The sequence below is a fragment of the Cupriavidus basilensis genome, assembly GCF_000876015.1.
Classification (GTDB): Bacteria; Pseudomonadota; Gammaproteobacteria; order Burkholderiales; family Burkholderiaceae; genus Cupriavidus; species Cupriavidus basilensis_B.
The window spans coordinates 1-53148 of record NZ_BBQM01000025.1 but is presented as its reverse complement, the minus strand read 5'-3'; the positions used below and the strand labels follow the sequence as shown (position 1 = coordinate 53148).

The 53148-nt window shown below is 60.2% G+C and carries 68 protein-coding genes and 1 pseudogene (1 of these 69 only partly in view); 40 read left to right on the top strand and 29 right to left on the bottom strand.

Going from position 1 to position 53148, the window contains the following annotated elements; all coding sequences use genetic code 11:
• From KF708C_RS27585 to KF708C_RS34980, 21 genes are all read left to right on the top strand, one after another.
• Positions 1 to 1613: the 3' portion of an error-prone DNA polymerase gene (locus tag KF708C_RS27585; RefSeq protein WP_059414304.1), read on the top strand. Its footprint begins 1543 nt before the window's first position; only the last 1613 of its 3156 coding nucleotides appear in the window; its start codon lies beyond the left edge, outside the window; its stop codon occupies positions 1611 to 1613.
• 186 nt (positions 1614 to 1799) lie between these two features.
• A complete protein-coding gene (locus tag KF708C_RS27580) occupies positions 1800 to 2498 on the top strand; it encodes a tyrosine-type recombinase/integrase (protein WP_059414302.1) in 699 nt (232 codons plus the stop codon).
• Between the two features lie 58 nt (positions 2499 to 2556).
• Positions 2557 to 2784 carry a transcriptional regulator gene (locus KF708C_RS35010; protein ID WP_082079983.1) on the top strand — a complete coding sequence of 76 codons (228 nt, stop codon included), beginning with the start codon at positions 2557 to 2559 and terminating at the stop codon, positions 2782 to 2784.
• 62 nt (positions 2785 to 2846) lie between these two features.
• Positions 2847 to 3455 (top strand): hypothetical protein, encoded by a 609-nt coding sequence (locus KF708C_RS36080; protein WP_156173991.1) that lies wholly within the window; start codon positions 2847 to 2849, stop codon positions 3453 to 3455.
• A 347-nt stretch (positions 3456 to 3802) separates the two neighbouring features.
• Positions 3803 to 4054 carry a hypothetical protein gene (locus tag KF708C_RS35005; protein WP_082079980.1) on the top strand — a complete coding sequence of 84 codons (252 nt, stop codon included), beginning with the start codon at positions 3803 to 3805 and terminating at the stop codon, positions 4052 to 4054.
• Positions 4055 to 4069: 15 nt separating this feature from the next.
• Complete coding sequence (locus KF708C_RS36075) at positions 4070 to 4360, top strand: hypothetical protein (RefSeq protein ID WP_156173990.1); 291 nt, start codon at positions 4070 to 4072, stop codon at positions 4358 to 4360.
• A 487-nt stretch (positions 4361 to 4847) separates the two neighbouring features.
• Entirely contained in the window at positions 4848 to 5033 is a 186-nt protein-coding gene (locus KF708C_RS27570) for a hypothetical protein (RefSeq protein WP_059414298.1), read from the top strand.
• Between the two features lie 14 nt (positions 5034 to 5047).
• Positions 5048 to 5317, top strand: coding sequence for a hypothetical protein (locus KF708C_RS36070; protein WP_156173989.1), 270 nt, complete (start codon positions 5048 to 5050; stop codon positions 5315 to 5317).
• A 204-nt stretch (positions 5318 to 5521) separates the two neighbouring features.
• Positions 5522 to 5806 (top strand): hypothetical protein, encoded by a 285-nt coding sequence (locus KF708C_RS27565; RefSeq protein ID WP_059414296.1) that lies wholly within the window; start codon positions 5522 to 5524, stop codon positions 5804 to 5806.
• Positions 5807 to 5815: 9 nt separating this feature from the next.
• Complete coding sequence (locus tag KF708C_RS34995) at positions 5816 to 6082, top strand: hypothetical protein (protein WP_082079974.1); 267 nt, start codon at positions 5816 to 5818, stop codon at positions 6080 to 6082.
• A gap of 7 nt (positions 6083 to 6089) precedes the next feature.
• The gene (locus KF708C_RS34990; protein WP_082079972.1) at positions 6090 to 6317 is read left to right on the top strand and encodes a hypothetical protein; all 228 of its coding nucleotides are present in this window, start codon (positions 6090 to 6092) and stop codon (positions 6315 to 6317) included.
• Positions 6318 to 6551: 234 nt separating this feature from the next.
• Positions 6552 to 6833 carry a hypothetical protein gene (locus KF708C_RS36065; protein WP_156173988.1) on the top strand — a complete coding sequence of 94 codons (282 nt, stop codon included), beginning with the start codon at positions 6552 to 6554 and terminating at the stop codon, positions 6831 to 6833.
• Positions 6834 to 6847: 14 nt separating this feature from the next.
• Positions 6848 to 7096, top strand: coding sequence for a hypothetical protein (locus KF708C_RS27560; RefSeq protein ID WP_059414294.1), 249 nt, complete (start codon positions 6848 to 6850; stop codon positions 7094 to 7096).
• 24 nt (positions 7097 to 7120) lie between these two features.
• On the top strand, positions 7121 to 7873 hold the full coding sequence (locus KF708C_RS27555; RefSeq protein ID WP_231586611.1) for an ATP-grasp domain-containing protein: 753 nt from the start codon (positions 7121 to 7123) through the stop codon (positions 7871 to 7873).
• Positions 7874 to 7894: 21 nt separating this feature from the next.
• On the top strand, positions 7895 to 8167 hold the full coding sequence (locus tag KF708C_RS27550; protein ID WP_059414292.1) for a hypothetical protein: 273 nt from the start codon (positions 7895 to 7897) through the stop codon (positions 8165 to 8167).
• Positions 8168 to 8189: 22 nt separating this feature from the next.
• Positions 8190 to 8366: a hypothetical protein gene (locus KF708C_RS36060; protein WP_156173987.1), complete on the top strand. Its 177-nt coding sequence runs from the start codon at positions 8190 to 8192 to the stop codon at positions 8364 to 8366.
• Positions 8367 to 8377: 11 nt separating this feature from the next.
• Positions 8378 to 8986, top strand: a complete 609-nt coding sequence (locus KF708C_RS36055) for a hypothetical protein (RefSeq protein ID WP_156173986.1) — start codon at positions 8378 to 8380, stop codon at positions 8984 to 8986.
• Positions 8955 to 9266 (top strand): hypothetical protein, encoded by a 312-nt coding sequence (locus KF708C_RS27540; protein ID WP_156173985.1) that lies wholly within the window; start codon positions 8955 to 8957, stop codon positions 9264 to 9266. Before KF708C_RS36055 ends, KF708C_RS27540 begins: the two co-directional genes overlap by 32 nt.
• Before the next feature lie 202 nt (positions 9267 to 9468).
• Positions 9469 to 9624 carry a hypothetical protein gene (locus tag KF708C_RS36050; RefSeq protein ID WP_156173984.1) on the top strand — a complete coding sequence of 52 codons (156 nt, stop codon included), beginning with the start codon at positions 9469 to 9471 and terminating at the stop codon, positions 9622 to 9624.
• A gap of 45 nt (positions 9625 to 9669) precedes the next feature.
• The gene (locus KF708C_RS34985; protein ID WP_082079970.1) at positions 9670 to 10140 is read left to right on the top strand and encodes a hypothetical protein; all 471 of its coding nucleotides are present in this window, start codon (positions 9670 to 9672) and stop codon (positions 10138 to 10140) included.
• Positions 10141 to 10156: 16 nt separating this feature from the next.
• The gene (locus KF708C_RS34980) at positions 10157 to 10444 is read left to right on the top strand and encodes a hypothetical protein (RefSeq protein ID WP_082079968.1); all 288 of its coding nucleotides are present in this window, start codon (positions 10157 to 10159) and stop codon (positions 10442 to 10444) included.
• A gap of 194 nt (positions 10445 to 10638) precedes the next feature.
• Here KF708C_RS34980 and KF708C_RS36045 read toward each other — a convergent pair whose 3' ends face one another.
• Entirely contained in the window at positions 10639 to 10848 is a 210-nt protein-coding gene (locus tag KF708C_RS36045) for a hypothetical protein (RefSeq protein WP_156173983.1), read from the bottom strand.
• A 111-nt stretch (positions 10849 to 10959) separates the two neighbouring features.
• Here KF708C_RS36045 and KF708C_RS36040 point away from each other — a divergent pair, with 111 nt between their 5' ends.
• From KF708C_RS36040 to KF708C_RS34975, 13 genes are all read left to right on the top strand, one after another.
• Complete coding sequence (locus KF708C_RS36040) at positions 10960 to 11466, top strand: hypothetical protein (protein WP_156173982.1); 507 nt, start codon at positions 10960 to 10962, stop codon at positions 11464 to 11466.
• Positions 11463 to 12020 (top strand): hypothetical protein, encoded by a 558-nt coding sequence (locus KF708C_RS27530; protein WP_231586610.1) that lies wholly within the window; start codon positions 11463 to 11465, stop codon positions 12018 to 12020. The genes KF708C_RS36040 and KF708C_RS27530 overlap by 4 nt, the downstream gene beginning before the upstream one ends.
• Before the next feature lie 227 nt (positions 12021 to 12247).
• A complete protein-coding gene (locus KF708C_RS36540; RefSeq protein WP_197090437.1) occupies positions 12248 to 12394 on the top strand; it encodes a hypothetical protein in 147 nt (48 codons plus the stop codon).
• Positions 12395 to 12406: 12 nt separating this feature from the next.
• The gene (locus KF708C_RS36035; protein ID WP_156173981.1) at positions 12407 to 12706 is read left to right on the top strand and encodes a hypothetical protein; all 300 of its coding nucleotides are present in this window, start codon (positions 12407 to 12409) and stop codon (positions 12704 to 12706) included.
• The gene (locus KF708C_RS36030; RefSeq protein ID WP_156173980.1) at positions 12693 to 12932 is read left to right on the top strand and encodes a hypothetical protein; all 240 of its coding nucleotides are present in this window, start codon (positions 12693 to 12695) and stop codon (positions 12930 to 12932) included. The genes KF708C_RS36035 and KF708C_RS36030 overlap by 14 nt, the downstream gene beginning before the upstream one ends.
• An 11-nt stretch (positions 12933 to 12943) precedes the next feature.
• Positions 12944 to 13330 carry a hypothetical protein gene (locus KF708C_RS27525; protein ID WP_059414282.1) on the top strand — a complete coding sequence of 129 codons (387 nt, stop codon included), beginning with the start codon at positions 12944 to 12946 and terminating at the stop codon, positions 13328 to 13330.
• Positions 13331 to 13345: 15 nt separating this feature from the next.
• On the top strand, positions 13346 to 13561 hold the full coding sequence (locus KF708C_RS27520) for a hypothetical protein (RefSeq protein ID WP_059414280.1): 216 nt from the start codon (positions 13346 to 13348) through the stop codon (positions 13559 to 13561).
• A 9-nt stretch (positions 13562 to 13570) separates the two neighbouring features.
• Positions 13571 to 13945, top strand: coding sequence for a hypothetical protein (locus KF708C_RS27515; protein ID WP_059414278.1), 375 nt, complete (start codon positions 13571 to 13573; stop codon positions 13943 to 13945).
• Positions 13946 to 13963: 18 nt separating this feature from the next.
• A complete protein-coding gene (locus KF708C_RS36025) occupies positions 13964 to 14140 on the top strand; it encodes a hypothetical protein (protein ID WP_156173979.1) in 177 nt (58 codons plus the stop codon).
• A gap of 9 nt (positions 14141 to 14149) precedes the next feature.
• Positions 14150 to 14812, top strand: a complete 663-nt coding sequence (locus KF708C_RS27510; protein WP_059414276.1) for a DUF4145 domain-containing protein — start codon at positions 14150 to 14152, stop codon at positions 14810 to 14812.
• 786 nt (positions 14813 to 15598) lie between these two features.
• Positions 15599 to 16039 carry a hypothetical protein gene (locus KF708C_RS27505; protein ID WP_059414274.1) on the top strand — a complete coding sequence of 147 codons (441 nt, stop codon included), beginning with the start codon at positions 15599 to 15601 and terminating at the stop codon, positions 16037 to 16039.
• Positions 16040 to 16085: 46 nt separating this feature from the next.
• On the top strand, positions 16086 to 16475 hold the full coding sequence (locus KF708C_RS36020; RefSeq protein WP_156173978.1) for a hypothetical protein: 390 nt from the start codon (positions 16086 to 16088) through the stop codon (positions 16473 to 16475).
• Between the two features lie 258 nt (positions 16476 to 16733).
• Positions 16734 to 17036 carry an H-NS histone family protein gene (locus KF708C_RS34975; RefSeq protein ID WP_082079966.1) on the top strand — a complete coding sequence of 101 codons (303 nt, stop codon included), beginning with the start codon at positions 16734 to 16736 and terminating at the stop codon, positions 17034 to 17036.
• A 9-nt stretch (positions 17037 to 17045) separates the two neighbouring features.
• On the opposite strand, the gene KF708C_RS27500 is transcribed toward KF708C_RS34975, so the two are convergent.
• The 21 genes from KF708C_RS27500 to phnF all read right to left on the bottom strand — a co-directional run bounded on the left by KF708C_RS27500 (position 17046) and on the right by phnF (position 36574).
• A complete protein-coding gene (locus KF708C_RS27500) occupies positions 17046 to 18014 on the bottom strand; it encodes an SOS response-associated peptidase family protein (protein ID WP_059414618.1) in 969 nt (322 codons plus the stop codon).
• 106 nt (positions 18015 to 18120) lie between these two features.
• Positions 18121 to 18399: a hypothetical protein gene (locus KF708C_RS27495; RefSeq protein WP_059414272.1), complete on the bottom strand. Its 279-nt coding sequence runs from the start codon at positions 18397 to 18399 to the stop codon at positions 18121 to 18123.
• A gap of 692 nt (positions 18400 to 19091) precedes the next feature.
• Positions 19092 to 19547: an RES family NAD+ phosphorylase gene (locus tag KF708C_RS27485; protein ID WP_059414268.1), complete on the bottom strand. Its 456-nt coding sequence runs from the start codon at positions 19545 to 19547 to the stop codon at positions 19092 to 19094.
• Complete coding sequence (locus KF708C_RS27480) at positions 19547 to 19972, bottom strand: antitoxin Xre/MbcA/ParS toxin-binding domain-containing protein (RefSeq protein WP_059414266.1); 426 nt, start codon at positions 19970 to 19972, stop codon at positions 19547 to 19549. Before KF708C_RS27480 ends, KF708C_RS27485 begins: the two co-directional genes overlap by 1 nt.
• 39 nt (positions 19973 to 20011) lie before the next feature.
• Positions 20012 to 20383: a hypothetical protein gene (locus KF708C_RS27475; RefSeq protein WP_059414264.1), complete on the bottom strand. Its 372-nt coding sequence runs from the start codon at positions 20381 to 20383 to the stop codon at positions 20012 to 20014.
• A gap of 75 nt (positions 20384 to 20458) precedes the next feature.
• Positions 20459 to 23446 carry a Tn3 family transposase gene (locus tag KF708C_RS27470; protein WP_034396199.1) on the bottom strand — a complete coding sequence of 996 codons (2988 nt, stop codon included), beginning with the start codon at positions 23444 to 23446 and terminating at the stop codon, positions 20459 to 20461.
• 56 nt (positions 23447 to 23502) lie between these two features.
• Positions 23503 to 24837 carry a site-specific integrase gene (locus KF708C_RS27465; protein WP_003118403.1) on the bottom strand — a complete coding sequence of 445 codons (1335 nt, stop codon included), beginning with the start codon at positions 24835 to 24837 and terminating at the stop codon, positions 23503 to 23505.
• A 79-nt stretch (positions 24838 to 24916) separates the two neighbouring features.
• Positions 24917 to 25765, bottom strand: a complete 849-nt coding sequence (locus tag KF708C_RS27460) for a DMT family transporter (protein ID WP_023121731.1) — start codon at positions 25763 to 25765, stop codon at positions 24917 to 24919.
• A complete protein-coding gene (gene phnP / locus KF708C_RS27455; RefSeq protein WP_003118405.1) occupies positions 25762 to 26529 on the bottom strand; it encodes a phosphonate metabolism protein PhnP in 768 nt (255 codons plus the stop codon). The genes KF708C_RS27460 and phnP overlap by 4 nt, the downstream gene beginning before the upstream one ends.
• Positions 26520 to 27089, bottom strand: a complete 570-nt coding sequence (gene phnN / locus KF708C_RS27450; protein ID WP_003118406.1) for a phosphonate metabolism protein/1,5-bisphosphokinase (PRPP-forming) PhnN — start codon at positions 27087 to 27089, stop codon at positions 26520 to 26522. The genes phnP and phnN overlap by 10 nt, the downstream gene beginning before the upstream one ends.
• A gap of 13 nt (positions 27090 to 27102) precedes the next feature.
• Positions 27103 to 28257 carry an alpha-D-ribose 1-methylphosphonate 5-triphosphate diphosphatase gene (locus KF708C_RS27445; protein ID WP_003118407.1) on the bottom strand — a complete coding sequence of 385 codons (1155 nt, stop codon included), beginning with the start codon at positions 28255 to 28257 and terminating at the stop codon, positions 27103 to 27105.
• Positions 28254 to 28979 carry a phosphonate C-P lyase system protein PhnL gene (gene phnL / locus KF708C_RS27440; RefSeq protein ID WP_003118408.1) on the bottom strand — a complete coding sequence of 242 codons (726 nt, stop codon included), beginning with the start codon at positions 28977 to 28979 and terminating at the stop codon, positions 28254 to 28256. The genes KF708C_RS27445 and phnL overlap by 4 nt, the downstream gene beginning before the upstream one ends.
• A 13-nt stretch (positions 28980 to 28992) precedes the next feature.
• Positions 28993 to 29823: an ATP-binding cassette domain-containing protein gene (locus KF708C_RS27435; RefSeq protein WP_034396209.1), complete on the bottom strand. Its 831-nt coding sequence runs from the start codon at positions 29821 to 29823 to the stop codon at positions 28993 to 28995.
• Positions 29820 to 30725 (bottom strand): alpha-D-ribose 1-methylphosphonate 5-phosphate C-P-lyase PhnJ, encoded by a 906-nt coding sequence (locus KF708C_RS27430; RefSeq protein WP_003118411.1) that lies wholly within the window; start codon positions 30723 to 30725, stop codon positions 29820 to 29822. Before KF708C_RS27430 ends, KF708C_RS27435 begins: the two co-directional genes overlap by 4 nt.
• Entirely contained in the window at positions 30722 to 31843 is a 1122-nt protein-coding gene (locus KF708C_RS27425; protein ID WP_034396212.1) for a carbon-phosphorus lyase complex subunit PhnI, read from the bottom strand. Before KF708C_RS27425 ends, KF708C_RS27430 begins: the two co-directional genes overlap by 4 nt.
• The gene (phnH, locus tag KF708C_RS27420; RefSeq protein WP_079263529.1) at positions 31843 to 32430 is read right to left on the bottom strand and encodes a phosphonate C-P lyase system protein PhnH; all 588 of its coding nucleotides are present in this window, start codon (positions 32428 to 32430) and stop codon (positions 31843 to 31845) included. Before phnH ends, KF708C_RS27425 begins: the two co-directional genes overlap by 1 nt.
• On the bottom strand, positions 32420 to 32899 hold the full coding sequence (gene phnG / locus KF708C_RS27415; protein WP_003118414.1) for a phosphonate C-P lyase system protein PhnG: 480 nt from the start codon (positions 32897 to 32899) through the stop codon (positions 32420 to 32422). Before phnG ends, phnH begins: the two co-directional genes overlap by 11 nt.
• A 26-nt stretch (positions 32900 to 32925) precedes the next feature.
• A complete protein-coding gene (phnE, locus tag KF708C_RS27410; RefSeq protein WP_080747452.1) occupies positions 32926 to 33957 on the bottom strand; it encodes a phosphonate ABC transporter, permease protein PhnE in 1032 nt (343 codons plus the stop codon).
• 11 nt (positions 33958 to 33968) lie between these two features.
• Complete coding sequence (phnC, locus tag KF708C_RS27405; protein ID WP_034396216.1) at positions 33969 to 34766, bottom strand: phosphonate ABC transporter ATP-binding protein; 798 nt, start codon at positions 34764 to 34766, stop codon at positions 33969 to 33971.
• An 87-nt stretch (positions 34767 to 34853) separates the two neighbouring features.
• Positions 34854 to 35768: a phosphate/phosphite/phosphonate ABC transporter substrate-binding protein gene (locus KF708C_RS27400; RefSeq protein ID WP_423200970.1), complete on the bottom strand. Its 915-nt coding sequence runs from the start codon at positions 35766 to 35768 to the stop codon at positions 34854 to 34856.
• Between the two features lie 77 nt (positions 35769 to 35845).
• Positions 35846 to 36574 (bottom strand): phosphonate metabolism transcriptional regulator PhnF, encoded by a 729-nt coding sequence (phnF, locus tag KF708C_RS27395; RefSeq protein ID WP_059414262.1) that lies wholly within the window; start codon positions 36572 to 36574, stop codon positions 35846 to 35848.
• 413 nt (positions 36575 to 36987) lie between these two features.
• Here phnF and KF708C_RS27390 point away from each other — a divergent pair, with 413 nt between their 5' ends.
• The 3 genes and pseudogenes from KF708C_RS27390 to KF708C_RS34960 form a co-directional block, all read left to right on the top strand.
• Positions 36988 to 38088, top strand: coding sequence for a DNA-binding protein (locus KF708C_RS27390; RefSeq protein WP_034396223.1), 1101 nt, complete (start codon positions 36988 to 36990; stop codon positions 38086 to 38088).
• A gap of 511 nt (positions 38089 to 38599) precedes the next feature.
• On the top strand, positions 38600 to 39040 hold the full coding sequence (locus KF708C_RS34965; RefSeq protein WP_231586609.1) for a hypothetical protein: 441 nt from the start codon (positions 38600 to 38602) through the stop codon (positions 39038 to 39040).
• Positions 39041 to 39235: 195 nt separating this feature from the next.
• Positions 39236 to 39475: pseudogene (locus KF708C_RS34960) on the top strand (integrase core domain-containing protein); the annotation flags it as partial.
• 232 nt (positions 39476 to 39707) lie between these two features.
• Here KF708C_RS34960 and KF708C_RS27385 read toward each other — a convergent pair.
• The 7 genes from KF708C_RS27385 to KF708C_RS27365 all read right to left on the bottom strand — a co-directional run bounded on the left by KF708C_RS27385 (position 39708) and on the right by KF708C_RS27365 (position 48396).
• Complete coding sequence (locus KF708C_RS27385; RefSeq protein ID WP_013743899.1) at positions 39708 to 40577, bottom strand: LysR family transcriptional regulator; 870 nt, start codon at positions 40575 to 40577, stop codon at positions 39708 to 39710.
• A gap of 4 nt (positions 40578 to 40581) precedes the next feature.
• Positions 40582 to 41583 carry a phosphonate dehydrogenase gene (locus KF708C_RS34955; protein WP_026485313.1) on the bottom strand — a complete coding sequence of 334 codons (1002 nt, stop codon included), beginning with the start codon at positions 41581 to 41583 and terminating at the stop codon, positions 40582 to 40584.
• Between the two features lie 19 nt (positions 41584 to 41602).
• Positions 41603 to 42403 carry a phosphonate ABC transporter ATP-binding protein gene (gene phnC / locus KF708C_RS34950; protein WP_041682765.1) on the bottom strand — a complete coding sequence of 267 codons (801 nt, stop codon included), beginning with the start codon at positions 42401 to 42403 and terminating at the stop codon, positions 41603 to 41605.
• A gap of 33 nt (positions 42404 to 42436) precedes the next feature.
• Positions 42437 to 43285 (bottom strand): phosphonate ABC transporter, permease protein PhnE, encoded by an 849-nt coding sequence (phnE, locus tag KF708C_RS27375; RefSeq protein ID WP_059414256.1) that lies wholly within the window; start codon positions 43283 to 43285, stop codon positions 42437 to 42439.
• A 123-nt stretch (positions 43286 to 43408) separates the two neighbouring features.
• Positions 43409 to 44305: a phosphate/phosphite/phosphonate ABC transporter substrate-binding protein gene (locus KF708C_RS27370; RefSeq protein WP_059414254.1), complete on the bottom strand. Its 897-nt coding sequence runs from the start codon at positions 44303 to 44305 to the stop codon at positions 43409 to 43411.
• A 24-nt stretch (positions 44306 to 44329) separates the two neighbouring features.
• Positions 44330 to 45190 (bottom strand): phytanoyl-CoA dioxygenase family protein, encoded by an 861-nt coding sequence (locus KF708C_RS34945; RefSeq protein WP_003118418.1) that lies wholly within the window; start codon positions 45188 to 45190, stop codon positions 44330 to 44332.
• A gap of 221 nt (positions 45191 to 45411) precedes the next feature.
• The gene (locus KF708C_RS27365; RefSeq protein ID WP_049286361.1) at positions 45412 to 48396 is read right to left on the bottom strand and encodes a Tn3 family transposase; all 2985 of its coding nucleotides are present in this window, start codon (positions 48394 to 48396) and stop codon (positions 45412 to 45414) included.
• A gap of 327 nt (positions 48397 to 48723) precedes the next feature.
• Here KF708C_RS27365 and KF708C_RS34940 point away from each other — a divergent pair, with 327 nt between their 5' ends.
• From KF708C_RS34940 to KF708C_RS27355, 3 genes are read left to right on the top strand one after another with little or no spacing between them, the layout of a single operon-like run.
• A complete protein-coding gene (locus tag KF708C_RS34940; RefSeq protein ID WP_017513000.1) occupies positions 48724 to 49236 on the top strand; it encodes a hypothetical protein in 513 nt (170 codons plus the stop codon).
• 15 nt (positions 49237 to 49251) lie between these two features.
• Positions 49252 to 52128, top strand: a complete 2877-nt coding sequence (locus KF708C_RS27360; RefSeq protein WP_017513001.1) for a type VI secretion system Vgr family protein — start codon at positions 49252 to 49254, stop codon at positions 52126 to 52128.
• A gap of 28 nt (positions 52129 to 52156) precedes the next feature.
• The gene (locus KF708C_RS27355; RefSeq protein WP_017513002.1) at positions 52157 to 53008 is read left to right on the top strand and encodes a DUF4123 domain-containing protein; all 852 of its coding nucleotides are present in this window, start codon (positions 52157 to 52159) and stop codon (positions 53006 to 53008) included.
• Positions 53009 to 53148 lie beyond the last annotated feature (140 nt).

The window sequence follows — 53148 nt, the reverse complement described above, 5'->3', positions numbered from 1 at the left end:
CGCGCCTGGTGCCGATCGAGAACGCCGCCATGCCCGACCGCAGCGTGATCCAGTGGGACAAAGACGATCTGGACGCGCTGGGCCTGCTCAAGGTCGACGTGCTCGCACTGGGCATGCTGTCGGCCGTTCGCCGTGCGCTCGATCTGGTCTCGGCACGGCGCGGCGAGGCCTTCGAACTGCAGGACATCCCGCCCGAGGATCCGGCGACCTACGACATGCTGTGCCGGGCCGACAGCATCGGGGTGTTCCAGGTGGAGTCGCGCGCCCAGATGTCGATGTTGCCGCGCCTGCGGCCGCGCACCTTCTACGACTTGGTGATCGAGGTGGCCATCGTGCGTCCGGGCCCGGTACAGGGCGGTATGGTCCACCCTTACCTGCGCCGCCGCCAGGGCTTCGAGCCTGTGTCCTATCCGAGCGCCGATATGGAAAAGGCCCTCTCGCGCACGCTCGGTGTACCGATCTTCCAGGAACAGGTCATGCAGGTGGCCATGCTTGCCGCCGGCTTCTCCGCCGGCGAGGCCGATCAGCTTCGCCGGGCGATGGCCGCGTGGAAGCGAAAAGGCGGTCTCGGCCAGTACCACGAACGCATCGTGAGCGGCATGCTCGCACGCGGCTACGATCTGGAATTCGCCGAAAGCATCTTCCGGCAGATCCAGGGCTTCGGCGAGTACGGTTTCCCCGAGAGTCATGCCGCCAGCTTCGCCCTGCTCGTCTATGCCTCGGCCTGGCTGAAACGCCATGAGCCGGCCGCCTTCCTTTGCGCGCTGCTGAACAGCCAGCCGATGGGCTTCTACACCCCTTCGCAGTTGGTACAGGATGCGAAGCGCCACGACGTGACGGTGCTGCCGGCGGACGTGTCGATTAGCGGCTGGGACTCCGTCCTCGAGGCCACGGCCGTAGACCCTCTACCTGCGGTGCGCCTTGGCCTTTCCCTCTTGCGCGGGATGCGGCGCGAGTCGGCGCAGCGCATCGAGGAGGCGCGCGCCATTCGCGGGTTCTCCGATGCGAAAGACCTGGCCCGGCGCGCCGCACTGGATCGGCATGACCTGCAAGCGCTGGCTGCCGGCAACGCGCTGGCCTCGCTCACCGGCGGGCGCAGGCAGGCCCTGTGGCAGGCGGCCGCCGCGGTGCCCGACAAGGACCTGTTGCGGCCCGCTGACCTGGCGGAGGCGCCGGCGGAACTGGCGCCAGCGACCGAGGGCGAAGAAATCGTGGGCGACTACCGGGCCATGGGTCTGACCCTGCGGCGCCACCCGCTGGCGTTGCTGCGCGCGGCGCTGGCCGGCCGCCGTTTCGCGCCGGCAGCCGAGCTGGCCACCTACCGGCCGCGCCAGACCGCACGCGCGGCCGGCATCGTGACGGTACGCCAGCGCCCCGCCACGGCGAACGGCGTCATTTTCATGACACTGGAAGATGAGACCGGTGTCGTCAACATCATCGTCTGGCCCCATGTCTTCGAGCGGTACCGCAAGGAAGTGCTGGGCGCCACCCTGGCCGGCGTCTTCGGGCAATGGCAATGCGAAGGCGAGGTGCGGCACCTGGTGGCGCAGCGTGTAGTAGATCTGTCGCCGATGCTGGGTCGTCTGGAAACCAGCAGCCGCAACTTTTGCTGAGCCGCCGGCCCGGGCTGACTGACCATTCTGGCCAGCAACGAACCTCCGTCGGTAGGCCAATCGCGACCAGGCACCGTATATTTTCCGAGGACACCAGGCATTTGGCCGGTTTATGATGGAAAGGAGCGCTGCGCGTTTTTCTCTCGTAACAAGCTCGAAATCGAGCGTATTCCGAGACGGACAACGATGAAAATCAAACGCGCCAAGACCCTCAAATCTTCTCAGATCCGCCACCTCCTCCGCGTCACCGAGGCCACCAGTCGGCACCCGGAGCGCGATGCGCTTGTCCTTCTGCTCGGCTTCACCTGTGGCATGCGGGTGTCCGAGATCGCCCGCATCGAGGTCGCTGATGTGCTTCAAGCCTCAGGCCAATTGCGCGAAGAGGTAAGCCTGCGCTCCGCGATCACAAAGGGTTGCCGCCAGCGCTGCGTGTATCTCAGCCACCCCAAGACAATTGCGGCCGTGGAGCGCTACATTGAATGGCGGTGGGAGCACGACAAGGGCACGGCTCTGGATCGCGGCAAATGGCGAGGCCTGATGCCTCAGACCTCTCTCATCCTGACGCACAAGGGCGGCCCCTACGAGCTGAGCATCAAGCGTAGGATCAACGAGGCCGGCGCGCGTGTCGATTACCTGGCGGCCGACAGCCTGCAAAGCTACGTGACGGGGCTCTATCGGGTGGCCGGGCTTGGGAAGGGCTATAGCAGCCACTCGGGGCGGCGGACGTTCGCCAGCCGACTCCTGGCGCAGGGACAGTCGCTCGAAACCGTGCAGTTGCTGCTGGGGCATGCCGAACTGGATCACGTTGCGCCATATCTGGAAGTCTCCCTACAAGAGCTCAGGGAGGCGATTGCAGCCGTTGGCGATCGTTTCGCAGTCACTTGACTGACATCCCCGATGGGGATATACAGACCACGAACACGGACGCCGATAACAGTATTTGATGGACGCTAAGAAGAGAAATCCTCCGCCCTCGCAGCAACAATTTTTGCGCGACGCAATGACACAGCTTGGCATGACGCGAGATGAGTTTGCGACCCGCATCAGTGTGTCAAAGCGTACGCTCGACAAGTGGCTGCTCCCGAGCGAATCGTCTGACGCCCGTGCCTTGCCCGAAATGGGGCGTGCGTACATTCAAGAGATTTTGGGGTGGCACGCGAAAGAAAATTGACTATCCCCAATGGGGATATGTAAAATGCTCCGAGGCACCAAACTTCCAAACGGAAAAACGGGATGAAATTCGATCCGAATCGCGAGCCGACTGAGTATTCCGACGTTGAGCTTATCGCCTTACTGAAAGACCGATACACAGCGATGCCTGTGCCGTCTTGCCGAATTTGCGGTGGAGCGCTTTCCGTTGCACGAACTGGTGGTGGTGAAGCTACCCAGTGGGCGTGCAGCGAGATAGAGGACGACCCCGACAACCCCGGCCGTCCGAAGCACGAGGAAGGGCGTGGTTTGGTCGATGACCACTTCGAAAGAAGCTGCTGGACGCAGGACAAGCCAGGTGACGAATTCGTACTGGAAGCAACTTCACGATTGAAGCGCACAAAGACCGAATCCGAACAGAAGATCAAGCAGCTTGAAGCGCAACTGGCCATGATGGTAATCGCGGCTAAGAAAGTCCTGTCCGATGTCGATGACGATGGCGTGGCCGAGCGCAGCGATATGGCCGTACTGGCGTTGCGCAACGCAGTGACCCTTTGCCCAGCGAAGGAAATTCTGTCGGTGGCCACTTGTGCGCGGCGAGTGCACAGCAAGTTCGGCGCCGACAGCAACTGGTCAGAATGGCGCGATCTCGCAGCTTCATTGGAAGCGCTGGATGCGGTTCTGTACCGCTAATTTCAAGGGAAACAAGCTCACCATGAAAGATTCGCAAATGTCTCCCCTTGAACGGCTTCGGAATATGGAGGCGGATCGGCAAGATAGTCCGAGATACAAAGCTCACCGAGCCTACTGGCGAAAGCAGCACGACAAGGACGCCAGAAAGGACTTTGCTCTGCATTTTGCCGTTCAACTAGTGATCCTATTTCTCATCGCGACGGCATGGGGACAACCTCTTGCAAGCGCCTTGAGAGCGCTTTCCGGCACAACTACTCCCGGCTGGCTCCTGTTCGTTCTCTTCGCAGCAGCTCTTGCAGGTTTGTGTCGGATGCTTACAAGAAACACGTACCGCTAATCGGAAAAGCATGGACATCTCACTGGATACTGCGAAAGCTATCTACAGGCGTGCCATCGACGCACGAGCGACCGATGCTGAAGGCTCTGCCTGGTGGGCGGCGGTGGCTACGGAAGTGGCCGCAGTGATCGGTGCGGAGAACACTGCAACCGCGGCGACGGTCATTGCCTGGTGGCACCACGACTGGAGTCAAGTGGGTGACACGGCGAAGGCCGCAGCATCACGCATCCGCCGTGCGGCACGCACGCTGAAGGTCGTTTGAAAAGGAATATAGGTCATGACTTTGCAGACTATGCAGGTGCTGTCCGCCGTATTAGGGCTCGCTGGTGGTGTGATTTTGGCGTTCAGCCTGAACTCAGTCTTGAACGCGACACGTTTGGGAATTGACGCGGTGGCAGCCTCCATCGAATCGTTCGCGGCTGGAGGACATGTCCACGTGTTTCGCGGGCTTGATGACCAGCTCCGCAAAGCCGGCCGCATTGCAAACTCTTGGGTTCGAGCTGGACTTTACTGCCTCATCGCATCCGCCGTCTTGGCAGTCCTTACCGCGTGTGGTGTGAACATTTGAATGGAAAAACAGGGGGTAGTGATGTTGAATGGGCTCTTGAAGCGATTCGAGCGACGTCGAGCCGCACGAGCGTGTGCGACGCAAGGACACGTAGTACCGCAGGAAGCGACAGCCCAATTGCGCCAAGCATATTTGCGTGGAAACCTCGCGCCCTCGGTGTCTTACGAGTGCCCGCGATGCGCCAAGCGCGGTTCGACTCAATATCTACCCGGTACGGCGGTTGATCGGCGGCCGCTGATCCCTTTTTGAACACGGAAAAAGCATTGTGGCAACACTTCTCGAATGCCTGCGATCTCTGCGGGGTGACCTGATGATGCGGGATCTCGCTGCCGTGCGCGATGAGGTTGCTCCGGTGTCGGGCCATATTGCGCGACTGAGCAAGGATGAAGATGGGTACGAGGTCCGAAAGTCCCGCAGAAACTACGGGCGGACGGAACTGGTCGAAGTGGGCCTGATTGGTGGTCCAACTATCTTCCGACAGGAGTAAATGATGTTTTCAACTGCGAAGACGGAACTGCGCGAGCTGCTGCGCCTGGTGGCAGAGACCGAGCGCTACGACGCCACCCTCGCGGCAAGGCCGGACATTGAGCCGACCGCAGATGCTACCGAAGGCCGCATACGCAAGGAACGGCGCAAGGCTGAACTGCTGACCAAGTACGAGCTGGATCGATAGGACGGAAAAAGGTAATGAAGAGTTTTTCTTTTCGCGCTGAGTGTGCAGCGGATGTTGAAGGTTTTCGCCAGGCACGCGACCGGCACGGGCTGGCTACCGCCTGGGAAGTTCATCCCGACACGGGCGGCTTGCCGGACGTCGAGGTGGAACTCAAGTCAACCTCTTCTCTTAAGGTGCTGCGCGAGGCCGTGCATGAGGTTATCGACGGACACGTGATGCTTCAAACACTGCGTGAATGTCCGTTGGCGGACAATTCGCTGGAACGTGACTACGACCTTCACTGACTGGACGGAAAAACAAACATGAATAAGACATACTTTGCGGGCCTCATCACGGGAGTCGGGGCGGGAACAGCCGGCACTTGGCTGGCGCTGGGCCAGACCGCGCTGGCGTGCGTCGCAGCCGCAGTTGCACTCGTTGGCATTGTCATCCACGCCGTTGTTGAATCAGGGAAGGCCCGAAAGGCGCTCTAAACACGGAAAAGCACCATGCCCATCTACAACTTCACCACCATTGCGGACTCCGGACGCTCCGCGCACCAGCACGTCGAGATCAACGACATTGAGGCCGGTGAAGTGTGGCGGGAGCAGGTGCATGTGTGGGATTGCAAGGGCAAGCAATCTCTCAAATGGCGGTGGTTTGCCAAATGCAAGGGCGATGCGAAGGTGCTCGGCAAGGGCACGCGTGCTGCCGTCATCCTGGGGGCGGGCTTTCCGTCCAAACACAAGGCGGCCGAGGCGATCCTTTCGGCTGACAACGCGAAGCTCGCGTAGGCGCTTCACATGGAAGAACTCAGCAAAGCAGAGCGTGACGCGCTGCACCTGGTAAGCGTTGGTGCGATACAAATACGGCTGCTAGCGCGGTCGTTACCCGACTCCGCAGAGAAGCAAAAAATTCTGGCTCTCGCGGAAGGAATGCACAACATTCCGATGATCGTTGCAGGGACCGCTGAGGAGAGACAAGCCCACTCCGAAGTTGTTGCCGGTGGCGTCGCCCAGTTGAATGCTGCGCTCGGGCGTAACAAGCATCCGGACGGGATCCTTCATTGATCGAAAAATGAGCACGATCCTTACCGAAGCCGAGCGAGTCGCAATTCGTGGCTTAGCGTCCGGCGACAAGGCACGACTCGAAGCGGCGCAGGCAGCCTTCGATCGCGCGGCACAGCAAAACGGCGTGGATTCCTGTGTAGAGCTTCAGTTCATGGCCGAGGTGCTTGCGCCGGTTCCGGATCTGCTGTTGCGCTCCCGGTATCGCGCCGCTGTCCTGAAGCAACCGATCCGATAGGAAAAATGACGATGAACGTGAAAGCAGAAGCGTGCCGCTTAGCGTCGGCAGTTGGGGCCGGCGCGGTAGCGGGTGGCCTTATCACCCTTGACCTACTCGGCTTGTCCGCGCCGGTAGCGAGTACGGTTGGCGGTGTCATTGCATCAGCGGTCATGATGAGCCCACGCGTACGTGCATTTTGGTACGGGGCGGTTGCTCGCCAGAACTCGTAAAGGCACCGGAAAAGACATGCACATGGAAGAACTCGTTATCGGTCTCGTCGCCGGATATGCCCTGCGAGGCGTCTTGTCCAGTAGCTCGCGGCGCGGGCCGGATGTTGGACAGATGCTGAACGGTTGGTTTAACCGACGTCGGCATGACAAGTATCGGCGGAAAGCCGAGCAGCGCGGCTTCCTTGACACGTTCGACGAAGAGTTTCGGGACTATGCGCTCACCCCGTATGCGCTCCAGAACCCGGCAAGCTGTATCAGGGCTTTTCATCGGGCGCAAAATAGGCACCGGGCCGCAGCGGCGTAGAGGACGGAAAAGCCATGGAAGCACTCACCACAGCCCAGGCCGCGCACGTGGCAAAGGTTTTCCCGGAATGCCGGGCAGAGATGGCCGGGTACCTTGCGGCCGGGGTCGCAGTTGTCATCGGCCGCCAGAACGAGTGTGGGCCTGACGTACCTCCTTACGCCATCGCTGTCGCAACCAGGCAGGACTTCTGGATCGATTGCTGCAATACCCCCGACGAAGCAAAGGCGCTGGCCGAAGGCCTCGGCCTGTCGGTCATCGACTGATGCGCCACGCACAGGAAAAGCGCAGTGGTCACTCCTAACGGCATTCTCGTTCAGACGAAGGGCAACGGCATGCTCGGGCGTGAGGAAACCGTCATGTCCGATCTGGCGACCAGCAAGGGCATCGTCGTGCTTCGCGCATCGGCGTCGCAGGTTGAGCGCGCGAAGGTAAAGGTCGCGCCCGGTGTCGTGGCGGTGGGATCTGTACCGTTCGTCAAGCATGCGCTGCGGCAGCTCGGCAAGGAGCTCCCGCCCCACACACCGTACCCGGCCAGCCTTGCGCACCTTCTATATCGCCAGGTGCAGAAGCTGACATCTCTCAACGAGGCGCGCGCCTTGCTGGTGAGCGGCAAGCGGCTGTTCATCAAGCCCGCCGATGGGTGGAAGCGCTTTACTGGCTTCGTGGCGGAGTTCGAGGGCGACTACAGATTCAATGGTGCTTCGGGCTCGAAGCCAGTCTGGATCTCCGATCCAGTGCGCTTCGTCAGTGAATGGCGTGCCTACGTCGCGGGTGGGGTTGTCCTTGATGTTCGGCTCGCGGACCATGGCGGGGAGCGGAGTGCAGCCCCCGACCTGGACGTGATCCGAGGCGCGGTGGCCACGCTGGCCGCTGACGCGGGCATGCCGGCAGGCTTCGTTATCGACTTTGGCGTGCTCGACACGGGCGAGACCGCGCTGATCGAAATGAATGACGGCTTCTCCTTCGGGGCCTACGATGGCCTGCGGGCGGAGGCATACTGGAACGTAACAGTCAGTCGCTGGCAAGAGCTAGCGGCCTGACGCCGAGGAAAAGGAGAACTTATGACGAAGCAGGAGCAGTTCCTGTGGGCAGTACAGACAATCATGCTCACAAACGCGGTCAACCTCGCACTTGAGCCCGAGCAGGCGAAGAAGCAGCGGCATATCTTCTCCGCTACGGGAACGATGGGCACCCTTCACGATGCGCTGTATGCGAGCGAGCGCATTCCGGAAGGCATGACAGCAGTGGATGCCGCAAATGAGTTCTGCGGCCACATGCTGGAGAACCTGCGCGAGGCGGGCGACAAGGTTCCTATGTGGTTCGCACGCAGTTGAGCAAGGGCCAGGAAAAGCACGCATGGGATATCGGCTCAACAAGCAGGCAAAGAAGCTGCTCGAAGATGCCGGCGCCGATCAGGTTGGCGACGATTTCGTGTCGTTCAACTGCGTCACCATTCCGCTGTCGAGCAAGGCATGCAAGGAACTGAACGAGCAGGCGAACGATGATCCCAGCACTTTGCCGGATGAGGAATAGGAAAAGCCGATATGAACTCCGCCAGGAATACCACACCAGCGACCAGGATAGCCGCGAGCCTCGCAATTTCGATGATGGCTTTCGTCGGCATGCTGTACTGCTTCTGGCAGGCGATCCAGTTTTTCCGGGGAGAGGCAAGCTTTTCACCGATTTCTGTGTTGAATAGCATTCTGCCGGCTGGCGCCCAACTCAGCGGCTCAATCGATGTTGCGTTCGGCCCAACCGGAAGCGGGCCTGCGGGAGTTCTCTACTACTACTTGGCTGGCCTTCTCGGGTACATCGCACTAGCTTGCATCGTCGGTGTCTCCGGAGGCGTGGCCGCTCGCATCGCACTTGTCGGCTGGAAGAAGTACCAGGAGGAACGACAAGCTGCGGATAAAGCTGAGCAAGCACGCCAACAGTTCAAGGCGGTGGGAGAGCTTGTAACGATCCGCACTACCGTTGCTAACGGGCTTTTGAGCAGCGAGCGGTTTACAGAGGTCGAAACAACGGAAGGTGTGTTTGTTGTCGACGGAGAAGTAGGCACCGTGAGCAAAGGCGTCGCGGTGTCCAAGAATGGATACGACAAACTCCGAATCGGTGGCCCACATGGCCGCACGTACAGCCTTCGAGCCATATAACGCCATGGAGAAGGCGAAGATCATGGAAGTTTCGGAACTCGCGCAGTTGCATAAGGATTGGATTGTCGAAGCTGAAGCGGCGATTCGCGCGGTCGACCCTTCGGCTCCGGCCGTCGTGGATGCTGTTCGTGCGTACGCCGTGTTGGGCAAGCCAGGCGCGATTTCAGCGCGCCTGGCTGACGGCACCGAATGGCTCATCGACGGCGAGAAGGTGCGCCGATATACCGCTGAAGAACTCGCCGACCGGGCACAGATGAAAGCCGCGTGGGCCGACAGCTAACAACTCGGAAAAGCCCCCATGCCAAACGTAACCATCGCTGGCGCTCTGAGACTGGCGATTAACGTCCTGCGGGACGCTGCAGAGTCTCGCAAGATGCCTTCGGGTGTCGGACCCGCCGATTTGCACACGGACACGGCCGAGACGTTGGAAGTGTCACTCGCCGAACTGAGAGACCACGAATAGGAAAACCTGGGATTTCACAATGAAGAAGATTCTTGCGATCGCAGTAACCACCGGCAACTTTGCCGCGCTGATACTAGCGTACAGTCCGTCAACCGGAGAGGTGGATAAGTACTACTTGGCGCTGCTGGTTCCGACTTTAATGTTCAACGTTTGGGCGATGATTTCCCAAGAATAAGGGTTCGAAAAAAAGTTACCGCATAACCACCAATTGGAAAAACTAATGAATCACGTCATCTTGACCCCTGCGATAGTCGCGGATCTTGTGAGCGAATGTCTCGGAACGGTGAAGGTTCTCGGAATCGTTGGTCGGTGCCGAACGGGAAAGACCTCGTCGTTGAAGCAGTGGACGAAAGAAACACATGCTCAGGATGGCATGCGAGTAGCGTATGTCGACAACCAGACCCTCTTGGTACGTGAGAAGGCAGAGGTCAAATTTGACGGCCAGGTGCGGGGTTCTGCGATAGGTCACTATCCTATGTTTGATCTCAACGGCGCCGATGTTGTGATCGTGGATGAGCCTCAACAGAATCGGGAACTGGTGGAGCGACTTTGCACTCACGTCGATCCCGACGGGGGGGCCTTCATGCATCGACTTTTGGTCCTGCCTATCCAGACTGAGGGTGAAATTGAACGCCTGGGCATTCCGCGCTCTGCAGTGCGGCTTTACTCCGTCGCTGGCTTGCCACTCTAACAACGGAAAAGAGCAAATGAAGAGGAATTTCGCGATGACTCTGGGCGTCGCTGCTGTCGCGGCCTCGCTCATGTCGCACGCAGTTCATGCCCACACGGTGGCCTGGTACTCCGATCACATTGACGAGGCAAAGAAGCGTGACATGCAATGTCAAGCCAAGCAGAAGGCAGACATCTCGCCAAGCGTGGAAGATCAGACTGATTGCGACAACGCAGTGGTCGCGCTGGTGACCCAGCCTTCCAAGCGGCCCATTCCCAAAGCCATTTCGGCACCCGCGCCAAAGTGGAAAAGCTTCGGTCATTGATTGACCGCACGATAGGAAGTGGACCTGACAATGGAGCCTCACCGCATTGAAGTATCGGCGCCGCACCAGCGTCGTTCTGATTAGAACTTGGAACCCGTCCGATGTTACATACTCTTTGGACCATTGCCCTTCTCTTAGTCGCCACCATGTGCGCGGCAAAAGCCTGGTTGCATCTCTCCACAACTGACGATAGCTCAGCTGAGCGCGCGCTGTTCTGGCAATTTTCCATCTTGCTGCCACTTGCGCTGATTGTCGATATTCAGCGCGGGACCCTCGCTTTTGGCACCATGGTGGCTGGGTGGAGCAAGGTCTTGCCCGAGCCCCATACAAAGCTCAACGAAATGACATCCATCTTGCTGACGCTGGCAGTTTGGCTTCTCGTCTTCGTTGCGATAAATGGCCACGGTGCATTGGTGGTCGAAGGATGGGCACTTCGGTGCAAGCGCAATAGGGCTCGCGCACTCACAGCCACTATCCTTCGACGCACGGGCCGGATCCCGACGGGAGAGTAGTTGATGGCGCAGGCAACGCAGAGTCGGCCCAGTGCTGTCCGTTCATCTGATTGGGTCAGCGGCTTGTCCGCAGACCAGAAGAACCGCCTGCTGCAGAAGCTCAAGCTAGCACAATCATGGATCGACAGCTTCACTGTGGCGCTCGGTAAACGAAAGCCACCAAAAGCACGTATTGCGGAGCACTACATTGCCTACGCGCCTTTTTCAAACACGATTTCCGTCCCCGCTCGCATGCTGATGGAAGCGGATGAGCGGCTATTGCGGATTGCCGTCGCGCATGAGTGCGGCCACTTCCGACGACGCTGGTCCTCGCTGTTGTCCAGGTCGGACATTGCGCGCGCTGGCGAGGAATTCTTGGCAGATCGGATCGCAATGCGTCTGACAGGTGCCTCACTCGACGAGCTTGTTGCCGCACTCCTCGAAATTGCCACGTTTGAGCCTGGTTCGAAAGGTTGCGACGCTGAACAGCTCGCCGATCGCCGGAAATTGCATGAGTTGGCGGGGTCATGAACGGAACGAAAAAAAAGGCCTCGGAGACCTGCATTAAGCAGGCAGCACTCCCGAATCGATACAGGTCGCCACGCTCAGCCACCGCGGGCGGCACGCCGCCACTCGGCACGATTCGTGGCTCTGTCACGATTCCGAACCATGTCATCAGGCTCTCGAGCGAGTTGGCTGAGGAGTTCTACGTTGCGGCTGAAAAAGACGAGTTCTGCGGTGATCCAGTTGAAACCTACACGGTTCCGAATTGGGCAAGCCGTAATTGCGACGCATGGCTCCCCGATCTCTCCGCGCACGGCTACCGCCGCGCTGTTGGTGGCTACCGGGGTCGTGAGGAACTTCTCGTGGCGACTGCCTCTGTCGACATGCACACCGACGATGAGGGGCTGGTTCTAATGGTCGTGCTGCACAATGATGGCCTGACGTTCCGGCAAGGCAAGGTTCGCCACAAGCCGACAACGGGAGACTGGTTCATCTTCGATGATCGCCGCCCTCATGGTGTCGACGAGGCGCCTGGCCGGGCAGCATTTCTCGGCTGGAACATCCCTATCGTCTCTACCTGAGAGGAAAATCTATGTCGGGAATCGATGCCTTGTTCAGTAAGGCCAACATGCGATGCACAAAGTGTGCTGCGCCGATGGGCGACTGCGATTGTTGGGAGCAGTGCTCATGCGGTTGGACGGCCGAAAAGGGCATGCCCTGCAGGAATCCCCGTACTGCCCGCTGTTCAACCAAGGTGAAGTACGGCAAGTACAACCGCAAGACCAAGCGTTACGAGTAGGAGAAGACGATGCTTTCAAAGCTAACTTTGGACAACGCTCTCAGCCTCGTCCTGATCATCGGGTCGGCCACATGCGCAGGCATCGGGGCATCTAGCTCATTGATTGGCGCGGCCGTCTTCATGGGCCTGCTCGCCCTCTACAAGCCTTCCCGCTGAGATCGGAAAACGATGGAAGATCTGATTGCTCGATTGAAGGAACTGATGGATCGTGCAGACCATCGGCCGGGACAGTGGCACTGCTGTAAGGAAGAGAACGGTCGCATCTGCGTCCTGCCTGAGCATTTGCACAGCCCGGAGCCAAGGACCTTCATGGAATCTGTGCGGGCAATTGGAGCGGTGCATGACGGGATTGCGCGCGAGTTCTCCGGCCGAGATATGGCGCTGGTGGTCGCAGCGATCAATACCCTACCGGAACTGCTGGCACTTGCGGAAGACGGGCAAAAGTATCGAGCCCTTGGCCGAACCTGACAAATGGGAAAAGCCGAAGACGCATAAGAGTTTGAAGCGTGTTGTCGCAGTTGAAAACCGGATCGCGCTGCCGGATTACATCACCAAAGCTTGCGGCGATGCCTTGGCACACTATTGCACCGAGCGTGGCGTCACAAGTGAGAAAGCCGTGCGTGAGTTGGCGGCCTTGGTAGAGGAAACGGCCCAACGCATTCAACTTGCATTGGTACAACAACACCAGTCGTAAAGGAAAAACAGATGACAGCCAATGCTATCTTCCCGAGGGAATCAGATTCCACCAAGGGGACGGTTATCAACGATGACCTGTTGAGTGTGATTCTCCACAGGATCTTCACGCTGACCGAGCGGCATGAGGATACTCCGTCGCGCCGGCAGATCGAGATGGTCTTGCTGGGCATGGAGTCCATGCCCGAGATCGCGCCTGCGTCTGCGGCGGTGCTTGCAAAGTCCCGAGAAGACCCGTTCAAAGAAGCAGCGAGCGTAGACGCACGGGTTATCGATATGTTGATTGCTACGGGCAAGGTGAGGCGCGAGGACGTTGATGTCGCGCTCGCAATGGTGGCTAAAGCCACGGTTCAGGAGGAGGCACCGGGAACGCCTACCCAACCCACGGTCAGGCACTGACTCGGAAAAGCATACATGGGTAGGAACCTCACTCTCAAGGACGGTCAGTACGTCGCCAGGTGCAAGGAGAGAACTTTCCTCGCAGCTGCGGCCAATGGGCACTCTATTGTTTTTCCGGAGGCTGACGTTGTTGTCTCGAGCGGGTTGGCCAAGTTCTACAAGGGCGGCAAAGAGATCTGGTCGTGCAACGTCAGCTACGCCGCAACGAATTTCGAGATTGAGAAGGCATAGGAAAAGCAAATGATCAGGGCGCTGCTCAATTTTTTCACCCCATTGCCCCCAAAGCGGGTGTCGCGCGAGTCGACCGACGCCTTGCACGCAGATATCAAGGCTGCGGGCGTTTGGGGCGAGGAGATCGGAGACGCTAGCCGGAATGCGGTCGATGTCTGGGTCCGCCACTCAGACCGGCAAAATCGCGCGGTCAACTACGAGTGGCTAAAGCCTCGTGCGAAGTTACTTGCGTTGCGCTGGGCCGGCTTGTCGTGCGTTCTCTGGTTCGGCGCGTGGATCGCTTCGGGGTCGCTCTTAGCAGAGGTGCCGCTGACGCTCGCGGGTTTTGTGACTGGGGTAGTTGCGATGGTGCTCTTCTTCATCCATCGAGCACCGAATAAATGACCGGACGGAAAAGCACGCATGGGATATCGGCTCAACAAGCGGGCAAAGCAGCTGCTCGAAGATGCCGGCGCCGACCAGGTTGGCGACGATTTCGTGTCGTTCAACTGCGTCACCATTCCGCTGTCGAGCAAGGCATGCAAGGAACTGAACGAGCAGGCGAACGATGATCCCAGCACTTTGCCGGATGAGGAATAGGAAAACTAAATGAAATCGGAATTGGTGGCTCCTGAATTTCAGAAGGATGCGTTCGATTGTCCACGTTGTGGAGCCTTTGCTCACATGCAGTGGCGCAATCTGTTGCTGAACGCAAACGAGTACAGCGTCGTTTGGACGGCGTGCTGCGCAAAGTGTAAGAAGGACGCCGTTTGGCTCGTTGAAGACTCTTTCATGCGCCGGCTGGCCAAGGAAGAGCCCGGGCCAGTAGTGCAGGTCTTCCCGACCGAATCCGCTGCTCCGCTGCCAAGCCCGGATCTCCCCAGCGATTGCGAGGCCGACTTCCTTGAGGCAAGGGAGATAATGCGACGCTCACCGCGAGGGGCGGCCGCTTTGCTGAGGCTCGTAATACAGAAGCTCTGTAGGCACTTCGGTGAACCGGGCAAAGATATAAATAAGGATATAGGAGAGCTGGTCAAGAAAGGGTTATCGGCGGAGTTGCAGCAAGCGTTGGACACTGTTCGCGTAATCGGAAACGAGGCAGTACACCCTGGCGAGATGGACATACGCGACAGTGGGGACGTGGCGGTGTCGCTGTTCGTGCTTATCAATCTCATCGTCGACAGAATGATCACAGAGCCGGCCAAGATCAGTGCGCTATATCAGTCGCTTCCAGCGAAGAAACTCGCTGGCATAGCTCAGCGCGACAAATAATCCATCGGAAAAGTGGTTATGTGTGCAGATGCCCGCATTCCCGAGCCAATCGGTTGGGGATCAAGTGCTGTAGAGCCTTTTGTGGATTACTACAAGCGCTGGCCCAAGCAGTTTGCGGCAGTGCCCGAGCTGGTTGTAGAGAGTTGGATATACCGTCACTGGCAGGATTTTCAGGCATGGCTACCGCTACGTCCTCTGAACTGGAAGTACGAGATGCAGTCACTCGACTGCAACGCGATTCTTCAGATTCGGCACGTAAGGAGATGGCCAGAAACGCTCGCACGTTGGGGAGACGATCTCCTTGAAGGACGCGACAGGCGTGAGACATGGCTAGGTAGGACGATGTTGGAGGCCGGTACGACTCCGACCCCGATGATCGTTGCTCACGGGGCCGGACGTTATCGTCACCCTAGGGAAGGAAACGAACCGTTCTGCGAACCGTACCAGCTAATTGAAGGGCATTTGCGGATAGCGTATTTGCAGGGCATGATTCGCCACGGGCACCCCTGTGTTCAAACGCATCATGACGTGTTTCTAGCGACACTACCCAAATAAGCGGAAAACCACACACCTAGCAATGAAAAAAATCTTTTCGATCGCTCTGACCACAGGTAATTTTGCCGCGCTTATGCTAGCGTATAATCCATCAACCGGAGAGTTGGATCGATCACGAGAGACTACGGCGCACGCGTGGCGGAGAAATATGTAACAGATTTGCCGATTTCCCGATGTCGTGGCGATATACCTATGCGGGCAAAGGTGCTCGCCCCTGTTAGGAGAGATTAGATGAAAACTACACTGTCGAGGCGGGACGTCATCACCGCGTCGCTTTACACCCTTTGGCGCCTATTCCAAGCGAGCGTAGTGATTCCGGCTAGCTTCGCTGGCGCCGCGTTGCTGATGATGACCGTTACCGGTGATTCGCCTGTCGAGGCGACCATCGCGGAAATCTATCACTGGGCAGAGACCTCGGTTCGGCCGGCGCCGGCCGGCGGCGTGCTGGTGTCCCAGTGCACAGATCAGGCTGTAGGGCAGACGAAGGGAATCCCCTCGGTCGTCTGCAAATCGCCTTCTTTCAAGGTGGTCCCGATTGACAAGGCCGTAGCAGAGGCGAGCGGATGGCTCAGGCATATGTACCTGACCGCAGCCGTAGTCTCGGCCGCAATCCTGGTCGCTTTTAGGCCAGGCCGGAGATTCTTCGGACTGCAAACGCCGGCAGGAACCTGATCGACGCAACGAAGCAGCTGGCTACGGCCAGCGTTGTGCAGAAAACATGGCCACCCGCCCCTACCCGACCCCCGCTGAAATGGCGGCCGCTCTTGCGCACAAGCTCGCCGAGGCCGAGCACATTGACTATGTGACACCGTGCCCGATCGACTGGTCGCCACGCCCCTCTCATTGTCACGACAATGCCGAAGAATGGGTACGTCTACACCCGACCTGGTCAGTTGTGTGCGGCTGGCTACACGTATCGGGGAATGTAGAAAGTGGTGCCATATTCGATGCACACTCTGTCGTGCGTGACGCATCCGGGCGGCTGTGGGATGTCACGCAGCAAACCTTCCATTCGTTCATTCGCTACGATGGTCCGGAAGCACAGTTTCTCGCAGCGGTAAGTGACAGGTCTTGGGTCCAAATCACTTACCTGCCGGCAACGACATGAAGGTGAATGTGTTCACTGTGACAGGATGATCCCCCGGTTTGAACAGAGTGGAAACTGTGAAAATCAGCCCGCTTCATGTGGCCCACAGCAACCAACGGGGTGTCGATCTGGTTTTTTATCGGCACGAAGTCACCAAGCACGGCGTGCAGCAGACCGCCATAATCTCCCTTGATTAAGGCGTCGTAGGTTGTCGCTGTTTTCTTCCAATCTCACAGTTCCGTATAATCCCGCATTCCTACCAACGCAAAACGCAAATTTATGGCAACGAGCACGTACCAAGACCTGAAGGCACAACTCCTCGAGCTGGAAGCCAAAGCCGAAAGAGCACGTGAGGAGGAACTGGCGGCCGTCCTTGCCGATGTGCGCGAGAAAGTCGCAACGTATGGACTGACAGTAAAGCAGGTCTTCGGAACAGCTAGCAAACTCGGACAGGCCGGCGCTAAGCCCAAGGTTCCGCCCATGTATCGCGATCCCAAAACCGGTGCGGAATGGAGCGGCCGCGGCCGCGCGCCGGCTTGGATCGCAGATAAGAAGCGCGAACGCTTTCTGATCAAGGAATAAGCGTTTCTTCTAAGCTGCTGCCAAACGATGCTCGTAGAAAAGGCGAGCCCGATCGGCCAGGATCGCGTATGGCTCAGCGAGGTCGCCCGGCTTCGGGTTGAGCCAAGCATCGAGACGCTCGGACTTGATCGGCACGATGCATCGATCGTGGCCCGCGGCCGCAACCTCCGCCGGCGGATCATCGGTGATGGCCGCAAACGAATATAGGTCCGGATCTTCCCCCTCCGATTTGCTGAAGGACCATAGGCACGCTAGCAGCATCGGCCGCCGAGGCTCCGGCTGGAACTCCAGTACAACGTTCTGTTCTTTCTCCCCGGCCGCGAGCTCACGATGCTCCATCCTGTGGCGGGTCACGTTCTCGAAAAAAGCATTGGCGACGAGAACTCCGTGCTGCACGCCAAAGAGCTTTCCCCAGGCTCTTTCCAGGTTATCCATGCGAGCGTTATAGGTGCCCGGCTTTTGCCGCTCCATCGCTTCCGTCCAACCGGGGAGCCGGCACCGATAGCGCATCGGCACGATCGTCCGCTGGCCGTTATTCGCAACGATGACCGGAGCGTAGTAGCCGGGGAAAATTCTGGAGTCCGAGTCCATTTGCTCGACGCGCTGCAGGTCTACTAGGTTGCGCTGGGCCGCGGCGATTTTCTCGATCGCAATACGCTTGTCGCTCTCGGCTTTCTTCGTTGCTTTGACGGCAAGAGAACGCTCTGCGGAGGCCAGGCGGGACCGTTGTTTGAATAATTCTGTCTCGAAGAAACTGGTCTGTGCTCGCTGGCCCTCCCCGATCAGTCCAGCGATCTCGCGTTCAAGATCGTTGCGTGGGGCCTGGAAACTGGCCCGCATCGTTTTGGGCACCTTTTGCCATCCACTTCCGGCTTTCAGGTGCCGGAACAACTCGGCGAACAGGGGCAAGCTCAGAGTGGCGCCATATTCTCGTTCCAGCCAACGAAGGTCCGCCGCAATCTTTGCCGAATAGCACATATCTGCCTCCTGAGCGCCCAAGAACAGCGCCATGCCGATAATGCCAGTTATCGGCATGAGCCACGGCGAAAAAAAACCGCCTCGCGGGCGGCCCCTGCCGAACTTCTTACGGTCGCGGCATTTTCGGCTGCAGGCGATCGATGAAGGCGCGAGCCTCGCCTTCCGTCTCGAGTGCCAGTGCTGCTTTGACCTCAGCGTCATCGAATCCAGCCATCTGCACATAGATTGCAGTCGATGTGACGATGGCCGCTTTGACCGACGGATCAAGCGGGGTCGAATCTGCGTGGTTGAAGCTGCTCTGGTTTGCGATCCAGCGACCGCATTCGGAATCGGCCAATTCCAGCGCGCGCCGGACGTAAGCCTCGTCTTTGGTTCCACGATCCATATTGGTCTCCAAGTTTTCCCTCTCGGGCGGAAGATCGATGTGGAGGCCGATCCACCCAATTCAAGGGGCGTTTTCTCACTCGTCTTCGGCCGGCCGCATCGCGTCGACCAAGGCTTGCAGCCGCGCCGCGTCGCCGGGGCCTGCTCGCCATCGGTCAACCGGCCCCACACCGCGACGGCGCCGTGCGCGAACTGCTGGGACTGCTCTTGCGCGCTGAAATTGGCCTCTCTGTCGGCCGCTTTCTTCCAGAACCCAAGCGACACCTCGACCGCGGCGGCCAAGCCAGCGTAGGAATAGCAAATGATCAGGGCGCTTCTCAATTTTTTCACCCCATCGCCCCCAAGTCGACCGACGCCTTGCACGCAGATATCAAGGCTGCGGGCGTATGGGGCGAGGAGAACGGAGACCCGCCGGCGCCAGACCTCCAGCTAGCCGGACTGCACCGCCAGTGCCAGGTGGCTACGGTGCTTGCATGAGGGATAGCGGAAGCCGACTGGGCCGCCCTCCTCCCTCATGCCCGGGAGGACCTCGAACATACGCAGACCGAACCACTGGCACCATGCATGGTCGCCATGGATCTGATCGTAGATGCCCGACTTGCTTAGCACCGCGCCATAGGTGCCCGGAACGCGGAGGAATCGCGGGCCGGCGGGCAGAGCGACTTCCACGCCGGGCAGCGGTTTGGCGCGCTCCTAGCGGAATAGCCGCTCATCCCAGCGCACGGGCTCAGCCGGCCCGACGACAATCCGTACAGCCTCCGGGTGGGCAGGATTGACCAGCGCATTCCACTCGGCGCGCGCGACCACAGACGGCACCAGCAAGATCGCAGTTCTCCCGTCCTCCAGCCAGCGATCTCCGTAGGCGCGCGCGATGGCTGGCGCATCGTGTGCATCCCAGCCTGCCGGCAAGGCCGTCCATTCGACGCGCTCAATTGACACATCCTCGGGCACGTCGGCGGCCACACAAACGTGGTGGCGCGGCACCTTGCCGATGCGCGCATGGACCAGCACCTCGAGCATGGCGCCGGCGAAGGTCAGCGCCCCGTAAATGACGGGCCGCCCTGGGCTGTTGAAGCGCCCTCCGACCAGCATGGCGCCGGTGCCGGTCCAGATCGGGTGGCGACTGTCGGCGATGCGGTAGATCCGCATCAGACCGGAATCCCATAGAACAGCTTCCAGAGCAGCTCTTCCACCCGGCGCGCGCCCAACTCCGTCATGCCAACGTCCAAGGGGGTGCGGCCCTCCAGCAGCGGGTGCGGCGTGTTGAGAAATTCACGGGCGTCGTCTTCGTCGTCCCAGACAAGATTGGCGCTCGCGAAGATTCGCGCCAGGCGCTCGGTCTTCTCGGACTCGTCCGGCGACAACCGCTCGCGGCGGCGCTTGTAGGTCGCCTCCGGCACGATCCGCGCCATCAAGGCGCGTCGCTGCTCAACCGAACGCGCAACATGCGCCACGCTCTCGCGCAGTGCCGCCTTCGGCAGGCCTTCGCGCACCGCCGCATCGAGCTCGGCAAACGAGTGCGGCACCGGCGCCAGCGCCATGACCGCGCTGATCTCTTCGGGCGTGATCACCATCTCGGCTCCATCTGGTATCAAATGACTACCAATTATAGATCAAATGATTCCTCCTGGCGGCCCCCAGTCGCTGACGAGCCAGGCCGGCTGGAATATCGCGCCGACCCCGTCGCTGTGCTGGACGGCGAAATATGGGACGCTGTCGAAGCTAAGTCGAGCCGGCTCAACAGTGGGAAGAACGATCGGCTCATCGGGACGCCATCCAGCGAACTGGGCCTCGACAGCGCGAACGATGTGCTTTGGGCAGAAGAGCCGCATGGTCCAAGGCGTGCCGTCGAGGCCGGTGGGCAGCAGGATCTCGCGCCGGCTGATCCAGGCCGATTCGTTGCCGACAAGGGCCTCATCGACGATGTCGATGGCATCCCCCTGCGAACCCGCCAGACGATGGGCGGATCCCTGCAGGCCCAGCATCGAGAAGGCCGCCGCGGAATTGAGGGTCGGCAGGGATTCATGTAAAAAACCGCAGAAACGAACCTAACCTTATGATTATATTGGAATAATGGTGACTTCGAAATCCAGCGGACCGATCTTCCGGCGGAAGTCGAGTGTGTAGTCTCCAAATCGGTTGATATGGGCCGTGCGGAACGGCGCAAGGCCGCCCAATATCTCCGGCGTGATCTCGGTGCCTTCGTCGCGAAGCTCTCGCAGTACACGTGTCATGCCCACCACGTTGTGCAGGATGATCATGTTGGCCACGAGGTGGTTGTACTTGATGACCTTGCGCTGCTCGTGCCGGATGTTTTCGGCAATGATCCCCTCTCCCCCGAAAAACGACCAGCCGGCAAAGCCGTTGAATTGTTCGCTCTTGTTGGTTTCGGCGTGGATCACCTTGCGCAGTCCGACGTCCCCGATGTAGCTCAGCAGAAACATGGTCCGGATCACTTTGCCGAGTTCGACGAAGGCGAAGTACAGCTTGTTCTTGCGGCTGTAAGTGCCAAGTCGGCGCAGGATGGCCGATGGCGTGATCTTTCCCGTCTTGATAGACACAGCCACCCGCAGCATCGCCGGCAGATGCAGTTCAATCAACTGCCAGTCGATCACGTCGCTGAACAGCGTATTGATGTTCTGGTACACGGTGCCCGCCTGCGGGCGATGGAATTTCAGGTCCTGGATGCCTCGGATGCGCGGCATGAGCTGGATGCCAAGCAAGTGAGCCAGCGCAAAAACCGGGTAGCTCTGTGCCTGCGTGTCACCGTGGATCGTGTCGGGCCGAATGTCGGACTCGTTGCTCATCAGCCCATCCAGGATGTGGATCCCCTCATAGGTGCCACAAGAAATGAAGTGACTGAACAGTGCGATGAACTTGTCGGAGACATGGTAGTAGCCGATGCCGCCGTAGCCGCCATAGCGGATGTGGTGCTCGGACAGTAGGTTCTGCTCGTACAGGTTCCACTTGGTGCCATCGGCCGATGCGTGTTTGCCGGTGCCCCAGTAACCGGGCAGTTCGAACTTGTTGTAGGCGTTAATCACCTTGACGATGGCCTTGTCCAGAAGGTCTTCGCTGACGTATTTCAGGTTCAGCCAGGAAATCTGACGCCGACTCAGACCTTTGATCGATTTGGCGGTCTGAACGGGTCCCAGGTTGCAGCCATAGCAGAACAAGGTCGTGATCACGCGCATGCGCAAGTCCTCAAGGCGACTGTCGGTCCCCGCCAGCGGACGAAACAGCTTGTGAAGGTCCAGCCACCGCTCGGTGTCGATCATCACGTCCACAATGCTGGCCGCCTCCATCCGCTCGGTGATCATGCCGTCGATGCGCGCGGCGGCCTCGACAATGTCTGAGCGAGGCGGTTTTCTGAGGATCAGGCGTCCATCGACGATTTCAGCATGGGCGTTTTCTGGAAATCCGGCATCGATTTCCATGGCTCGCAGCGCCATGGACGATTTCAGCTTCGACACGAAGGCGCCGGGCTCCGTCTCGATGCCCGTGACCTGCCCATAGTCGCCCAGCTCGCGTTCAAAGGTTTCGTCATCGACCAACTGCTCGCGGTAGTCGTCGTAGCGCTCCCCGAACTTGATGAAGAGGTCTCCGGACTTCAGATCGTCCTTGACGGCGTGCATGACGGCCAGCTCAAAATACCGGCGGCGGACGGACTCCGCGCGGCCCTTGCCTGCCGGTTTGACCAGCACAAGCTTTCTCCACTGGGCCGACATCCAGCGCAAATCCGTGTCTTCACTCAGGCCCAGCATGTCCAGCGGTACGGTGTCGGCACGGTTGTCGCGCAGTTTGGAGAGGGCTTCCATCAGCCGCTCCACCACCAGGTCCTCGCTGCTGGCCTTGGGCGACGCGATGTCGATGCAGTTGAGCAGCTGCGCTCGCACCATCTTGTACGGCTGCAGCAGGAACGGCAGGTGGTTGCGCCCGGCATAGGCCAGATGCTGTTCGCATTCGTTCAGCAGCTCGTCCACTTCGGCCACCAGGGTCGTGCTGATGGCTTCGACGCGTTGGGTGTCGGTCCCAACCAACTGGTAGGCACCCAGGATGTCCTTGAGCTGCCCGACCAGCATGTCGGTCTTGTGGACGCGCTCCTGCTGGAAGGACAACAGTTTCTGCCGGGCATTGTTCTCCAGGTTCTGCATGAGACGGATGAACAGGTCGGCAGCGTCGTCCAGCGATTGGGCATGCTGCGCCCGAATGAAGATCACCACCAGCGCATAGCGCTTTTGTGGCTTGAGTTCAGCCATCTCAGTGGCATTGAGCGCGCGCGCCAGCAGCCGGAACTGCTTGAGCTTGGGCACGGGCACGTCGGGCTTGGGAAGTTGCTCCACCAGGTGCTGCAGACGCCGGATGTGCTGGATGTAGGTCCGTGTTTCTTTGTTGGTGGGCCGCTTGGGCTCGCGCTTGAGCATTTGCCAGGGTGACGCCGACTCGCCCGTGGCCGTCTTGAGCAAGCCATCGATCAATGTCTTCGTCTGTGACGTCAGTTGCCCAGCGATGGCGGAGAAATGCTGGTTGTTGCTCTTTTCCCGGGCACGAAACGCCATCCGATCCAGCGTCGAGAAGGCGGGCAATTCGCAGCGATGGTGGACCAACTCCTCCAGCATCACGTTGATGATGTCGGCCACGGCGTGTTTCGTCTCGGCCGCGGTGTCCGCCACAACGCCCAGCCAGGCGTACCCCGCCGGGTTGAGTGGTTTGACGTTCAGATAGCGACGCAATGCTGTGAAGACCACCATGCGCGAGCCCGAGGCCTCAAAGCGCTTGAGGTCCGCCAGCGCTGGCGCCCGCGGGACACCCGCGTGCTGTGCAACGTGTTCCCTGATCACCTGCGGCACATCGGACAGTGTCAGAAAATACCCCAGGCGCTGGAAAACCTTCAGGTGAATGAGGGCGGCCACGCGAGGTAAAGGCCGTTTGCCGACTCCCGCCACCAGCGCCCGTTCCGCCTCGGTGGGTGTGAAGAGTTCTGCCAGCTCCCTCTCAGTGGGGTCGGGCTTCAGATGGGGATAGGCCGTCTCATGAAGCGTAGTCATTCGTGAGGCCTCCCCCGCTGGTGCGTCGTGCCATCCGCCGTCATCATCCCAGCCCTTCAGTCCCAATACGAGTCGGTGGCCGGCTCGTGAAACGCAGCCTCCAGCAGGCACTGGTTGTCCTCGGCGATGCGGTACATGTCATCGAGCAAAGCGGCAATCGCCTCTTCCAGTGAATCCCTGGATTCGTAGGGCACTGTCAGTTCGTACTGTGTGCCCTCGGTATTCAAGCGCTGCATGGCGTAGCGCTCGAAGCAGGTCTGCTCGATCAGCCGCCGGCCTCTCGTCAGCCCGCGCGATTGTGGGCTGAACCGGGCCAGCAACACTGTGACGCGCAGGATTGCCGATGGTGTTGCGAGCTCAGGCAGACGGGGCCTCTGGGCCTGTTCCTTGGTTTGCTCGGCCGGCGCGTGCATCGAAGGCGGTGGTGACCGATCCGCTCGATCTGCTGGGGCCAGTGTTGCGAGACCCGCCTCAAACCGGGCCTGAAGTGCGCTGCCGGAGGCATCCAGATAACGCATGGCCGATTTGACATCCTTCCAGCCCACGTACTCCATGAGTTCCTTGATGTCCCAACCGCTGGCGCGAGCCCAACCGGCAAATCCGCGACGCAGGGAGTGGCTGCTGTATGCCTCGGAAGCGGCGACCCCGGCCTCAGCCAAAAGGCTGCGCAACAATGGGATCAGGCTGTTGGCATGCAGCCCTTCTTGACCGATTCGCCCCCAGCGGTCGATCTTGCGAAACACCGGGCCTTGGGTCAGGCCGACCAGACTGACCCATGCCGTGAAAGCCGTCACAGGACACAGGCGGGACAGCGCCGGACATTTGTATACGCGGCCCAGCATCTGCCGATCGCCCTTGCTGCGGCTCAGGTAGCACGACAGCCCTTCGCCAGGCGAGACTTCCACGTTCTCCACCCGCAGGTTGACCAACTCGTCCGATCGAAATCCCCGCCAGAAACCCAGCAGCAGCAAACTGCGGTTGCGGGTGTGGCGAAGCAGCGCCAATCGGTCATCGCTGCGTTCTGCGTTGCCGATGGCCACCCCCAGCCATTGATCGATCTGCTGGACGACATCGATTTCAAGGGGGCGTGCCCGCTTTTCTGCAACCGAGTGAATGGAGCGAATGCCTTTGAGAACCTGGCGCACCAAGGGTGCCTTGGTCGGGTCTGCAAAACCATGGTCGATGTGCCAGCGCGAGAGCGCGGCGAGCCGCTGACGGAGGGTGCTGATCGCCAGCGTGGCCGCGTGGTCAGCCAGGTAACGGGAGGTTGCATCAGCGGTCGTTGGCAGCAAGCCTTTCCACTCCACCTCGAAATGGCGAATGGCTGCGGCATAGCTTCGACGCGTGTTGTCACGCTCGGCGGCCTCGACGTATCGGGAAATTTGGGACATATCGGAAGTCGCTTTTACTTCACCGGCAGGTCGCGAGCCGGGTTGGAATGCTGGTGTGCGATGGTTGGTATTGTGTCGCTCACCTCATGGCAAGCACCCCCAAACCACTCGTGATGATCACGACCCCCATGATTCTCTTTTGCCATCCGACTTTGTCATTGAACAAAAAAATGGAGAGAACTGCAGCGAGCACGATACCGGCGTTGGTGTACGACACGACCTCCGCCGCAGGCAACTGGCGCATGGCGTGGATAACCAAGGCGTAGGCGAGACCGATACAGGTTCCGCCAAGAGCCAGCGACGCGAGATCAATGCGCTGTGCCGGCACCCAACTGCGGGTGTGCCGATGCATGCGCAAGGTCATGCTGATCCAGGATGCCAGGTAGCCGACGGACAGAAAACCCACGAGCCCCATGAAGCTTGGGATGTGTTCGGTGGCCGCCTTGTCACTCAGGGAATAAACGCTTGTCGCCAACATGGCCAGCATGGCCCATCGGAATGCTCGTCGATCCGACCCCTGTTGAGCACTCGATGCCATGACGAGCAAGCCCAGCACGCTGATGCCAATGCCCAGCCAGGCAATGGGCGGGAGATTTTGACCGAAGAACAGCGTGCCCCAGATCGCAATGAAAAGAGGTGAACTGCGCACCAGAGGATAGACCAGTGCGACCGGTGCGTGCTCGTAGGCCCTGGCCAGACCGGAGAAATAAACCACATTCGCAGTGGCCGATACGATCAGTAGCAGCGTCATCTCCAGTGACCAAACGACGGTTGTCGCCAGCTCCCAGAACCCCCAGGGCGCAAACAGCACCAGATGGGCGAGCAACACCCACCACAGCGGGTTCGATTCCCTGGGCAAATGCCGTGCCATCAGGTTCCAGGTGACGTGCATGGCCACCGACAGGGCCAGTGCCAGCGGCGCGTTCATTGCGTTTGGGACGGTATGTCGGCCGTGCTGCCGTCCCGGGCCAGCCGGATATGACTTGCGACGCTCGGCGTCTCTTCCATCATCCAGTCGTCCAGCGCATGACCGGCATGGGTGAGCCAGGTGATGCGGGCACCAGATTCGATGGCACACCGATGTGCTTCGTCCCAATCGTTGTGGTTTTTCGGGGTCGGGTGCGGCGGATAGGAACAGTCGATGGCCATGTCAAAGTCGCCCCAGGCGCGCAGGAACTTGGCCGACTTCGGCGGCAAACCCAGGGTGTCTGTGAGGTAGGCGAAGCGTTGGCCCTGGGTGCCCTCGATGGCATAGCCCAGCGTGGGTTTGGAGTGAAGCAGCGGCAGGGGCGTCAGGCGCAGCGCCCCGACGGTGAAGGCCTCGAACTTGTGCACCGTCTCGAAGGCCAGTACACCAGGGTGCTTGAACAAATCGGCGCAGCCTTCGCTGTCTGGTGGGCCATAGACTGTGATGGGCGTCCCCTTACCCCAGCGCAGATGAAAGAGTCCCTGCACGTGGTCGGGGTGGTAGTGCGTGAGAACAATCGCGTCCAGGCTACCCGGCGCAAACCGTTCGTGAAGGTCCATCAGCCCGGCATCCAGTAGCACCCGGGTACCTCCGGATTCAATCAGGGCGCTGCAAGGGCGGCGGACGAAGTGTGGCTCGGTCCTTGCGCGTTCACAGGCCCGGCAGGTGCAACCGTAGAGCGGAACCCCGCCCGCAGCGCCCGTGCCCAGAAAACTCACACGCATACTGGCGCTCCTTGGGTGTGTTCTGCGATCAACCGGATCAGCGCTTCGCCGGCCACCTCGACGGGTCCGTTGTTCTGGATGAGCACACCGGGCACGGGCTGCAGGCGCAACGTTTCATGGCGGTGCAGGCGCTGCTCAATGGATTCGGCATCCTCGCGGCCACGGGCCAGCAGCCGATCACGCAGCACGGTGGTGGCCACGTCAATCGTCACCGGCAGCAGCTCCGGGTAACGTTGGCGGGCCTCGTCCAGGTATTCCCGCGAGCCGTTGATCACCACCGTGATGCCTTTGCCCAGCCACTGGTTGATCTCGATGCCGATTCCGTAATGCAGGCCGTGGCTGGACCAGTGCATGGCAAAGAGCTTGCCGTTCTGGCGAGCGGTGAATTCCTCCGTGGTCAAGGCCACATGGTTTTCGCCGCCTGCCGTTGCGGGTCGGGTGATGTAGCGATGGGCAAAACACACCCTGGGATCACCCGCCAGCTTCTGGCGGGCATGGCCCATGAGCGTGTCCTTGCCGCTGCCCGAGGCGCCGACCACGTAGATGAGGCGAGTTCGCATGTGCCAGTCCCTCTCAGGCGTGGTCAAAATGCGCGACCAGCGAAGCTTTACCGCCCGACCAGACCCGCTCGGCCTGTGGCAGTCCGCCCATGGTTTTGACCGCAATCAGGTCTGCGCGCTTGCCCACGGCGATCTCGCCCCGGTCGTGCAAACCTGCAGCACGAGCTGGGTTGCACGTGACGAGGGCCACAGCCTCGGCCAGGGGGATGCCGGCCAGATCGGGCAAGCGCATGACCGACGGCAACAGCGCCGCTGGCGAGTAGTCACCGCACAGGCAGTCGGCGACACCGGCCAGCACGGCATCGAGGGCACGCATGTTGCCCGACTGGGACTTGCCGCGCAGGATGTTGGGAGCGCCAAACAAGGTGGCCAGGCCTTGTGCACGGGCGGCCTGTGCCGTCTCCAGGTTCACCGGAAACTCCGACACCACAGCGCCCAGGGCCTTGACGGTCGCCACTTTCTGCGGGCTGTCGTCGTCGTGGCTGGCAATGGACACGCCGCACGCACGGGCCAGTTCCGCAAGCTGCTCCATGCGCCGCATGGCGCCCTGTGCGGCCCCGGCTTTGCGCGCCAGGATGTCGTCGATCTGCGCCTCATCGGTCTTGTAGGTCTTGGCCAGGTAGGCGCGGTACGCCTCGACATCGCGGAACTGACCCTGACCGGGGCTGTGATCCATGAAAGACATGAGGTGCGCATGACCGTCCTGCAGCAGCGCCGACAGCACCGGCGGCGCCGTTTCGTCCGTCACCTCGTAACGCACATGCACCCGGTTGTCGATCAGGGCATGGGCCTGCCAGTCGCCAATCGAACGGGCGATCTCGGCGGCGAAGGCGTTGTTGCGCACGCCCAGCTCGTGGTTGGCAAAGGACAGGGCATGAAACACCGTCGTGATGCCGGCCGCCGCATTGCGCTTGTCGGCCTGGGCACAGGCGAACTCCAGCGGGAAGTGCACGCCGGGCCGCGGCTCCACCTCTTTCTCCATTGCGTCGCAGTGCAGGTCGATCAGACCTGGCATCAGGGTGCGACCGCGCAGGTCGATCTCGGTGGCACCTGCGCTGCTGGCCGGGTCGATGGCTGTGATGGTGTCGCCTTCGATCAGGATGGCCACGTTGTCACGGACTTCGGTGGGGAACACCACGCGGGCATGGGTCAGCAAAATGGGATTCATGAGGCACAGGTCTCCAGCAATGCCGCCGCAGACACCGGGGGCGTGAGGGTTACGACGCGATCGGCCAGGCGTCGGACAAGTTCGGGGTCGTGGAAGATGGCCAGCATGGCCACGCCTTCGGCCTTGATGGACTTCAACAGCTCCACCACGCGGTCGGTGGTGGACGGGTCTAGGCTGGCCGTGGGTTCGTCAAGCAACAGCAGCCGAGGCCGGGCGATCAGCCCGCGTGCCAGGTTGACGCGCTGTTTCTCGCCGCCCGAGAAGGTGGCGGGTGGTACCGCCCACAAGCGTTCCGGCACGTTGAGCAGGGCCAGCAGTTCGCGCGCGCGCTCGGCAGCAGCTTCGCGCGGGCTGCCCCGCTGCACCAGCGGCTCGGCCACTACCTCGACCGCCGACTTGCGCGGTAGACAGTGCAGAAATTGGGTGACGAAACCCAGGTCCTGCTTGCGCAGCTCCAGCATGCGGTGTTCGCTGGCCTGGGCCAGATCGGTGATGGCACCGTTGGCGTCCCGGTAAAGGATGCGCCCACTGCTGGGCAGGTAGGTGCGGTAAATGGCCTTGAGCACCGACGATTTGCCGGCGCCGGTCGGGCCGATCAGCGCGGTCAGCTCGCCGGCAAACACCTCCAGTTGAACCTGTGCACACGACGGGATCAGTTTGTTCTGGTCGTGCAGCTGGAACTGTTTGGAGAGACCTTCGATTTTGAGGATGGCTTCTTGCATGATTCAGGTTTCCTCAGAGAGCCGACGCGACCAGGCGCTGGGTGTAGGCGTGCTGGGGGTCTTCGAGGATCTGGTCGGTCAGCCCGGACTCGATGACGCGGCCGTATTTCATGACGATCGTGCGTCCGGTCAGCAGGCGGATGACACCCAGATCGTGGGTGACCACGATCATGGCGGTGCCCAGCTCCTGCTGGATTTCCAGAATCAGGTCCAGGATGCGCGCCTGCACCGAAAGGTCCAGGCCGGTGGTGACCTCGTCGAGGTAGAGCAGCGGCGGCTGGGTGGCCAGTGCCTTGGCGATCTGCACGCGCTGCTGCATGCCGCCCGAGAACTTCTTGGGCGACTCGTCCATGCGTTCTGCCAACACCTCAGTGCGCGCCAACAAGCTGCGCGCCCGTTCGCGGATTTCGCCGTAGTGGGCCAGGTCGCTCATCAGCAGGCGCTCGGCAATGTTTCCGCCGGCCGAGACGTTGAAATTGAGTCCCAGATGCGGGTTCTGGTACACCATGCCAAAGCGGTGGTTGCGCAGCCAGCGCTGCTGCGCGGCGTTGAGCGCGAACATGTCCCACTGGCGCTCGCCGTCAAAAAACAGGGCTTCACCAGCGGTGGGCGCATCGTCGAAGAACAGCGTCTTGACCACGGTGGACTTGCCGCTGCCGGACTCGCCCATGATGCCGAGGATCTCGCCCTCGTGCAGGTCCAGGCTGATGTTGTGGCAGGCCACCACCGAGCCACAGTGTGGGCAGATGTTGGTGTCCATGTCGGGGCCAGTGCTCTCCAGGCAGAGTTCGCAACCCCGGCCGTGGATCTTGGTCAGTCCGCGTACTTCCAGAATTTTTTTCATACCGTGGTCTCCTGAGCTTGTTCAGCCTGGCGGGCCATACGGCTATTGCAAAAATCCGAGTCCGAGCAATGCCAGTGCTTGCCGCCATCGTCGGCAATGAGCTCGTCGAGGAAGCTGTCGGTGGCGCCGCACCGTTCGCAGGCGCGGCGCTGGCCGTGTTCGTTGGTGAAGTCTTCGGTGCGGAATGGCACGTCGTCGAACGCCAGCGGGTCGGCGCGGGTGTACGGCGGCACCGCATAGATTTTTTTCTCGCGCCCCGCACCCAGCAGGATCAGCGCCGGGCTCTGGTGCAACTGCGGCACGTCGTAGCGCGGGATCGGGCTGGGGTCGATCACATAGTGGCCGTTGATGCGCGTGGGGTAGCGGTGCGAGATGGTGATCTCGTCAAACTGCACGATGTCCTCGTACAGCTTGGTCAGCAGCCGCGAATAGTCGCCTTCGCCGTGCATGACCTTGCGTCGAGCCTCGGAGGGTTCCACCACCACCAGTGGGTCCGGATACGGCACTTGCAGGATCAACACCTGCGCTTCGGTCAGCGGCGTTTCCGGAATGCGGTGGCGCGACTGGATCAGAGTGGCATCAAGCGTGTGTTCTGTGGTGTCCACGCCCGGGCAGGTCAGTTCCACAAAGTGACGCAGGTTCACCGCGTTGACGGAGTCGTCCGCGCCCTGGTCGATCACCTTCAGGGTGTCGCCCTCGCCAATCAGCGACAGCGTAACCTGCAGACCGCCGGTGCCAAAGCCGCGCCCCATAGGCATTTCGCGTGAGGCATAGGGCGTCTGGTAACCGGGGATGCTGATCGCCTTGAGGATGGTGCGGCGCACCTCGCGCTTGGCGTATTCGTCCAGGAAGCCGAAGCTGTAGCCCGCCTCGTCCAGGGGCAGTTCGTAGCCCGGGTTCATGATGGCGCTCCTTCTTGGGTCGGTTGTGCGGTTGCCTTGTCCTGCGTGGTGCGCAGCCGGTCCATGTCGGACTGGAAGGTCACGTAGTGCGGCATCTTGTAGTGACTGGCAAAGCCCATCGAATCCACGCCATCGACGTGCAGCAGCACGAATTCCGGGTCTTCCGACGGGTTGCTGGGACCGTCGCGCATACCCTTTTGCAGGGCGCGGTCGAGGATGGCCATGGCGATGGCCTTGACTTCGTTGTGACCGAAACAGGCGCCATAGCCTAGGGTGAAAGTGGGTGGGCCGTCGGTAGCATCACCCTCAAACATGGCCACCACTTCGCATTCGGTCATCAGTACCTCACCGGCTTCGATGGGCTCGCCTGTCACCGGGTGCGGCAGCATCACCGGCACATAGCCCACGCGCAGCTCGGCGATGGTGGGGTGCACGTCGCCATAGCCACGCATGTTGGAATACGCAATCGCCAAGAGCGAGCCGGTTTCGGCGCGTGCCATGGTGGCCAGGGCCGCCGAACGCGGCACTGGGAAAACCAGCGGGTCGCGGGTGATGTCGAACGCCGCATGGGCGCGCCGGGTCAGCGGCGGCAGCAAGCCTTCGTCACGCAAGGCATCGACCACCTTGGGGAAGCTGTCGGGCAGGTCGGTGTCGGCCACGCCGTCCAGAAACCGCCGCGAGACCGCGCGAAAGTCCTCGGGCGACTCGTTGGCCAAATCCAGACGCATCAGGCGCAGCGCGTAGTCGGTGGTCGGGCCCAGCATCTGTCCGCCGGGGATGTCCTTGAAAGCGCTCGAAATCCGGCGGATTAGGCGCATGCGGCTCGTGTCCTGCACCGGCACATCCATCAGGCGTGGCTTGGTGGAGCGGTAGGCGCGCAGAGCGAACGCCGCTTCCAGTGTGTCGCCCTGCATCTGTTTGATGGCCAGAGCGGCCAGGCGTGGGTGGTAGAGGCCCCCTTCCGACACGACGCGCGATGTCAGCAACCGCAACTGCTGTTCGATGGCCGACAGCGTGAGCGGCGTACCCGCTGGCCCTTCGGCGCAGCGCAGGGCTTCGACGGCGGCTTCGGCACCGGCGATGGCCCGGCCACCGCCCTTGATGGCAACGTATCCCATCAGTGGGCTCCTTTGAGGTTGATGTGGGTGGTTCGGGGCAATACCGCGACCTCGTGCCCGCTCACCAGAATCAGGTCCACGCCCAGCGGGAAGTGGGCATTCCATTCGGACCGTTGCTTCCACCAGCCCGGATCGATGCCGCTGACCTGCAGCACCTGCTCGTGTTGAATACCCGGCCCGGTGAGCCGCAGATGGGGACCCTCACCGAAACGGGAGACGCGCATCACCACGGTCGCGCCTTGTTCGGGGTTTTCCAGCGATCCCAGGCGCGGCGTGGCCTCCAGCAAACGGTTGCCATCGGCCAGCACGAACTCGGCCGCCTCCACACTGGCCGAGCGCACGCCCAGTCGGCGCAGATCGTCGCTTGATAGCGCGTGCAGCGGATCGGCCAGCGCACAGGCGCTGTCCACCAGGGTGGTCAACACCAGCAGGAGCGCCGATTCAGCGCCATCGGCCAGTGGCACCACGCGGCCCGGATAGGAAAACGCGGTCATCAACTGGCGAAACGCCGTTTGCTGGCGCGGCGCTTGCCAGATGCGCCACGCGGCTTCTGCCGGTGCCGCCGCCATCCCAGTCTCATTCATCATCGTCCTCCTCGTTCGTTCCCAGCAGGGCAAAGTCCACCCGCGTGGCCGCGAGTAAGGCGCGGCGCTGGCGGCCTTGTTCCGCCACGGCGGTCGCACCCTGGGTGAGCAACCGCAGGGCCGCTTCACAACCTGGCATGCGGGCCGCCAGCACCGCGTCCAGGATGGCCATGGAACGGGCCACACCGGCACGGTCGTCCACCAGAATGGCCGCGCCTTCGATCGACTGCCCTTGGGTGGTCGTGACCCGCACATGCGCTTGTGCCAAGGGAATCTCACCGATGAAATAGGTATCGCCCAGGGCGCTGTCGGTCAGCGGCAGCAGGCCCAGACCGGATTGCGGCAACGCCAGGTCTTCGACCCGGTGCTGGCCCGCCAGATCGGCCGCCAGGGCCTTGACCGCTGCGGCCGGCAAGGCCGACCACAGCCGCAGCCACTGCGCACGATCCGGTGCTTCAGAAGTGTTTGTCATGTTGTTCCTTGTTGTCAGCGGTCGCCTCAGATCAGCTTGGCGCGGATGCGCGCCTGCAACTGGTCCAGCACGAACACAAAGACGAAGATCGCGATCAGGATGGTCATGACATGGCCGTACTGGAACATGTCAAAACGGCCCTTGAGTTCCTGGCCGATGCCGCCCGCGCCCACCAGACCGATGACGGTGGCCATGCGCAGGTTGCGGTCCAGGATGTAGGCGGTGTAGGCGATGTATTGCGGCAAGACCTGGGGGATGACGCCGTACCACAGCGTCTTGAGCTTGCCCGCGCCGATGGCCTCCAGCGCCTCTTGCGGCTTCTTGTCGGCGTTCTCGATGTCCTCGGCGTAGAACTTGCCCAGGAAGCCGGCCGCATGCAGGCCCAGCGCCAGCACGCCAGCGATGGGGCCAAAGCCGTAGGCCAGCACCAGGAACAAAGCGACGATGAGTTCCGGCGCTGAACGCAGCAGACTGATGGTGCCGCGGGCAGCGGTGTAGGTAAAACGGTTGGGGCTGTAGTTGCGGGCCGCGAAATACGCCAGGGGAATCGACACCAGCACCGACAGGATCGTGCCCCACAGCGCAATCTCCAGGGTCTCGATCATCTTGATGAAAACCGTCCAGACATAGCCGACCGGCTTGACCAGCACTTCGACGGTTTCCGTCGTGGCTTCCATCTTCAGCGTGTCCAGATTCATCTTCTGCTCGACGCGCTCCTGGGTCTCGATGTGCGAGAACAGGGGCAGCTTCTGGCGATCCAGGTCCTGAATCCGGCCCACCTCTTCGGTTTCTGCGATGGCGGGTGGCCACATGGCTTGACCGACGCGCGACAAGCCGCGCGCGACTTGTGAATCGTCAGCCAGGCCCACGGTCTTGGCCACGGCCTGTGCCGTCATGGCCACCATGCGGTCCATTTCGGTGCGTTGTCCGGTCACGAACAACAGCACCATGACGGCGATCAGCACCAGCAGATGTTTGGCGTTGTAGGGCGCGCTCAGGTGCCAGTGCAGTGCGGTGCCCTGGGGCGGCACGGGTATGGGGCGTGTGGATGTGGTCATCGCTTCGCCCCTCATGCCACAGCCAGACCGGCCACCGAGTGCTGCGCGTCGCTCTCGGCCGCTGGTGCATCTTCCCAGCGGGCACCCTGGTAAAGCGCATGCACGCGCTCGTCGGTGAATTCCGCTGGCGTGCCGTCGAAAACGACACGTCCGTCGCGCATGCCCACGATGCGGTCGCCAAACTCACGGGCCAGATCGACCTGGTGCAGGCTGCACAACACGGTTGCGTTGCGCTCGCGCGCAGCGTCGCGAATCAGGCTCAGGATGTCACGCGAGATCTTGGGGTCCAGGCTAGCCACCGGTTCGTCGGCCAGCACCACTTCGGGGTCCATCATGAAAGCGCGGGCAATGCCCACCCGCTGCTGCTGACCGCCCGACAAGTCGCCCGCACGGCGCTGGAGGTGTGTGGGTGACAAGCCGACGCGGTTGAGCAACTGGCAGGCTTTCTGGCGCTGCTCAGGCTTGAACCAGCCGGACAGGGCACGCAAGGTGGAGACCGTGGGCAACAGGCCGGACAGCACATTGGCCGCAACGCTCATGCGGTTGGTCAGGTTGAAGTGCTGGTGGATCATGGCCACGCGCTGGCGCAACGCGCGCTGCGTGGCAGTGTTGAATTCGATGCCGTCGATCAGCACCCGGCCCGAGGTCGGCCGCATGAGTCCGTTGACCGCGCGCAACAGCGTGGATTTGCCCGCACCCGAAGGGCCGAGGATCACGCAGAACTGGCCCTGCGGGATCTCCAGCGACACCTCGCTGATCGCCCGGGTGCCATCGGGCCAGATTTTTTGGAGAGATTCAAAGCGGATCATGTCGCTTCCTTTCTTTCATGCAGCAGCCCGACCCAGTGACCTGGGCCTGACTGTCGTGCACGGGGTGCTTGAGTAGCGCGGCGCTGCTTAGCGCGCGCTGGCCTTTTTCATGATGTCCTGCTTGACTGGGTCGGTGACCATCTCAAACAGCTTGCCGGCATTGGCCATGTCTTCTTCACTGACATTGGCGGTGTAGCCGTCCACCTTGCCACCACCGTAGCCGCGGATCTGGTCTTTGGTGATGCCGGGCAGTTTGTCGACGTTGTTGAACGCCTCGCGCAGCTTGGCCTTGACGGCACCATCTACCTTGGGGTGGATGGCCAGCGGCGGATAGGGAATGGCCGCACTCTTGATGATCACTTTGACCTTGGAGGGGTCGATCGCTTTGCCGTTGACGGCTTTTTCGAAGGAGTCGAACGACGCACCACCGGCATCGACCAGCCCCTCGGCCAAGGCCTTCAGCACATTGGCATGGCTGCCGGCCATGTTGATGGTGCCCAGATCACGCGCAGGCAGTACGCCACCGGCCATCATCATGGCCACTGGCACGGCAAAGCTGGAGGTGGAATTCACGTCGCCCAAGGCCACTTTTTTGCCTTTGAGGTCGGCGACGCTGTTGATACCACTGTCGGTGCGTGCGAACAGACCTGAGTAGTACACCGACTGGCCCTTGCTGACAGCCAGCGCCAGCAATTCGGAACAGCCTCGGCTCTTGGCTTGAAGGTAAGACAGCGGGCCGTACCAGGCAATGTCTGCCGCGCCGCTGCACATGGCCTCCACCACCGAACCGTAGCTCTGACCGACCTTGATGTCGAACTTCAGGCCCGTCGATTGTTCGATGGCCGAGAAAATGGGCTGGAAGTCCTTCTTGGTGCCGTCTTCGGTGCCGCCGTCGGCGGGCACCAAAATTACGCGCAGCGGCTTGGCGGCCGTGCCGTCGTTTTGTGCGGCCACGGCAGCAAACGGACTGGCCATCAGAGCCAGGCCGGTGGCCAACAGCATACGGCGGATGGATTGTTTCAGATACATTACAAAGGCTCATGTGAGTGGGAAGACAAAGAGATAGGTTTGCGAGACCGTCAGGGGTTGATGCGCAGTTGGATCCGGTCTGCACGGAACCGGGTAATGGCGTATTCGACCGGGGTACCATCCCGGTCGTCCACGTTCACACTCTTGACCCGCAGCACCGGTCGGTTCTGCGGCATCCCCAGCGTCTTGGCGTCGTCCCCTTGCGGGAGCACCGCTGTCACTAGGCTTTCTGTTCGGCGTAACTTGCAGCCATATGTGGCACCCAGCAGCGCATGCAGCGATCCGCTTTCGAAACGCTCGAAGAGGTCTGGGAATTTTTCGGCGGGCACGAAGTGCGATATCAAGCACATGGGGCGTTGCTCCACCATGCGTAACGTCTCAATCCAGTGCACTGCATCCCCTTCCTGAATGGTCAGGCGTTGTGCCACCCTAGGCAGGGCGCCAATGGTCTGCTTGCGAAGGATGCGGTTCTCGGTCATGAACCCAAGTGCGGCCAGGTTTTCGGTGAAACGCGTGCCTTTGCCAATCTGGTAGTCCAGTTGTGTGTCGAGCACAAAGATGCCCAGGCCGTGACGGCGTTCCAGTAGGCCTGCCTCGACCAGCTCGTCTATTGCGCGGCGCAAGGTATGGCGGTTGACACCAAATTGCACTGCCAGATCCCCCTCCGACGGCAAGCATTCCCCGGATGCGTATTGGTTGTGTACGACCAGCTCCAGTTGTTGAGCGATCTGTGCGTACAGGGCCAGACCAGAATCACGATTGACAACGTAGAGGCTCATGTTTAGTTATCTAGATAAGCGGATGAGCGTGAGCTTACGAGGTGCCCATGTCCGTTTCATGACACCCTGGCGTTACGACTATCCGGGGTTTTTCGAGATGCCAGGACGTAGCGCTACAACATCATTAATGTTGTAGCTCGAACATGAAGCTGCGGTCGAGCCGAGCACACGGATTCAGGTGAAGTTGCGGCCTGGATGAGGGAATCTCACCAAAGCATTGCAGGTATTGCACATCGACTCGAATCCACAGCCATCCGTACCCACGCCATCGCGGAAACGGGCGAAAACCAGCATCACATTGAATAATTCACCATTACCGAATGTTAGAAATGGCAGAAAACCCAATTTCTTGACTTCATAAATAGTATGTAATATCATAATACATACTATGGTACGAAATAGAGAGGTGAGCCATGGCCAGAGCCGGGATCTACAAATCAGAAGTGCTGCGCGCCCGCGATAAATTGCGGGCCACCGGGCGGAATCCGTCCATCGATGCGGTGCGCGAAGAGCTGGGCAGCGGCTCCAAAACCACGATCCACCGCTATCTGAAGGAGATCGAGGAAGAGGAAGGCGGAGCCACCGGCACCCGCGTGGCTGTCAGCGAGGCGATCCAGGATCTGGTGGGGCGGTTGGCCACCCGGGTGAACGAGGAAGCCGAAGAGCGGGTCATTTCGGCGCAGGCCAGGCACGCGGAGCAGCTGGCGCAGTATCAGCACGCCGCCGCGGCCCTAAATACCGAGGCCCAGTCCGCCCGCCAGCAACTGGAACAAACCCAGCGGGCGTTGGCCGATGAAAAAGCAGCCCATGCAAAAACCAGCGAGTCACTGCGCGGCAAGATCCTGGAAGGCACACAACTCACGCAACAGGTAGTCGATCTGCAGGAGCGCATCGAGGCCGAAGAACGCCACCGGCAATCCCTGGAGGAAAAGCACCAGCATGCCCGCCAGGCACTGGAGCATTTCCGGCAGTCCACCAAAGAGCAGCGCGATCAGGACCAGCGCAAGCATGAGCAGCAGGTGCAGTACCTGCAGGCTGAGTTGCGCACCGTGAATGAAGCCTTGGCAACCAAGCAGCAGCAAGCCGTCCACACCCTTCAGGAAAACGCGCGCTTGTTGGGTGATCTATCCCGTGCCCAGGGCGATCTGCACCAGCTCCAGGAAGAGCTGCGGAGCCTGCGGCCGCTCAAGGATGAACTTGGGTTTTCACAACGGCGCACCGAGGAGTTGGGTCGGCGCCTGGTTGAGCAGGAGGCGGCCGTCAAGCAACTCAACGCCTCGAACGAACAGTTGGAGGCCAAGGCCAACGAACTGCTCACGGCAAAGCAACAGCTGGAACTGGCGCTGACCGCAGCCAAGTCATCCGTCACGGCGCAAGAGCAGGTCGTGGTCAGCATGCTGGAGCGTTTCAGCGCTACGGTGCCCAGTCCTGATGCGTCCGCGAAAGACCCTGTTGAAGGGGCAGAAAAAATGACACAGAGGAATGATAAAAACCCAACTGTGACAGGGACTTAAGCCTGTTTCTGCGGTTTTTTACATGAATCCCTGCCGACCCTCGAATTCGGTGTGTGTATCCATGATTACACCATGGCTCCCTGCCAGCTACATGCTGACTGCCTCAATTGTTCTGAGCAGGTCTGCGTAAAAGGCGATGAGGTTCGGTCAGCCAGGATTCGGGATGAGCTGGTGACTGCTAGAGAGAATCTAGAGGCAGCCAAGCAGGCTCATGCTGACGGTTACTTTGGAGCTAGTCGGTGGGTAGACCATCACGAGCTGACGGTAAAAAGGCTGGCTCAATTGTGTGCCCTTCTTGATGACCCCAGTATTCCTCATGGTGCGGTCATCCAACTGTCAAACCTTCCTGTCCCGTCAAGAATCGAGCAAGCCAAAGTAGCTCGGGCCGCTTTAACGCACCGGCCGGAGCCCTCTCCTAGTGCGATTATATCGACTGAAACCATGCGCAACCTGATGCTCGCGATGGAGAAAAATGATGGCTAGAAATAGGCCGAAAGTTCGAGCACGTAACTTGGAAGACCAGGATATAGAAGCCATAGTTAGCATTCTCGACGGCTGGGAGGGGAAGCTTACTTGGGAATTACTCATTGAGATTGTCGAGCAACGACTTAACGCCCGATACACAAGACAAGCCCTAAATCAGCGGGTTCGCATAAAGCAGGCCTTCCAATTAACGAAGAGCCGCGTTGCAGGGCTTCCAAATGCTCGGTCAAAAAGCTCCCTTGGCTTGGGAGCTACAGAAGCACAGGCGCTTTTAGAACGTCTTGAGCGTATTGAGGCCGAAAATGCCCGGCTTAAGGTCGAGAACGAAAGACTGCTGGAGCAGTTTGTTGTGTGGGCTTACAACGCTAGCAACCGGGGCCTGGATGCCCAGTTGCTGAGCCAACCGCCGCCAAGAGTTCACCGAGATCAAACTAAACTCGGAGTTGTCCGAAAGGCTGCCAAGTTGTAGTTGACCTTACTGCGAGATTACGAGTTATTAATAAGCTTGTATGGGGCGATGCGGGCGTCGGTCTATGGCCCTGCACAGTACCAGCTCAATACCGTCTAATCTGTACCTGCGCAACCGATACCATCTCACAGCGAAGAGAGGCTCCGGCAGGCAAACTTCTGCTGAAGGAGTTAGCTTTTCGGTATCCCCGCTATGGGCAAGCCATGGCAGCACGGCACCACCGAAAGTTTCAATGGCAAACTGCGTGACGAGTGCTTCAGTCTGGAATGGTTTCGCAACCGGATCGAGGCCAGAATCGTCATCGCGGATTGGCGGCGCCATTACAACGAGGTACGACCGCATTCCAGCTTGGGCTACCTGACGCCGTTGCAAATGGCCCAAAGCTTGAGGAACTGTTTATCAATCCATGCCATTTCCCAAATGGCGGTGGTATGAAAAAACGGAGCAGGTCACTTTATCGGGATGAGAGGCTAGACTTCAAAGGTTTTGTCCTCAAAATTTCAAGAGCCAGTCGTTTGACTGGCTATTTTGTTTGTTGCCCTCGCCCATATCTTTCACTCCGTCGTAGCCGAAGCTGCCGTGGAAAGAATCGGTGTGGCGACGCCACAGCCCGAACTTCGGCGCCCAGGGTCGGCGGCGGCATTACAAGCCGAGCTCACAAGCCGATTTAGTGCGGACGGCTCAAAAGTATGTCGACGAAAGCAGCGATGGACGGATGCTTCAGCATGCCATTCCGAAACACGATGTAGATCTCCTTCCGGGGCGGATCGCCCTCAAAGGGAACCGTTGAAAACAAGACAAGTCGGGACTCGTTCTCGACGGACGCTTTCATCACGACTGATATCCCCAGTCCTGCCTGCACAGCACTTTTTACAGCGGCGGTACTGCCCAGTTGCAAGGAAACACTCAGCGTATTTGCCCGTGTACCGAGATACTGCCGAAGGACCCGTCCGGTGCCCGAGCCCGCCTCGCCTCCGATCAAGACTTGGTTTTCAAGCTGGTTCGGCCCAACACTCCGCATGCCCGCCCACGGATGCCCCAGCGGTACGATAAGTACCAGCTCTTCTCGTCGCCACAGCTTGGCAGCGAATCCCGGGCGCTCGTCCCATCTTTCGACGACAGCGATGTCCAGGTCGTAATTCTCTATGGTCCGCGCTATCGCCTCGTTTCTATCGATGACCACCTTGACTGAAAATGGCGTTCGCTCTTCAAACTCTTTTATATATGGCTGAAGCAAGTATATGCCCGTGTTAGAACTCGCACCAATCGTGATTTCATCTTTCTTTTCAAATAGAGTTCCGGCTTTACACGCCAGGTTGACGAGCTGTTGCGCATACGGCAAAAAAGTTTCACCCTCGGCTGTCAAGCTGCAACCGGCATTGCTTCGCACGATCACTTCCATCTTAAGCGACTCTTCAAGCTTCTTGATATGCTGCGTCACCGTCGACTGCGAAATGTCGAGTTGTTTTGCGGCGTCGCGGAAGCCCCCGGCTGCGACTACGGCCAGAAAACTCTCAACGTGATCGAGATTAATCACTCAGTCATCTCCCCGCTCCAACATGGTTGACCGCTCCGCGTGGAATGCGCCCTTGCAACGCTTCGAGGATACTGAGGGCGGCTTCACGCTCGATTTCCATCCGTACCGATTTGACCGCCGAACCCAGGTGAGGCGTAAAGAATGTGGGTAAAGCAGGATCAAGCAATTCGTCAGGAATAGAATGCGGCCTGTCGGGACGCGCCCATTCCTCCATCTCGAAGACGTCTGCGGCGTAACCGCCCAGATGCCCCGTCCGAAGCGCATGCACCACGGCCCGCTCATCTACGATGGAGCCGCGACAGGCATTGACGAGGTACGCACCGGGCTTCATGCGGTCTAATGCCCGAGCATTTATGGTGTGGTGGGTATCTGACGACATCGGCAGCATGGGAATGATGAAATCGCTTGTCGCCAATAGCTGGTCCAGCGATGTTCTGCTCGCATTCCATGCCCTTTCCGACTCTTGCGGCAAAGGCTGCGGATCCGTGTACTGAATTTGCATATCGAAGGCGGCCAGCCGCTTTGCGACCGCCCGCCCGACCGCTCCCGTCCCAATGATGCCGGCGGTTTTACCCGTCAAACCTGTGCCATAAAACCGCGGGGTCCAACCATTGAACTGGCGTGATCGAATGTAATTATCACCTTGCAGCATATTCCGTGTGATGCTCAGCAACAGGCCAATCGTTAGTTCAGCTGTGGGACTCGTAAGCAAATCAGGAACAATCGTAAACCAAATCCCATGGCGGGTACATGCCTCGACATCAAAGTTGTCATATCCTTTAAGCGCGGCGCCGATGACCTTCAGATTGGGGCACGCGGATAGAAAATCCGCATCTATGCTATCCGGCATAAACACCATCATCCCGTCCGCATCATTGGTGCGCAACAGTACCTCTTCCCGCGACATGGTTGAATCGGACTGATTGGAAATTACTTCAGCGGCGGTCTCAAGGAGGGCCAGCGTGTCAGGGTGGATTCGATGCGTTGTTACGATTCTTGGTTTCATGGGACCTCTGAGGAACGAACTACGCGACATGCCGCTGCAACGGCTCGTCTCTGTCGCTGTGTACGGCACGCTGCTGATAAATGGATCGTATCTTTTGCATCATGCCTTGATCATTCGGTTGGTTAGCCATATTCAAACTGATTCGCCCATCCCGCAATCCCACGACTCGATCAGACACTTCAAGTGCCAGGTCTACCTGGTGCAGGCTGCACAGGACCGCGACATTAAGATCTGTAGCCGCGGCTTTCAGCGTTTGCAGAACCGAGCGCGCCGTCAGCGGATCGAGGCTGGAGACGGGTTCGTCCGCAATAATAATCTTGGGCTTCTGCGCCAAGGCTCGCGCTATCGCAATACGCTGTTGCTGACCGCCTGACAGCAGTTGCGTAGGCGTGTTTGCATAATCGAGCATGCCGACCCGGTCCAGACATTCGAACGCGAGCACTTTGTCAGCCCGGCTGAAGCTTTTCAATGTGACGCGCCAAATGGGCATCTCTGCCAGACGCGCACCCAATACATTCTCGAGTGCTGAGAACCTTTTCACCAGGTGCAGTTGTTGGAACACGAACCCGATCTGGCCACGTACTGCCCGCAGACGCGCCGGAGACAGTTCATGTATGGATTCTCCGAGCGCCACGATAGAACCGGAGTCAATCGGCTCAAGGCCAGTGAGACATCGGAAAAGCGTCGACTTCCCTGCCCCGCTTGTGCCGAGCAAGGCAACCATTGAGCCGTGACGTACTTCGAAGTCAATCGATTCCAGGACAACTTTATTGCCGTATGACTTACCGACATTCTTTAACTGCAACGCTACATCTTTCATTGCGAACCGCCCTTCCAGTAATACGTGAAGCAATCAGTTATTCGCAGGGAGAGTTTCGAATCCCTCGCGTTTTGTGTCCAATATCAAGTACCTGAGCCGGTCACTGATGAAATCGATTGCCGACACCATCAGCAATATAACCGCCAGTACCGTAATCATCTTGTTGAATTCCAACAAGTCCACAGTATCTTTCAGGGTCTGCCCAATTCCACCTGCGCCTACGATGCCCAGTACTGTGGACGTTCTGACACTGAATTCCCAAATGTATAGAACGCTCGCGATCAGGTGCGGCATAACATCCGGGATCAGACCGTAGCGGATAATCTTTGCCCTGCTGGCACCGGTCAAGGCGAGCGCATCCAATGGCCCTTGGTCAACGGGCTCGATGGCTTCAGCAAACATTTTGCCGATTGCCCCTACCATGTGGAAAGTAATGGCCAGTACGCCGGAGAACGGACCGAAGCCCACTGCTGCTACAAATACAAGTGCATAGACAAATGTCTCCGTGCCGCGGCTGGCGTTCAGGATGGCGCGGGATACCCGATAGGTCCACTTGTTCGGACAGGTATTACGCGCAGCCATGAGTGCCAGCGGAAATGCCATGATTGTGGCGAATATCGTGCCAATCGTCGCCATGGCGAGCGTCTCGCCAGCCCCTTTTAGAATGACGTCCAGGTCGCTCAGGTCGGGTGGAAACATCTGCACGACGAATGACCATAGTCTCGGTAAACCGGCGCCTAGCTTCTGGAATTCTATCTGACACACGTACCAGGCCACTGCCAGCAAACTGAGTACTACGACCGACGTTGCAAAATGCCGCTTTCTCCTGGCTACGTCCCTCTTGACATTAGCCAGCATGACTTCTTCGATTCGCTGATTCATTGGTTCATCCTCTGTGGTATCGCGATGCGCGCCCGTATGTTCGTGCAGCGGAGACAAGGAGCTGGCGTGCGTCAGTCCACCTTGTCGTCCGCTGCCCTCATCCAAGAACGGACCCCTCGTGCTTTATAGTTTTCCCAGGATGCGGCCGGCGTCTTCGATTACCTTGTAATCGCTGTGCTTTGCCTTCACGAAGCCGTTATAGCCCGAGCCCATCAGCGACTGTGCTTTCTCTTCGGACAAGGACGTCAGTATTTCCGTGATGCGCGCTTTCAGAGCAGGATCAAAATCCTTCGGCACGGATATCGCGTCGTTCGGCAGCTTGCTGGATTCCCACACGATCTTGGACTTCGAAGGATCGATTTGACCCGCTTCGATCATCCCGTTCCGGCCCCGATCCATATCGGATCCGAGGTCGATCAGTCCGTGCTGAATCTGTGATTCGTTCTGGCCAAACGTGGCACCTTCACGATATTCAAAATAGCTCGCAGGGTCGATGCCGATGCTCTTGAAGTACGCCATCGGGATGAGCCAGCCAGAAGTGTTGCCCTGATCACCGAGTGACAGCTTCAAACCCTTCGCGTCCTCGGGCCATTTTTTGATCGGCAGATCGGCGCGACCGACAATGAGGGCTTTGTAGAACGGCTTCCCGCGGTACTTGGCCATTGCAAGCACTTCGGTGCCGGCCTTTTTATTCGACAAGACATAGCCCCAGGGTCCGAGCCAGCCCACATCGACATGGCCATTTGTCATTGCCACAGATATTGCCGCCCAGCTTTCCGGGGAGACGATTTCATAGGTCGCGCCGAGCTGGTCGGCGAGATACTTGAATATCGGCTCAAACTCTTTGATGGTCTGGCTAGGCGTTGGACGCAACGGCGCAATTGCAAAACGCAGGTGAAGTTTACCATTGACAACCTCAGCTGCCTGCGCGGGTGTGCACACTATGATTGTGGCGATAAAGGCAAGAATGGCGCGCGTTAACGCCTTCTTGAATTTCGAAAACAGAGTAAAAACTTGCATTATGACCTCAGTGAGTTAAAGACTTCAGTAGTACTTTTGAGTCAAAGCTCGTTGACTTTCAAAGATGCGATCACCGTACATCGACAACGGATACGGGACAGTCAAAGGGAGTTCCACCATGCGCGGGAATACGGTGGATCGGCCAGAGACCATGAGGCTTTCATAATCCCCATAGTTGCCACAGCCCAGAAGTGGCCAGGCATCAGCCGCGGCATAGCCGATGAGCAGAAAACGCCGCCTGATCGTTGAGTGGTTTGGGCCTGAACCATGAAGGGTCCGGACGTGATGCAACGTGACAGTTCCTACGGGTCCCGTCAGTAACTCCCCTTCTGTCGGGTCGAGCGCTTCGTCCCAGTTGGAGCGAGAGATCGCGTGGCAAAACTCGCCCGTCTCGACGTTCCGGTGGTCGTACACTTTTCCTTTGTGGGAGCCTGGCAAGCATGCCATCGCGCCATTTTTCTCACTTGTCTCGTCGAGGAAAATTCCGAGAGTAAGAAAATCATCGTTTGTGTGGGGATAGAATGCCCAGTCCTGATGCCACTGGACTGGCGCGCCTGATGGCGGCTTGAAGTTGATTTTGCTATTGTGCAAACGGATGTTTTCGCCCAGGAAATGCCGAAGCAAATCGACGATTTTTTCCGACCTGACCAAAGAATCTATTGCATCGAAATAAAGGTGAGGATTCTCGACGCGACGCAGTAGCTTCGTCGTCTCGCCATTCTTCTTTTCGAACTGGTAAGTCTCATTGTCCGAAGCTACGCCAATAGCTCCCAATTCAATTTGCTTGACGTCTTCAAGAATCTTCGCTACTTCCTCCGCGGAGAAAAAGCTTTCAATCTTCGTATATCCCTTGTCGAGATATTCGCGTTGCTGCTCTGCAAACATGGTGATGCTCCAAGGTCTTCCAACGAATAATCGGGAGGGCAAACTGCGGCTCCTTCCGGCATGCTGATTCGATCATGTAATCAATAAGTAACTTTGATCTACAGATCGATCATGAAAGGATGGTAGATCGTCGGTATGGCATAGGCATGACAGCGGGACGCGGAATGCAACACAGAAGGAGAGGGTCGGCCGGGATTCGTAAAATTTCCGCCAGAATGAGTCTAAGCGGCTGATTTGAAAGAGAAATCGATCGTCGGATCAAGCGGCGGCACCTTCTTGTGCAGGTCCATCAAGTAATCGCCGAACCGGTTGATGTGGTCCTTCCGGTAAGGCGACAGCACCTTCAGCACTTCGGCGTCGATCGGCAACCCCTTCTCCTGAAGCTCCTTGAGCTTGCGCGACATCCACTGCACGTTGTACAGGATGACCATGTTGGCCACGAGTTGGTTGTACTTGATGACCTTGCGCTGCTCGTGCCGGATGTTCTCGGCGATGACGCCCTCTCCCCCGAACATCAGCCACTGCGCGTAGTCGTTGAACTGCTCGCTCTTGTTGGTGGCCGCATGGATGGCCCGTCGCATGTCGGGGTTGCTGATGTACTTCAGCAGGAACATCGTACGGATGACGCGGCCCAACTCTCGGAAAGCGAAGTACAGCTTGTTCTTGCGGCTCTCGGAGCCGAGGCGCCGGAGGATCGTCGACGGCGTCATACGGCCGACCTTAATCGAGATGGCCACGCGCAGCATGTCCGGGAAATGCCGCTCGATCAGTGCCCAGTCGATGGTGCCCCGGAACAGCGAATCGATGTTTTTGTAGCGCCGGCGCCGGTCGGCCTTGTAGAACACCAGATCCTTGATGTTTCGGATGCGCGGCATCAGGTTGATCCCCAGTAGATGTGCCAAGCCGAACACCGGCCCGCTCTGCGCCTGCGTGTCGCCATGGACGGTGTCGGGCTGCACGCTGGAGGCATTCTTGAGCAACCCATCCAGGATGTAGACGGCCTCGTGCACGCCGCAGGGAATGAAGTGGCTGAACAGCGCGATGTACATGTCGGAGACATGGTAGTAACCGATGCCGCCATAGCCACCGTACCGGATGTGATATTCCGACAGCAGGTTCTGCTCGTAGAGGTTCCACTTCGTGCCGTCGGCCGACACCCGCTTGCCGGAACCCCAGAACTTCGGCAAAGCGAACCGGTTGTAGGCATTGATGACCTGCACGATGGCTTTGTCCAGGCGCTCCTCGGTGACGTGTCGCAGATTCAGCCAGGCGACCTGCTTGCGGCTCAGGTTCTTCACCGAGCGCGCGGTCTGGCTCGGTCCGAGATTGCAGCCATAACAGAACAGCGTTGTGATGAACCGCTTGCGCGGATCGTCGATCTTGGCTTCGAACCCCGACAGCGGACCGAACAGCTTGTGCAAGTCGAGCCACCGCTCGGTCTCGATCAGGATGTCCAGAATGCTCACCGGTGGCATCGACGCGGTGATGGCCTGATCGATCAGCAGCTTGTTGGGCGGATCGGGATCTTTCTCCAGCCGATGCAGGATGAGCCCCTGTTCGCTGATCTCCACATGGTCGTTGGCAGGGAACTCAGAGTCCACCGCGTCAGCGAGCGTACCCAATTCTTCTTTCAACGCCTGGACGAATGCCTTGCCGTCGACCGGGAAATTGACCAGCTCGCTGTAGCGCGGTAGTTCCGCCCGGAACTCCTCCCACGACACCTGGTGCACACGTGGATCGTCGTACTGGTCACTGTTCTCCACATAGATGTCACCCGATTTCAACTCCCGCATGATTTGGCTGAATACGCACAGCTCGAAGTACTTGCGGTGCATCAGCCGGCCGCTCTTGCCATTCGGGAAAATCGGCTTCTCCCACTTGTCCGGTATCCAGCCCAGCGGTAGGTTGGCCGCGTCACGGTCGCTGAGCATCAGGTATTCGCGGTGCGAGGTCCTGTAGCTGCGCATCCAGTCCAGCGCTCGCAGGAGCGCATCGTCTTGCGAGCTGGCCCTGAGCGATAGCAGATCGAGGCACTGGAACAGCAGCGCCCGCAGGTTCCGATACGGACGCAGCATGAAGGGAAACGTATGGTTTCCCGCGTAGGCGATGTGTTCATTGCAGCGGGTCAGTACCCCATCGGGATCGCCGCCCAGCGCCGCGCGCATCTTCGCGACACGGGCTTCCGCCGGCAGCGTGTCGTCCTGCAGCACACCGAGCACGTCTCGAAACTGACCGACCAGGGCCTCAAGCTGGTCCGCGTGCGCTAATTGGTACTGCTGCAGGCGCAATTCGGCCGTATGTTCCAGGTTGCGCACCGTCTTGATGAAGATCTCGGCCACGTCGTCCAGTGCTTTTTGCAACTGCGCAAGGATGAACAGGACAGCCAACGCATAGCGCTTGGTGGGCTTGAGCGACCGCATTTCCTGGACATCCAGGGCGCGCGCTTCCGTGACCAACTGCGTGCACTTTGGCGCGGTGAGGATCTCCGGTGCCACCGGCATGCCATCAGCCAAGACACGCAGCGCCTCGATGTGCTTGAGGAACCCGGCGATCTCCCGTGGCGCGGGCCGCTTGGGTTCCCGTTTGACCTGATCCCAGCCGGTGCGCCCGCCACGGTTGTCGAAGAGCGCATCGATTCTGACGATCAGGTCGGGCCCCAGCGCCTCGACGATCGTGCGGTAGATGGTTTCGTTGACCTGACTGCGGGCGTGGGCAGCGATCCTGGTCAGCGCGGCCAGCGGCGGCAATTCATAGCGGTGCCGGATCAGCTCCTCGATCAGGACGTTGATGATGTCAGGCAGTTCCGTTTTGATGCGCGCCGCGTGCGCGGCCACATCGGCAAGCCACGCGTGTGTCTGCGCGTCCGTGGTGCGAATGCCGATAAAGTCGCGCAGGAGCTTTTGGTGGCGGGATTTGCTTCCTGAACGGTCGTATCGTGCCAGCACGCTGCGCAGCAGTGGGCGGATGCGCAGCACCGAACACACGTGATGCACGATGGCCGTCGGAACGCCCGAAACTGGCGGGCAGTAGCCCAGCCGCTGGTACAGCTTGAGCTGGACGAGGATCAGCGCGCGCGTGGGCGCTTGCCGATACTGGTCGGCAACAAAGCGGATTTCGGCCGGGCTCGGGGTGAACACCGTGGCCAGTTCCGTTTCCCCCAGTTCGGCCGGCAGCATTGGGTAGGCCGTGTCATGGATCTGCTGCATCGTCTCAACCGCCGAGAATGTTTGCGTCTTGAGTCTCGTCACGCCAGGCTACGCATCATAAGGGCTGACCGGTGCGATATCGGCCCCGCCTCGGGCTGAAAACCGTGTCAGCGCGCATGCAAGCAATGCCAGCATCGGGTCTGGTGGACAGTTCTTTTTAAGTCTGATTTCGATATTTTTCAGCGATAACGGGCCACAGCCGCTCTACCATCCCGGGTTTTGGTCAACCCGTGCTGGTCGTCGATGAGGTCAATCAGGTCACCCCGCAAAGCCCGCGGAACCCGACCGCCCACTGTCTGGGAGCAAGGCCGATGGATCAAGGCCGGCTTGCCGCGCGATGGGTGGATTCGCGTCGCTGCCGACGAGGGCGACGCCGGTGTCGGCACGTGTGACCGATGCCGTGGCGTGTTCACGGGGCCGGTGCACGTATTACGTCATCACAACTACCACGGCGTGCTGCGCGTCGACGAAGACTGTTCCCGCGAGTTGCGGGTGAAACCGCAACAGAGCGAGCCGAAGCCGCCGCCGCGCAGCCGGGCGACCAAGCGCCTCTTATGGCTGACCCGCGCATGGAAGCGCGGCGGCAGTTTCGATGGCCCCATGTCGCTTCCGGCCGATGGCTATGTGACCACGGTGTGGCGGCAGGAGAACGGATGGCGTTACGAAATTCGCCCCATCCGGCAAACCGAAATCTGTCGGGCAGAAACGGGCTATGCCTCTGATGAGGCTGCGCGCCTAGCAGCGTTCGATGCCATTACCGAACTTCTCGAAAACAAATCCCCCCGCCCAGATCCTGCGCGCGTGCAGCCGCCGGTGGATGGTTGGACATTGCACCTGTAACGGGCAGATCGCCGCATGGAAGTCACAACCCTTCTTCAGAACCTCTTCGCCCCCACACGCCGCCTGTACACGCTGGAAGGCGACGGGCCGCTTGCGGATCTGGCGGTGGAAGCCTGGCTCGGTCGCGAGGCACTGTCCGAACTGTTCGAATGGCGCGTGGTGGCCGTCAGCGCCAATGCGCGCATCGCGCTCAAATCATTGCTGGGCCAGCGGGTCACGCTGGTCACGACGCTGGCCGATGGTACGCAGACCAAGCGCACGGGCCTGATCCGCCTGGCTGAGAAGCTCGGCGCGGACGGCAGCCTCACGCGCTATCGCCTGACGGTGGTGCCATGGTTCTGGCTGACCACGCAGCAGCGCCACAGCCAGGTGTTCCAGAATCGGCCGCTCGCTGACATCATTGAGCAGATGCTGTCGCCGTACGAGCCGTACGCCTCGTGGCGCTACGCGGCCGGTGCCGAAGCACGCATGAGCGATTTCGGTACACGCGCGCACATCGCGCAGTTTCGCGAGACGGACTACCACTTCGTCACACGCCTTCTCGCCGAGGCGGGGCTCGGCTTCACCACGGTGGAAGACGACCAGGCGCACGGCGGCCACACGCTGGTGATCTTTGCCGACAGCACGCAGCTGCCGGAAGACACGGAGTCGGCTGCGGCCGGCGGCATCCGCTTCCACCGCGCGCACAGCCTGGAAGAGCGCGACGCCATCCAGCAACTGGCCTGCCACACCCGCACAACTGCCGGCGGCGTTGCCGTGGCCGCGTGGGACCCGGAAGGCAAGCACAGCGTGCGTGCCCATGCGCCCGCGCGCTTTGCCACCAGCGCCGGCAGCCCCGACGCGTATCTGTCCATCAGCCCGTCGCTGGCGCCGGATTCCGCCAATGCCCAGCGCATTGCCGAGCAGGTCATGGAAAGCCTGGAGGCGCGCGCACTGCTGTTCTCGGGGCGAGGCACGGTGCGCACGCTGCGCAGCGGTACGCGTCTGCAGGTGGTGGATTGCCCGCACCTGCCGCAAGACGTGGAAGGCGCCTATCCGCTGTTGATGGATCTGGTCGAGCACTGCGGCATCAACAACCTGACCGTCGATACGCACAACGCGCTCAGCCAGCGTTTGGGCGGGCTCGATGCCGCGCTGGCATTCGATACGCCGCCCAGCGCGCCGGAATCCGGCCCGGGCGTTTTTGGTTTCCAAGAAGCAGAAGGCCCCGTCGAACGCAGCACGCCGACTGGCGATCTGCTCAAAGCAGCACGCGCGCACGGTTACGCTGGCGTCTTCCGCGCCGGCGACGCACGCCGGCCCTGGCGCCCGGCCGTGACTGAACCCGATTGCGGCCGTCTCTACGCGGCGCCCACCGCGCAAGGCGTACACAGCGCCATCGTGGTCGGCCCGGACGGCCAGACCCAAGCCGGCGGAGACGGCGAGCACCATGCCAGCCCCGCAGGTGAAATCCGCGTGCGCTTTCCCTGGCAACAAGGCGAGCGTGCAGATGACCGAAGCAGCCGCTGGGTACGCGTCGCGCAGCGGCAGGCCGGTTCCGGCATGGGCTGGCAATGGCTGCCGCGCATTGGGCAGGAAGTGCTCGTCAAGTTCAGCGAAGACGATGTCGACCAGCCGGTCGTCATTGGTGCCCTCTACAACGGTCAGGGCGAGGCCGGCGTTGCGCCGACGCCCGGCGGCCAAACCGCAGCTCAAATGGACACGGCCGCACTCTACAAACAAGGCAGCGATACGGCCCCGAGCGCCCAGGGTAACGTGGCGGGCGGCCACAGCCCCGCCTGGCACGGCATGGGCACCGACGCGGACGGACACCGCAACGCTGCTGCGCACACCGGCTTCAAGAGCGCCGAACACGGCGGCAGCGGCTACAACCAGCTCGTCTTCGATGACAGCGATGGTCAGTTGCGCACGCAGCTTGCCACCACGCAGCTACACAGCCAGATCAACCTTGGCCACCTCGTTCACCAACAGGACAACCGGCGCGGCAGCTTCCGTGGTCAGGGCTTCGAGCTGCGCACCGACGGCCACGCCGCCGTGCGCGGCCAGGCCGGACTGCTGCTGACCACCTACCGCGACGCCGCCAGCGGCAAAGCTGTGCCCACAGGCGACAACGCCGCCGGCATTGCCCTCATCAAGCAGGCCAAGGCGCTCACCCAATCGCTGGGCCAAGGGGCCGTCACCCATCAGACCGCTGGCCTGTCGTCGGCGAAGGACGAGAATGCGCCGCTGGCCAAGCAGGAGAAGGCCGCCGCCGGCATGGTGGACGGCAAGGCGCTCGATGCGGCGAAGCAGGATGCCAGCGCCGGCAACACCAGCACGCCGGGCAAGGTGCCACACCAGGGCGAGGCGATGGTGCATGCGAACGGCCGCGCCGGGTTGGTCATGGTGGCCGGTCAGGATCTGCAGTTGGCCAACGGCGAGAGCATCGCCCTGGGCAGCGGCCAGGACACCAACATCGCCGTCGGCAAACAGGCGCGCATGCACGCTGGGCAAGCGATCGGCGTGGCGGCGGGCCTGTCCAAGGCGGGTGACAACAACATCGGCCTGCAACTGACCGCCGGCCAGGGCAACATCGACGTTCAGGCGCAGCACGACACGCTGAAGCTCATGGCCAAGGATGACCTGAAATTAGTGTCGGCCAACATGAACGTGGATTTTGCGGCGGCCAAGCGGATTCGCCTGGCGACGGCGGCCGGTGCAGCCATTACGCTGGAGGACGGCAACATCACCGTCGAGTGCTCCGGGCCGATTACCTACAAGGCCGCGCAGCGCACCTTTGATGGGCCGGTGAACCAGTCGTATCCGTTGCCGGCGTTTCCACAGAGCATCTGTGTCGAATGCATGTTGCGCGCAATGGCTGGCGGTCATTCGCTCGGTAGCAGGAACGGCTGATTTAGCAGACATCGAGGTCATTGGCACCATGGCAACCCGTTTCCAGATTCAACGCAGACGCTCGGATGAACCTGCTTGGGTGAACGATTTCCCGGATAGCGCTCTGGCACAACTTTTTGGCGCATTGCCGGAGGCGAACGTGTATGCCTTGGTCGACAACGCGTTCGATACCGGTTTCGCGCAGCGGCTACGCTCGCGGTTTCCGGGCTTGCATCCGCAGTCACTCTACGAGGGGCGCTATGACGGGCCCGGCTTGGCAGAAATCGCCCCCTCCGTGGTCCGCATACCGGTTGAAGAATCCGAACGGCGTACGTTCCTTGAGTTCGTTCTGAATGAGACTTCGGGCAAGCCGATGCTGAGCTTCTTGCATCGCATCGCGTCGGCTCTTGATCCAGTCGCGCACCTCCAGGACCAGATGGAAGCTGTGGACCATGAGGGGAAGGCGTTCCTGATCCGCTTCGCGGATACCCGCTCGTTGGATGCGCTGCTGCAGGTGTTTGATGACGCGCAGCGTGAGCGCTTCCTGAATGGGTTGCGGTGGTGGTACTTCCGACGCGATGGCAGGTTGCAGGCTGTCGGTCACCCTGACGATGCTTCAGCCGACCGGACTGACGAACCCTATGTCTTCAGTCGGGAGCAGATGGATCGTCTTGATGCGCTGGCTCGCCCGGATGGCCTGCTGAGACTCATTCAGACGAACGTGCATTGGTGGGGAGAACTAACAGGTACACCATCTCAGGCGCATAGCTGCATTCGGATGGCGCTGGATAGCCCCGAGTTCAACGCGGGCGCGCATGACGCAGTGGTTTTTCGAGTAGTCGCCGGTGCATTGAGTGAAGCTGGTTTGCTGCAGTCGCAAGAAACGACGGAACAGTCATGAAAATTCGAACATGGATGGCACTCGTGTTGGTGGTGTTGGCCACGCTCAGCGCCGGCTGCAAGCCTGCGGAGCAGGCGAATGCTGCCCAGCAAGATGAAGACCTCGGCCTTGAGGTCCGAGTGCTCAACTACATGGATGAG

What these genes read in the sequence shown, in the direction of transcription:
- KF708C_RS27580 (WP_059414302.1), top strand. Translation starts at nt 1,800, where the DNA reads ATGAAAATCAAACGCGCCAAGACCCTCAAATCTTCTCAGATCCGCCAC.
- KF708C_RS35010 (WP_082079983.1), top strand. Translation starts at nt 2,557, where the DNA reads ATGGACGCTAAGAAGAGAAATCCTCCGCCCTCGCAGCAACAATTTTTG.
- KF708C_RS36080 (WP_156173991.1), top strand. Translation starts at nt 2,847, where the DNA reads ATGAAATTCGATCCGAATCGCGAGCCGACTGAGTATTCCGACGTTGAG.
- KF708C_RS35005 (WP_082079980.1), top strand. Translation starts at nt 3,803, where the DNA reads ATGGACATCTCACTGGATACTGCGAAAGCTATCTACAGGCGTGCCATC.
- KF708C_RS36075 (WP_156173990.1), top strand. Translation starts at nt 4,070, where the DNA reads ATGACTTTGCAGACTATGCAGGTGCTGTCCGCCGTATTAGGGCTCGCT.
- KF708C_RS27570 (WP_059414298.1), top strand. Translation starts at nt 4,848, where the DNA reads ATGATGTTTTCAACTGCGAAGACGGAACTGCGCGAGCTGCTGCGCCTG.
- KF708C_RS36070 (WP_156173989.1), top strand. Translation starts at nt 5,048, where the DNA reads ATGAAGAGTTTTTCTTTTCGCGCTGAGTGTGCAGCGGATGTTGAAGGT.
- KF708C_RS27565 (WP_059414296.1), top strand. Translation starts at nt 5,522, where the DNA reads ATGCCCATCTACAACTTCACCACCATTGCGGACTCCGGACGCTCCGCG.
- KF708C_RS34995 (WP_082079974.1), top strand. Translation starts at nt 5,816, where the DNA reads ATGGAAGAACTCAGCAAAGCAGAGCGTGACGCGCTGCACCTGGTAAGC.
- KF708C_RS34990 (WP_082079972.1), top strand. Translation starts at nt 6,090, where the DNA reads ATGAGCACGATCCTTACCGAAGCCGAGCGAGTCGCAATTCGTGGCTTA.
- KF708C_RS36065 (WP_156173988.1), top strand. Translation starts at nt 6,552, where the DNA reads ATGGAAGAACTCGTTATCGGTCTCGTCGCCGGATATGCCCTGCGAGGC.
- KF708C_RS27560 (WP_059414294.1), top strand. Translation starts at nt 6,848, where the DNA reads ATGGAAGCACTCACCACAGCCCAGGCCGCGCACGTGGCAAAGGTTTTC.
- KF708C_RS27550 (WP_059414292.1), top strand. Translation starts at nt 7,895, where the DNA reads ATGACGAAGCAGGAGCAGTTCCTGTGGGCAGTACAGACAATCATGCTC.
- KF708C_RS36060 (WP_156173987.1), top strand. Translation starts at nt 8,190, where the DNA reads ATGGGATATCGGCTCAACAAGCAGGCAAAGAAGCTGCTCGAAGATGCC.
- KF708C_RS36055 (WP_156173986.1), top strand. Translation starts at nt 8,378, where the DNA reads ATGAACTCCGCCAGGAATACCACACCAGCGACCAGGATAGCCGCGAGC.
- KF708C_RS27540 (WP_156173985.1), top strand. Translation starts at nt 8,955, where the DNA reads ATGGCCGCACGTACAGCCTTCGAGCCATATAACGCCATGGAGAAGGCG.
- KF708C_RS36050 (WP_156173984.1), top strand. Translation starts at nt 9,469, where the DNA reads ATGAAGAAGATTCTTGCGATCGCAGTAACCACCGGCAACTTTGCCGCG.
- KF708C_RS34985 (WP_082079970.1), top strand. Translation starts at nt 9,670, where the DNA reads ATGAATCACGTCATCTTGACCCCTGCGATAGTCGCGGATCTTGTGAGC.
- KF708C_RS34980 (WP_082079968.1), top strand. Translation starts at nt 10,157, where the DNA reads ATGAAGAGGAATTTCGCGATGACTCTGGGCGTCGCTGCTGTCGCGGCC.
- KF708C_RS36040 (WP_156173982.1), top strand. Translation starts at nt 10,960, where the DNA reads ATGGCGCAGGCAACGCAGAGTCGGCCCAGTGCTGTCCGTTCATCTGAT.
- KF708C_RS27530 (WP_231586610.1), top strand. Translation starts at nt 11,463, where the DNA reads ATGAACGGAACGAAAAAAAAGGCCTCGGAGACCTGCATTAAGCAGGCA.
- KF708C_RS36540 (WP_197090437.1), top strand. Translation starts at nt 12,248, where the DNA reads ATGCTTTCAAAGCTAACTTTGGACAACGCTCTCAGCCTCGTCCTGATC.
- KF708C_RS36035 (WP_156173981.1), top strand. Translation starts at nt 12,407, where the DNA reads ATGGAAGATCTGATTGCTCGATTGAAGGAACTGATGGATCGTGCAGAC.
- KF708C_RS27525 (WP_059414282.1), top strand. Translation starts at nt 12,944, where the DNA reads ATGACAGCCAATGCTATCTTCCCGAGGGAATCAGATTCCACCAAGGGG.
- KF708C_RS27520 (WP_059414280.1), top strand. Translation starts at nt 13,346, where the DNA reads ATGGGTAGGAACCTCACTCTCAAGGACGGTCAGTACGTCGCCAGGTGC.
- KF708C_RS27515 (WP_059414278.1), top strand. Translation starts at nt 13,571, where the DNA reads ATGATCAGGGCGCTGCTCAATTTTTTCACCCCATTGCCCCCAAAGCGG.
- KF708C_RS36025 (WP_156173979.1), top strand. Translation starts at nt 13,964, where the DNA reads ATGGGATATCGGCTCAACAAGCGGGCAAAGCAGCTGCTCGAAGATGCC.
- KF708C_RS27510 (WP_059414276.1), top strand. Translation starts at nt 14,150, where the DNA reads ATGAAATCGGAATTGGTGGCTCCTGAATTTCAGAAGGATGCGTTCGAT.
- KF708C_RS27505 (WP_059414274.1), top strand. Translation starts at nt 15,599, where the DNA reads ATGAAAACTACACTGTCGAGGCGGGACGTCATCACCGCGTCGCTTTAC.
- KF708C_RS36020 (WP_156173978.1), top strand. Translation starts at nt 16,086, where the DNA reads ATGGCCACCCGCCCCTACCCGACCCCCGCTGAAATGGCGGCCGCTCTT.
- KF708C_RS34975 (WP_082079966.1), top strand. Translation starts at nt 16,734, where the DNA reads ATGGCAACGAGCACGTACCAAGACCTGAAGGCACAACTCCTCGAGCTG.
- KF708C_RS27500 (WP_059414618.1), bottom strand. Translation starts at nt 18,014, where the DNA reads ATGTGCTATTCGGCAAAGATTGCGGCGGACCTTCGTTGGCTGGAACGA.
- KF708C_RS27495 (WP_059414272.1), bottom strand. Translation starts at nt 18,399, where the DNA reads ATGGATCGTGGAACCAAAGACGAGGCTTACGTCCGGCGCGCGCTGGAA.
- KF708C_RS27485 (WP_059414268.1), bottom strand. Translation starts at nt 19,547, where the DNA reads ATGCGGATCTACCGCATCGCCGACAGTCGCCACCCGATCTGGACCGGC.
- KF708C_RS27480 (WP_059414266.1), bottom strand. Translation starts at nt 19,972, where the DNA reads ATGGTGATCACGCCCGAAGAGATCAGCGCGGTCATGGCGCTGGCGCCG.
- KF708C_RS27475 (WP_059414264.1), bottom strand. Translation starts at nt 20,383, where the DNA reads ATGCTGGGCCTGCAGGGATCCGCCCATCGTCTGGCGGGTTCGCAGGGG.
- KF708C_RS27470 (WP_034396199.1), bottom strand. Translation starts at nt 23,446, where the DNA reads ATGACTACGCTTCATGAGACGGCCTATCCCCATCTGAAGCCCGACCCC.
- KF708C_RS27465 (WP_003118403.1), bottom strand. Translation starts at nt 24,837, where the DNA reads ATGTCCCAAATTTCCCGATACGTCGAGGCCGCCGAGCGTGACAACACG.
- KF708C_RS27460 (WP_023121731.1), bottom strand. Translation starts at nt 25,765, where the DNA reads ATGAACGCGCCGCTGGCACTGGCCCTGTCGGTGGCCATGCACGTCACC.
- phnP (WP_003118405.1), bottom strand. Translation starts at nt 26,529, where the DNA reads ATGCGTGTGAGTTTTCTGGGCACGGGCGCTGCGGGCGGGGTTCCGCTC.
- phnN (WP_003118406.1), bottom strand. Translation starts at nt 27,089, where the DNA reads ATGCGAACTCGCCTCATCTACGTGGTCGGCGCCTCGGGCAGCGGCAAG.
- KF708C_RS27445 (WP_003118407.1), bottom strand. Translation starts at nt 28,257, where the DNA reads ATGAATCCCATTTTGCTGACCCATGCCCGCGTGGTGTTCCCCACCGAA.
- phnL (WP_003118408.1), bottom strand. Translation starts at nt 28,979, where the DNA reads ATGCAAGAAGCCATCCTCAAAATCGAAGGTCTCTCCAAACAGTTCCAG.
- KF708C_RS27435 (WP_034396209.1), bottom strand. Translation starts at nt 29,823, where the DNA reads ATGAAAAAAATTCTGGAAGTACGCGGACTGACCAAGATCCACGGCCGG.
- KF708C_RS27430 (WP_003118411.1), bottom strand. Translation starts at nt 30,725, where the DNA reads ATGAACCCGGGCTACGAACTGCCCCTGGACGAGGCGGGCTACAGCTTC.
- KF708C_RS27425 (WP_034396212.1), bottom strand. Translation starts at nt 31,843, where the DNA reads ATGGGATACGTTGCCATCAAGGGCGGTGGCCGGGCCATCGCCGGTGCC.
- phnH (WP_079263529.1), bottom strand. Translation starts at nt 32,430, where the DNA reads ATGATGAATGAGACTGGGATGGCGGCGGCACCGGCAGAAGCCGCGTGG.
- phnG (WP_003118414.1), bottom strand. Translation starts at nt 32,899, where the DNA reads ATGACAAACACTTCTGAAGCACCGGATCGTGCGCAGTGGCTGCGGCTG.
- phnE (WP_080747452.1), bottom strand. Translation starts at nt 33,957, where the DNA reads ATGACCACATCCACACGCCCCATACCCGTGCCGCCCCAGGGCACCGCA.
- phnC (WP_034396216.1), bottom strand. Translation starts at nt 34,766, where the DNA reads ATGATCCGCTTTGAATCTCTCCAAAAAATCTGGCCCGATGGCACCCGG.
- KF708C_RS27400 (WP_423200970.1), bottom strand. Translation starts at nt 35,768, where the DNA reads ATGCTGTTGGCCACCGGCCTGGCTCTGATGGCCAGTCCGTTTGCTGCC.
- phnF (WP_059414262.1), bottom strand. Translation starts at nt 36,574, where the DNA reads ATGAGCCTCTACGTTGTCAATCGTGATTCTGGTCTGGCCCTGTACGCA.
- KF708C_RS27390 (WP_034396223.1), top strand. Translation starts at nt 36,988, where the DNA reads ATGGCCAGAGCCGGGATCTACAAATCAGAAGTGCTGCGCGCCCGCGAT.
- KF708C_RS34955 (WP_026485313.1), bottom strand. Translation starts at nt 41,583, where the DNA reads ATGAAACCAAGAATCGTAACAACGCATCGAATCCACCCTGACACGCTG.
- phnC (WP_041682765.1), bottom strand. Translation starts at nt 42,403, where the DNA reads ATGAAAGATGTAGCGTTGCAGTTAAAGAATGTCGGTAAGTCATACGGC.
- phnE (WP_059414256.1), bottom strand. Translation starts at nt 43,285, where the DNA reads ATGAATCAGCGAATCGAAGAAGTCATGCTGGCTAATGTCAAGAGGGAC.
- KF708C_RS27370 (WP_059414254.1), bottom strand. Translation starts at nt 44,305, where the DNA reads ATGCAAGTTTTTACTCTGTTTTCGAAATTCAAGAAGGCGTTAACGCGC.
- KF708C_RS34945 (WP_003118418.1), bottom strand. Translation starts at nt 45,190, where the DNA reads ATGTTTGCAGAGCAGCAACGCGAATATCTCGACAAGGGATATACGAAG.
- KF708C_RS27365 (WP_049286361.1), bottom strand. Translation starts at nt 48,396, where the DNA reads ATGCAGCAGATCCATGACACGGCCTACCCAATGCTGCCGGCCGAACTG.
- KF708C_RS27360 (WP_017513001.1), top strand. Translation starts at nt 49,252, where the DNA reads ATGGAAGTCACAACCCTTCTTCAGAACCTCTTCGCCCCCACACGCCGC.
- KF708C_RS27355 (WP_017513002.1), top strand. Translation starts at nt 52,157, where the DNA reads ATGGCAACCCGTTTCCAGATTCAACGCAGACGCTCGGATGAACCTGCT.